We start from the raw sequence: 57,671 nt of genomic DNA, 5'->3' as shown, positions 1-57,671 counted from the left end.
GCCGGTCGCGGTAGACCGCCTCGTCGGTGATCTCGCGGCTGGGAATGTTGAGTGCATCGCGCAACGACATGGCTGACTCCTGGGGGGCGGGCGACCGCTGACGGCTTCGACAACAGACTACGCTTGCGCCGGCGGAATGGATGCAAATGCAACCTAAATTCCCCGGGCCGCAAGCTGGTGCACTGCGGCATACTAGGCGTCTTGTCCGATAGGTGTCCCATGACGCGCGCGTTCAATTTCAGTGCCGGCCCCGCTGCATTGCCGGAATCGGTCCTGCGCCAGGCGCAGGCGGAGATGTTGGAGTGGAACGGCGTGGGCGCCTCGATCGTGGAGTTGAGCCACCGCGGCGCCGAGTTCATGGCGGTGGCCGCCGAAGCCGAAGCCGACCTGCGGCGCCTGATCGGCATTTCCGACGACTATGCGGTGCTGTTCCTGTCCGGCGGCGCCACCACCCAGCAGGCGCTGCTGGCGCTGAATTTCGCCGCGCCCGGGCAGACCGTGGACTATGTGGTGACCGGGCACTGGGGCAAGACCGCGATCAAGCAGGTCGCCCCATACGCCAACGTGCACATCGCCGCCAGCAGCGAAGCCGGCGGCTTCCATGACATCCCGCCGCGCGCCAGCTGGCAGCTCAACGCCGATGCCGCTTACGTGCACATCACCGCCAACGAGACCATCCACGGCGTCGAGTTCCGCGACGCGCCGGACGTGGGCGCGGTGCCGCTGTTCGCCGACTTCAGTTCCAGCATCGCCGCCGAGCCGATCGACGTGTCCAGGTACGCGGTGATCTACGCCGGCGCGCAGAAGAACCTGGGGCCGGTCGGGGTGGCGGTGGTCATCATCCGCAAGGACCTGTTGCAGCGCAGCGGCCAGCCGCGCGCGGACATCTTCGACTACCGCTCGCACGCCGCGCGCGATTCGATGCTCAACACGCCGCCGACCTGGAACTGGTACCTGGCCGGGTTGGTGTTCAAGTGGATGCTGGCCGAGGGCGGGGTGGAGGAGTTCGCGCGCCGCAACCAGGCCAAGTCGGCGCTGGTGTACGCGACGATCGACGGCTCCGGCGGCTTCTACCGCAACGAGGTGATGGCCGATGCGCGCTCGCGGATGAACATCCCGTTCTTCCTGCCGGACGACACCCTCACCGCGCGCTTCGTCGCCGAGTCCAAGGCGGCCGGACTGCTGGCGCTGAAGGGCCACAAGGCGGTCGGCGGCATCCGCGCTTCGCTGTACAACGCGATGCCGGTGGCCGGCGCGCAGGCGCTGGTCGCGTTCATGCGCGACTTCCAGCAACGCAACGGCTGAGCCATCCCCCCATGTAGGAGCGGCTTCAGCCGCGACCGGATGCTTCACGGGCTCCGGAACATCGAGGAACCACGATCCATGGCCGCAAAGCCGAAGAAATCCCCAGCCGCAGATGCGCAGCCGACCAAGCCGGCCAAGCCGAAATCCAGCGGCGCCGCCAAGCCCGCGGCCGCCGCGCCCGCGCTGGCCGATGTGCGCGCCAAGATCGACCAGATCGACCGCACCATCCAGGCGCTGATCGCCGAGCGCGCGCAGTTCGCGCACCAGGTCGGCAAGGCCAAGGGCAAGCTCGCCGCGGCGGTGGACTACTACCGTCCCGAGCGCGAGGCGCAGGTGCTGCGGATGGTGGTGGACCGCAACCAGGGCCCGCTCAGCGACGAAGTGCTGGTGCACGTGTTCCGCGAGATCATGTCCGCCTGCCTGGCGCAGCAGGAGCCGCTGAAGATCGGCTATCTCGGCCCGGAAGGCACCTTCAGTCAGCAGGCGGTGCTCAAGCACTTCGGCCGCTCGGCGGTGGGCCTGCCGATGGCGACGATCGAGGAGGTGTTCCAGGAAGTGGAGAGCGGCAACGCCGATTTCGGCGTGGTGCCGGTGGAGAACTCCGGGCAAGGCACGATCCAGGTGACCCTGGACATGTTCCTGACCTCGAACCTGAAGATCTGCGGCGAGACCGAGCTGCGCGTGCACCAGTACCTGCTGTCGCGCACCGGCCGGCTCGATGCGATCGAGCGGATCTATGCGCATCCGCAGTCGTTCGCTCAGACCGCGGGCTGGCTGCGCGCGCATCTGCCGAAGGTGGAGAAGATCCCGGTATCGAGCAATGCGGAGGGCGCGCGGCGCGCGCGCAATGCGGAGGATGCGGCGGCGATCGGCGGGGAGAGCGCGGCGCATGTGTATGCGCTGAAGAAGGTGATCATGAAGTCGATCGAGGACGACGACGACAACACGACGCGCTTCCTGGTGATCGGCCGGCAGATCTTTCCGCCGTCGGGGCACGATCGGACGTCGGTGCTGGTGTTCATCCACGACAAGCCGGGTGCGCTGTTCGATGTGCTCAGTCCGTTCGCGCGGCATGGGATCAGCATGAACCGGATCGAGTCGCGGCCTTCGCATCAGGCGAAGTGGGAGTATGGGTTCTTCATCGATCTGGCCGGGCATGTGGAGGACGAGGCGATGAAGCAGGCGTTGGCGGAGTTGAAGGCGCATTCGGCGCAGATCAAGGTGTTGGGGTCTTATCCGGTGGCGGTGCCTTGATCTTGCTGTGTAACTGCGACCGCTGATGCAACAGCAACAGCAGATGCAAAGGCAAAGGCTTTCGCGCGTTGCGCGACTTACTTTTCTTTGAACGGCCAAAGAAAAGTAAGCAAAAGAAAGGCCGCCCCGGTCGGGTCGCCCCGCGCTGCGCGCGGGGTCCGCGAGCAACCTGGGATTTTTCGATGGCACATCCATGTGCCAGCGAAAAACGACGCGCATCCTGCGCGCCGCCCCTGCGGGGTTTTTCCCAGGCCGCTCGCCGACCCTCAATGGGGGCCCCTGAAGAGCGCATGCAACAGCAACAGCAAGATCAACAGCAACGGCAAGTTTGACGGCGATAGCAAGAGCGACACTGGGGCCCGCTTGCGGGTGGCGACGGATATCTCAGGAACGGTGATGAGCAACGAGCAGTACTGGATCGCGACGAAGGGCTCTGCTTTGCAGGGGACGTTGAATGTGCCGGGCGACAAGTCGGTGTCGCATCGGGCGGTGATGTTCGCGGCGCTGGCCGATGGGGTGTCGCGGATCGATGGGTTCCTGGAGGGCGAGGACACGCGTTCGACCGCGGCGATCTTCGCCAGGCTCGGGGTCAGGATCGAAACGCCGTCGCCGTCGCAGCGGATCGTGCATGGCGTCGGGGTCGATGGCTTGCAGGCGCCGCAGGGCGAGCTGGATTGCGGCAATGCCGGGACCGGCATGCGGCTGCTGGCCGGGTTGCTGGCGGCGCAGCCGTTCGACAGCGTGCTGGTCGGCGACGCGTCGCTGTCCAAGCGGCCGATGCGCCGGGTGACCGAGCCGCTGGCGCTGATGGGCGCGCGGATCGAGACCGACGCCAACGGCGTGCCGCCGCTGCGCATCCACGGCGGGCAACCGCTGCACGGGATCAATTTCGTCTCGCCGGTGGCCAGCGCCCAGGTCAAGTCGGCGGTGCTGTTGGCCGGGCTGTACGCCGATGGCATCACCTCGGTGCAGGAGCCGCATCCGACCCGCGACTACACCGAGCGCATGCTGTCCGCGTTCGGCGTGGAGATCGACTTCGCGCCGGGCCAGGCGCGGCTGCGCGGCGGCCAGCGCCTGCGTGCCACCGATATCGCGGTACCGGCCGATTTTTCTTCGGCGGCGTTCTTCATCGTCGCGGCCAGCATCATTCCCGGCTCGGAGATCACCCTCAAGGCGGTCGGCCTCAACCCGCGCCGGACTGGCCTGCTCGCCGCGCTGCGGCTGATGGGCGCGGACATCGTCGAGCACAACCACAGCGAACACGGCGGCGAGCCGGTGGCCGATCTGCGGGTGCGCTATGCGCCGCTGCGCGGGGCGCAGATTCCCGAGGCAGTGGTGCCGGACATGATCGACGAGTTCCCGGCGCTGTTCGTCGCCGCCGCCGCGGCGCAGGGCCGCACCGTGGTCACCGGCGCCGCCGAACTGCGGGTCAAGGAATCCGATCGCCTGGCGGCGATGGCCACGGGTCTGCGCAGCCTGGGCATTATCGTCGACGAGACGCCCGACGGCGCCACGATCCATGGCGGTGCGCTGGGCGGCGGGGTGATCGAAAGCCACGGCGACCATCGCATCGCGATGGCATTCGCGATCGCCGGCCAGCTGGCCGATGGGCAGGTGCGGGTCAACGACGTGGCCAACGTCGCGACCTCGTTCCCGGGCTTCGACACGCTGGCGCGCGACGCGGGATTCGGGTTGGTCGCTGCCGGTTGAGGGACGACCGCGGCCCGCAGGGCGCAGGCCGCGCGGTGCGTGAATCGATCGCCGCGTCGCGGCGAAGCTGGCGGGCGCGCCGCTACGGCGCGCGCGGCGGATCGTTGGCGGGCGTCGCCGGAGCCGGGGCATTGGAGGGAACGTCGTTCGCGCGATCGCGGCTCAGCCACCAGCCGCCGGCCGCCACCACCAGCGCGACGACAAGGATCCATGCCCACGGCGAACCGCGATGGGCATGCGAACGTGCCTCGGCATGGTTTTTCCGCGCGTACAGCTCCTGGGTATCGTGCGGTCTGGACATGGTCGTGCTCCTGCGTCTTTAGGACGCGACCAGTCTTGCCTCGATCCGGTTCGGCGTGTGTCAGCCGCCCGTGAATGCGGGGCGCGCGCCGCAAGCGTGGTTCAGCTTACTGAGCCGGTTTGAAATCGAACGGAATCTCGAGGCTGCCGGCCACCGCCTGGCCCTTCTGTTGCGCCGGACGGAAGCGCCAGCGGCGCACGGCCTCCATCGCCGCACGGTCCAGTTCGCGCGAACCGCTGCGCTTGACCAGGGCCACGCCACCGGGGTTGCCGCTGGCGTCCACCTCGACCCGCACCACCACCGTGCCGCTGTCGCCGCGGCGCAAGGCCGCCGACGGATAACGCGGCGGCGGTTGCCCTTCCAGCGGCACCGGACGATCGCCCGGTGCCAGCGCGGTGGCGTTCGTCCCCGCACCTGCGCCTTCGGCGCCACCGGGCACCGGCGCCATCGCATCGGCGGGGGGCGGGGCAGGCGGTGCGGTCTCGACCAGCTTCGGCGTGTCCTCCGCGGCGGCCGGCTTGGCCTGCGGCATGTCGCTGGCGCCGCTGCCGGCGGGCAGCGGCTCGGGCAGCGGCTTGATCTCCGCCGTGTCCTGCTGCACCTGTGCCGGTTGCGGCTTGTAGAAGTCGTTGTCCTTGCGCCCGGCCAGCCACACCGCCAGGAACAGCAGCAGCCCGGCGCAGAACGCGATGCCGACGATCAGCAGGAGGCGCCGCGGCAGGCGCAGCACGATGCCGGTGTTGGAGGAGGGAGGCGATGTGGACATGGGACTCACCGTAGGGAACCGCTGGATTCTGGCATAGCCGCGGTTAATCGGTCGCGCAGCGCCTGCGCGTGGCCGGCGGCGGCCTCGCCGTTTCGGCAAAAGCGCGGCCGACAGGCGATAATGCGCGGCTCCGATCCATCCACGTGCCGCGCCCATGCTCGATCCCGTCCTGCTCCGCCAACAGCCCGCCGACCTCGCCGAGCGCCTGCGCACCAGTCGCGGCTACGCGCTGGACGTGGCCGCCCTGGAAGCCCTGGAGGTCGACCGCAAGCGCATCCAGGTGCGCACCCAGGAACTGCAGAGCCTGCGCAACAGCCGCTCCAAGGCGATCGGCCAGGCCAAGGCCAAGGGCGAGGACGTGGCCGCGCTGATGGCCGAGGTCGCCGGATTCGGCGACGAACTGAAGGCCTCCGAGCAACGCCTGGACGAGATCCGCGCGCAGCTGGAAACGCTGGCGCTGGAGATTCCCAACCTGCCGCAGGCCGACGTGCCGGCCGGCAAGGACGAGGCCGACAACGTCGAAGTGCAGTGCTGGGGCACGCCGCGCGCCTTCGATTTCGAGGTCAAGGACCATGTGGAGCTGGGCGCGCGGCATGCCTGGCTGGACGGCGAGACCGCGGCCAAGCTGTCCGGCGCGCGCTTCACCGTGCTGCGCGGGCCGATCGCGCGCCTGCACCGCGCGCTGGCGCAATTCATGCTCGACCTGCATACCGGTCCGCACGACTACCAGGAAACCAACGTGCCGGTGATCGTCAACGCCGACAGCCTGTACGGCACCGGCCAGTTGCCCAAGTTCGAAGAGGACATGTTCGCCACCCAGCTCGGCGAGCAGAAGCGCTATCTGATCTCCACCTCGGAAATCTCGCTGACCAACCTGGTCCGCGACGAGATCGTGGAGGCCGAGCGCCTGCCGCTGCGCATGACCGCGCATTCGCTGTGCTTCCGCTCCGAGGCCGGCAGCGGCGGCCGCGACACCCGCGGCATGATCCGCCAGCACCAGTTCGAGAAGGTGGAACTGGTCAGCATCTGCCGTCCCGAGGACAGCGCCGCCGAGCACGAGCGCATGACCCGCTGCGCCGAAGTGGTGCTGGAGACGCTGGGGCTGCCGTACCGCAAGGTGCTGCTGTGCACCGGCGACATGGGCTTCGCCGCGACCAAGACCTACGACCTGGAAGTCTGGCTGCCGTCGCAGCAGACCTACCGCGAGATCTCCTCGTGCTCCAACTGCGGCGACTTCCAGGCGCGGCGCATGCAGGCGCGCTGGCGCAATCCCGCCACCGGCAAGCCGGAACTGCTGCACACGCTCAACGGCTCCGGCACCGCGGTCGGCCGCGCGATGATCGCGGTGATGGAGAACTACCAGAACGCCGACGGCTCGATCAGCGTGCCCGACGCACTGCGCCCGTACATGGGCGGCCTCGACCGCATCGGTTGATGCCTCAGGCCTCGCCTGCGCACACGCAGCGGGGGCGGCTTCGCAGAATTGGCTGCAGACCACCGGTTCGATCGCTCCGGCGCATTCGGCCCGGATTCGCCTTTTGTGGGAGCGACTTCAGTCGCGACGGGCTCTACCGAGACACCCGCCGCCTGCACCCGCTCCCACAATGCACCAGCTGAAAAGCCTCTGCCGGGTGTCCAGAACCATGGCCGCTGTCCGGCAGCTCCGGGCGTACCAAGCGCAGCGCGGACTCCGCGGCCAGCCTGATATATCCGATCGCATTGGCGCACCGTCGACCAAGACGCCGCTGCCGGCTGATGCTTGAATCGCTTCGATCTCATCTGTTCCAGGCCAGCCGTTCCAGCCAGCAAGGCACGACCAGTGCGGAGAGTCGCGCACCGTCAGCTCAGGCAGATCCCGCCGGCCGATGTCGAACACGGGTGTAGAGCGACTCGGGCACTCGCCGCGCTCTTGTCCAGCCAAGCTGCAGGGTAGGGCGGGCAATACGACAAGAGCCCCGGTTGCACAGCCAGGATCGTTGTGGGAGTAGAATGAACCCAATGCGATTTCATTCATCGTTCTAAATATCGAAAGAACATGCACGATCTCAACGACCTTTACTACTTCGCGATGGTGGTCGACCACGGCGGTTTCGCCGCGGCCGAGCGCGCCCTGGGCATTCCCAAGTCGCGCCTGAGCCGCCGCATCAGCCAGCTGGAAACCGACCTGGGCGTACGCCTGCTGCAGCGTTCCACACGCCGCTTCGCCGTCACCGACCTGGGCATGAGCGTGCATCGCCACGCGCAGACGATGCTGGCCGAAGCGCAGGCGGCGCGCGAGGTGGTGGACCGGCTCAGCGCCGAGCCGCGCGGCTTGGTGCGGGTCAGCGTGCCGGTGTCGCTGGCGCAGATGCAGCTGCCCAAGCTGCTGCCGATGTTCCTCGACCAGTACCCGAAAGTGCGCCTGCAACTGAATATCAGCAACCGCCGCGTGGACATCATCAACGAGGGCTACGACGTCGCACTGCGCGTGCGCTCGCGCCTGGACGACGACGGCAGTCTGGTGATGCGCAGCTTCGGCCAGGTGCAGGAACTGCTGGTGGCCAGCCCTAAGTATCTGGACCGCGCCGGTCGTCCCAAGGATCCGGAAGAACTAGCCTCGCACGTCACCTTGAGCATCAGCGAGGACGAGGCGCGGCAGCGCTGGGAACTGCACGGACCGGCCGGCGAAGTGCGCCGCGTCGACCTGCAACCGCGCGTGGCCGGCTTCGATTTCCCGCTGCTGCAGTCGATGGTCAAGGACGGCTTCGGCATCACCCTGCTGCCGGAAACCGTCTGCGCCGACGCCGTGCGCAATGGCGAGCTGGAAGTGGTGCTGCCGGAATGGTCGCTGCCGCAGGGCATCTGCCACGCCGTGTTCGCCTCGCGCCGCGGCCTGTTGCCGGCGGTGCGCGTGTTCATCGACTTCCTCGCCGAACACCTGCCGCGGCAGATCGAGGCCTCGCGCCTGGATTGCAGCGGCTGCCCGGAGCGGATCAAGGTCAAGCATTCGACCCTGGGCGCGATGGCGGTCGAAGCCGGCTGAGCAAAACCCGCGCGGCCGTGCGAAAATGCGCGGCCGCACGCTGGCGCCGCACCGTGATGTTGGGCCAACGTTGCGCGATGACGTAGCGGCCGAAAAAGCAGAGCACTGCCGTGCGTGCGTTCGTCCAGCGTGAGGCGGTCTGGTTGCAATCGGAGAGATGGCCGAGCGGTTTAAGGCACCGGTCTTGAAAACCGGCGAAGGGTCAAACCTTCCGTGGGTTCGAATCCCACTCTCTCCGCCAATCCACGCCGATTTTCATGTCACCGCGCAGCATGGCGAAGCGCGATTTTCATGCCGCGGTCGGCGGTATCGGTGGCGGCCGCTCGACATTTTCGTGTTTCCGGACGATGGCGTCGCGATGATTGTGATGACCAACCTGGTCGGCGCCAATCCGCAGAACCTGATCGACACGATCGCCGGTAACTACATCGCTGAGCAGCCGCGATAGAGCGCATGCCGTCCGCTCATCGCAGGATGGGCGGTTGCCTCGATGTCCGGTTGCTGCCTGCTGGCGATCCACGGACACGGTTCTGCAGAAGAAGCCTGGGTCGACCGGCTGCTGCTCCTCTTCGCCTATGCCGATGGGGCTCTAGCCCATCCATCCCAGATGTCGGATGCGCGTCGCGCCACATGGCGGGGAATTCCCATTGGACCGTCATCTGCGTGGAAAGCCGGTATCCGGATTTTGCGTCGCGCGAGGTCAGGGAAATCTGACCCGACATCAGGCTTTGTCCTGATAACGTTGTCGCCGGCACGTCGCGATACTGCACCTGCCTGACGCAGGTACCGCCGCGCTTTCCTAGAGGAGCGAACAGGCTGGTCACTCGCCCTGCGTGCCGAGCCTTGAGTAAGCTCGGCGTGGTGTTTTTTTCGCCATGATGACAGCACCCTGCTGCTTACTTAGCGTGGTGTGAAATCTGGATGATTTGTCTACAGATTCTTGTTGCCCTGAACAATTCACGCCGCTAGTCTGATTGCGTGGCGTTCGCTGCGTTGGGGTTATACGAGATGGCCATCAGGGTTTTTCTGGTCGACGATCACGCTCTTGTCCGTACCGGCATGAAGCTGATCCTTTCGAATCAAACAGATATCGAAATCGTCGGCGAGGCCGAGAGCGGCGAGGCCGCGATGCCGCAGATCCGTCAGCTGAAGCCCGACATCGTGCTGTGCGATCTGCACATGCCCGGGGTCAGCGGACTGGAAGTGACCGAGCGCATCGTCAAGGGCGATCACGGCACCAAGGTCATCATCGTTTCGGTGCTGGAGGATGGTCCGTTGCCCAAGCGCCTGCTCGAGGCCGGCGCGTCCGGCTACGTGGGCAAGGCCGGCGACGCGCAGGAACTGTTGCGCGCGGTGCGCGACGTGGCGATGGGCAAGCGCTATCTCGGTGCCAATATCGCGCAGAACCTGGCGCTGGCGAACCTGGAGGGCGGCGGTTCGCCGTTCGACGCCTTGTCCCCGCGCGAACTGGAAGTGGCGCTGCTGCTGACCCGCGGGCTGCGCCAGGAAGACATCGCCAAGCGCTTGAGCCTCAGCGCCAAGACGGTCAACACGCACAAGGCGCGGCTGTTCGAGAAGGTCGGCATCCACGACAACATCGCGCTGGCGCGGCTGGCGACGCAGTACGGATTGCTGGATCCGGCGCATCCGTTGTAGCCGTAGCCGGCGTGCTCGCGTCATGCACAAAATAAAGCGACCCGACCGGTCGCTTTTTTTGTGCCGCACCGTATGCGTCCGGCGCGGCTTGGCGGTGCCATGGTGATCGTATCCCCTGGATCGACTGGACGAGGGCGTTACCTGTTCAAGATGGTGCAGGCCCGATTTTTCGGCCGCGGGGCGCGATGCAGGAAGCCGTCGCGACTGAAGTCGCTCCCACAAGTGCAGGTGTCGGTTCCTGATCGAATGCCTGCAAGGCAGCGTGCGGATGGCGCCTGTCGCGACTGAAGTCGCTCCTACAGGGAGCGGGGTCGGGATCTTTGGCTGGCTTGTGTATCGGGCAGTTGTGCGGCGAGTTGCCCGGCGAAACGATTGTCGTCCGGATGCCTGTGAGGTCGAGCCCTGGGGCGCGTAGGCGGGGATCGTGCGCGGACCACGTCCGCATCGTCTTGCGTAATAGCTGCAAGGCGCGCGGACGACAGGCAAAAAAAAGCGGCCCGAAGGCCGCTTTTTTCTGCTGCGAAGAACGGCGCCGATCAGCTGGCGCGTTCCTTGTGCTCCTTGTCGTCGTCGCCCTCGCTGTCGTCGCTCTTGGGGCGCGGCGGCTGGTGCTGGGCGACCGCGACCGGCGCATCCGCCGGAGGGGCGGGCGGTGCGTCGAACAGGCCGTTGCCGGTCGTATCGGCAGGCGCCGGTTCTGCGCTGCCGACATGGCTGCTTTCGGCGGCGTTCGACTGCGGGGTTGCCGCGATCGGCGCAGGTGCCGGTGTCGTCGGTTCGACGGCGGCGGGCTCTTCGGGGAAGGCGTCCAGCAGCGTGGTCTGCACCGGCATGTAGGCCGGCTTGCTGGGTTCTTCCTCGGCGAGCGGCGGCGCTGCCGGCGCGGTGTCCTGCTGCGGCTTGGTGACCGCCGCCGTGGACGCCGTTGCCGGTTGCTCGACCGGCGCAGCCGACGCTGCAACGGTTTCCGTTCCGGCGGCGCTTTGCGTCGTGGCGACCGGGACGGGCTGCTCGACGATCGGCGCAGGTGCCGGCTGCAGTGCGTCCTCGATGGTCTCCGGCGGTGCCGCTTCGGAAGCGGCCGACTCGGTGACGATCGACGGAGCAAGCTCCGCGGCAGGCACTGCCTCGGAACGCGCCGCTAGCGCCTCGCGGACGGGCGGCAGCGGTGCTGCCGCTGTCGGCGGCACCGTTTCTGCCTGCGGGGTGCCGACCGATGCCGCGTCGACCGCTGCCGTCTCGGCAACGGAGGGCGGAGTTGCGATCGCTGCGACTGCGGCGACTGGCGCGGCCTGCACCTGCGCGGTGCCGTCTTCGGTCTGCGGCGCTGCGGTTGCAGCCACCGGTGCGGCCTGCTGCGCCGGCGCGGTATCGCCCTCGGCCTGCGGCACCACGGTTGCAGCTGCGACGACCGGCGCCGGGGCGTTAGCGGCCTGCTCGTGCCGCGGCGGACGCGGCTCGCGCTTTTCCCGCGGCGCGCGCGGCGCCTGCTGCGGCTTGGCCTCGGCGGCTTCGGCCGGGGTGGTGTCGTCGTCGAAGTCGAACTCCGGCTGGCTGCGGCTCGGCGCCGGCGCGGTTTCGCCGTCGCTGTCGCTGTCGCCGGCATCCAGTTCGTTGTCGTTGTCGTCGAACCCTGCGCCCTCGCTGCCGCTGCCGGCTTCGCCGTTGCCGCGACGGCGGCGACGGCCGCCACGACGGCCGCGACGGCGGCGGCCGCCGGCCTCGCCGTTGGCGTCGTCGGCATCGCCGCTCTCGCCAGCCGGCACGGCCTGTGCGGTTTCCGCGGCGCTCTCGCGTTCATCGATGTTCGCCTGGACCACGTCCGGCTGCGCGACCGGTGCCGGCGCGGTGGTGGTGACCTCGCTGGTGGTCGGCGCATCGCTGCTCAACGCGGCGGCACCGCCGGCCACGGCGGCTGCCGCGATCGTGGTGGCGTCCTGCGCCACGGCAGCCGGTGCCGTGGCGGGCTTGGCCTCGGCCTCGTCCTGGCGCGGCTGGCGCTGCGGCCTGTCGCCCTGCAGCGCGGCCTGTGCCGGCTCCTGCTGCGGCTTGGGCTGGCGCGGCGGGTTCTGCGGCTGCTGCTGCTTCGGCGCCTTGGGCTGCTGCTGCGGGTTCTGCTGCTGCGGCTTGGCCTGCTGCGGCGCCTGCTCGTTGCGCGGCGGCTTGGACGCCAGGTTCTGCTGGCCGCCCTGTGCGTTGCCACCGCCATTGCCCGGACGGCGCTCGTCGCGGCGCACGTTGCCGCCGTTGCCGCGCGCGGCATTGCCGCCCTGGCCGCCGCGGCTGCCGTCGCGACGCGCATTGCGGTCGCCGCGGTCGTTGCGGTTGCGGTTGCCGTCATGGGCGCGCTGGCGCTGCGCCGGTTCGCTGGCGGTCGGCGCCGGGGCCGGGCTTTCGCCGGCACCGAAGATCCGCTTCAGCCAGCCGACCACGCCGGTGGCCGGAGCCGGGGCCGCGACCTGGGCGGGCGCCGGGGCCTGCACCTGCACGGGCGCGGCGACCGGTTCCTGCACGTCGGCCACTTCGCGCACCGGGGCCGGCTGCGAGTGCTTCACATTGGTCACCGCCGGCGCCGGAATGTTCAGCTGCGCCTTGGTCAGCGCATGCACCGGCAGCTTGCGCGGGGTGTTGCGCTGGTAGCTGGGCTTGGCGCTTTCCTCGCCGAGCTCGTTCTCGCGCAGGCGGGTCACTTCGTAGTGCGGGGTATGCAGTTGTTCGTCGGCGACGATGACGATCGGCGCGTCGTGGCGCTTCTCGATCTCGCTGAGCGCGCGGCGCTTCTCGTTGAGCAGGTAGTTGGCGATCTCCACCGGGGCCTGCACCAGCACCTGTCCGGTGTTCTCCTTCATCGCATGCTCTTCGGCGACGCGGATGATCGACAGCGACATCGACTCGACGCTGCGCATGCGGCCATGGCCGTCGCAACGCGGGCACACGATCTGGCTGGACTCGCCCAGCGACGGACGCAGGCGCTGGCGGCTCATCTCGAGCAGGCCGAAGCGCGAGATGCGGCCGATCTGCACCCGTGCGCGGTCGTACTTGAGCGCGTTCTGCAGGCGGTTCTCGACCTCGCGCTGGTGCTTGTTGGAGGCCATGTCGATGAAGTCGATGACCACCAGGCCGCCGAGGTCGCGCAGGCGCAGCTGGCGCGCCACCTCTTCGGCGGCCTCCAGGTTGGTCTGGAACGCGGTGTCCTCGATGTCGCTGCCCTTGGTCGCGCGCGAGGAGTTGACGTCCACCGCGGTCAGCGCCTCGGTCTGGTCGACCACGATCGAGCCGCCGGAGGGCAGGCGCACGCTGCGTTCGTAGGCGGCCTCGATCTGCGATTCGATCTGGAATCGGTTGAACAGCGGGATGTCGTCGGTGTAGTGCTTGAGCTTGCGCAGGCTCTGCGGCATCACCTGCTGCATGAACTCCTGGGCATCGCCGTACATCTCGGGCGTATCGACCAGGATCTCGCCGATATCGGCGCGCAGGTAGTCGCGCAGGGCGCGGATGATCAGCCGCGATTCCTGGTAGATCAGGAACGGCGCCGGCTTGGCCAGCGCGGCCTCGGCGATCGACTTCCAGACCTGCAGCAGGTAGTCCAGGTCCCATTGCAGCTCTTCGGCATCGCGGCCGACGCCTGCGGTGCGGATGATCACGCCCATGTCGTCGGGGATGTTCAGCTTGTCCAGCGCTTCCTTCAGCGCGGCGCGGTCCTCGCCCTCGATCCGGCGCGAGACGCCGCCGGCGCTGGGCGAGTTCGGCATCAGCACCATGTAGCGGCCGGCCAGCGAGATGAACGTGGTCAGGGCGGCGCCCTTGTTGCCGCGTTCTTCCTTGTCCACCTGGACCACCACTTCCTGGCCCTCGCGCAGCAGTTCGCGGATCGTCGCCTTGTTGTGGTCGACGCCGGCCTGGAAGTAGTCGCGGGAGATTTCCTTCAGCGGCAGGAAGCCGTGGCGCTCGCCGCCGTATTCGACGAAGGCGGCTTCGAGCGAGGGTTCGAGTCGCGTGATGCGGCCCTTGTAGATGTTGGACTTCTTCTGTTCCTTGGACGGCTGCTCGATGTCGATGTCGTACAGGGTCTGGCCGTCCACGATGGCCACACGCAGTTCTTCCGCCTGCGTGGCGTTGATCAGCATTCGCTTCATTAGTTGCGTTCCTCGCGCTGCTACCGCGCGGAACGCCATGGGGTTTCGCTTCTGGTCACGCTTCGCCGCCCATCGCGCAGGCGCGGGGAGGGCGGCTTGGGTTTCCAGCGCTACGACACCACGGCGAGCCGCGGGAGCGCTTCTTTCTTTTAGGTGGTTCAGGACCGGCGGCGACTCCAGCCAGGCTGGGCGCCGCACGGGGCATGTTCAGCGCGGACGCTTGTGGCGTCCGGCGATGGCCGGGTAGGCCGGTGAGCCGCTAACATGGCCGCCCCGGGGGCGGTGGTCGCGCACTGTGCCGGAATCGTCGCAAGCCGGGCTTCTGGCCCTTAGCTAACTTCCAACGAAATCAAACCCTTATCTCGCCCCCCGAGTGTAACAGAATAAACTGCCCGATGACTTCCTCCCCGATCCCCCCCAAGCCGCGCGATGTCGCGACCAGCGCGGTGCGCATTCTCAAGGTTCCGGAAGACAGGGCTGGACAGCGCGTAGACAATTTCCTGCTCGGCCAGCTCAAGGGCGCGCCGCGCAGCCTGATCTACAAGCTGATGCGCAGCGGCCAGGTCCGGGTCAACGGCGGCCGCACCAAGGCCGAGCGCAAGCTGGAGGCGGGCGACGAGGTGCGCATCCCGCCGGTGAAGCTGCACGAGGAGGGCGAGAAGACCGCCCCGCCGGACGCGTTCATGGCCCGGCTGGAGGCGGCGATCGTCTATGAGGACGCGCGGCTGCTGGCGCTGAACAAGCCGTCCGGGGTCGCCAGCCATGGCGGCAGCGGGATCAGCTTCGGCGCCATCGAGACCCTGCGCGCCCTGCGCCCGAACCAGACCCTGGAGCTGGTGCACCGGCTCGACCGCGACACCTCCGGGCTGCTGATCGTGGCCAAGAAGCGCTCGGCGCTGACCGAGATGCAGGCGCTGATGCGCGAGGACGACCGGGTCGAGGGCCGCGGCATCAGCAAGCGCTACCTGACCCTGCTGGTCGGGCGCATGCCCGACGGGGTGATGAGCGTGGACGCGCCGCTGCACATCGGCCTGCGCCAGGGCGGCGAGCGCCATGTACAGGTGAATGTGGCAGGCAAGGCATCGCTGAGCCACTTCCGGGTGCTGGAGCGGCGCGGCGGGCATTCCTATTGCGAGGTGCGGATCGAGACCGGCCGCACTCACCAGATCCGCGTGCATGCCCAGCACCTGGGGCATCCGGTCGCCGGCGACGACAAGTACGGCGATGAGGCGGTCAACAAGCGCCTGCGCGAGCAGATCGGGCTCAAGCGCCTGTTCCTGCATGCCGCCTCGCTGGAATTCACCCTCGACGGCGGCAAGACCCCGTACCTGCTGAATGCGCCGCTAGCCGACGAACTGGCCGAGGCGCTGAACCGCCTCGGCGGCTGAACGAGCGCGGCCGGGCAGCGGCGCCGCGCGCCGCCCGGCCGACGCCTTCTATCCGTTGTGCTTGTCGTGGTCGTGCGCGTGGTGCGGCTCGGGGTGCGCTGGCGCCGGCCGCGGGGCAGGGCGCGGCGCGGCCGCGTGCATCGGCTGCGGCCGCGGCGGCGCGATCCGGGCCATGCGTTGCTCCTGCATCGGCGGCCGCTGCTGTTGTTCTTGTCGCGGCATGGGCTGAACACGCTCAGGGAACTCCCGCATCGGCGCCTGCCGGTGCGCGGGCGCCGGCTGCGGGGCATTGGAGGCGGCGAACGCGTGCGGCGCCGGCCGTGGCGGTTCGGGCTGGGCGAAGCGGGCCTGCGGCGCGCGCGGATCCTCCCGGTGCGGCGCGGGCATGGACATCGCGTGCTGCGGCGTTGCATGCGCCATCTGCATGTTCCCCATCGGCATCGGCGCGTTGGTGTGCGCTGCCTGCGGCATGTCGCGCCGTCGCGCTGCTGCGGCGTTGGCCATCGGCATGGCGTGGCGGGGATCGGCCGCGGACATCGGCATCGGCGCGTGCGGCGCTTGCGCCAATGGCGGCTGCGCATGCGCATCGCGCGCGAGGCCGGCTGCGTTGGGGCCGCCCAGCCCGGGCTGCGGCGGCCGCTGCGCGGCGGTTGTCACCACCGGTCGGCCCGGCTGCAGCATCCGCTCATTGAAATGCGGCGTGGACAGCTGCGCATAGTCGAGCGTGTGGCTTGGCGCCGCCGCCGGCGCGACCTGCGGCGCGGCGCCGCGCGGGTTCTGCGCCAGACGCGGCGCCAGTGCGGCGGCGGCCGCCGCAGGCATGGCCGCTAGCGCCGCCCGCTGCGGGAAACTGCGGTTGTCGTTGTGCACGAAGCTGCGCGCATCGATCCGGTTGTTGGTGATGGTGTTGTTGATGATGGTGGTGCGCGGCGCGTAGACATGGTTCTGGTAGACCACGTAGTGCGGTGCCGAGGGCGGGGCGTTCCAGTTCATGCCCCAGCTGTTCCAGCCCCAGCGATGCCAGGTCGGTTCCGGCTCCAGCCAGGCCATCGGACCATGGTGGCGATGCTCGAGCGCGTCGCCGACCAGCACGCCGACGCCGAAGGAAACGATGCCGGCGGTCGCCAGATCGCCTTCGCTGTAGTAACGCGGGCGGTAGCGATACTCGCGGTAGACGTCGACCGGCGCGCCGTAGACCACGTCCGGATCGTAGCGCGGGACGTAGACGACATCCGGTTGCGCCGGTTCGACGACGATGGTCTGGCGCGGCGGCGGGATCCGCGCATCGGCATAGGCCGGTTCCACCAGCGTGCGTTGCACCACCTGCACCCGTTGCTGTGGCGTGCTGCGCAGGTGGCCCTGCGCCTGCGCGCGTCCGCGCATGACCTGGATCGCGTCGAGGACCTCGTTGGGGTCGTGCGCATAGGCATCGCCGAGCGCACGGGTCCAGTCGCCGTTGCCGGCCAACTGCTCGATCACATCGGGGAACGCGATCAGCGCCTTGACGCTGGGATCCCAGGGCTGTGCCGCGGCGGCCTGCAGACGGTCGGCCGCCGCCAGGCCACTGTTGCTGCGCAACCAGCCCTGTGCGTCGGCGACCTGGTCCGGGTAGACCGAAGCGGCCAGGGTCTGCGCGAGCAGCTTGTCGGGAAACAGCGCGATCGGCGCCACCAGCTTGTACAGCTGGTCGGCGCTGGGCGGCACGTAGGGTGCGGGCGCGGTGGCCGCGGCCACAGATGTGGCGGGTGCGGGCGTTGGTGTCGGTTGCTGCTGGCATGCACCCAGCGCCAGCACGCTCATGGCGGTGGCCAGCGCCAACGCCGACCTCGTTGATGGCAGGGAGCGGAGATCCATGCGGCACCTCTTCGACGTGGCATTGCTGAAGACGCGCGCAGCATGCTCCGGGTTGCATGTCTGCCAGCTTTCTTCGCCGCATCGCCACGACGCCGCGCTGGCATCCGTTCAGCCAGTGCGCGACAGCCGGCTCAGGGCGTGGTGGACAGGCGGAACAGCACCAGGCTCAGCGCCAGCGTGGCCATGCCGGCGACCAGGCCGTACACGGTCTCGTGGCCCTTGGCGTAGCGCTTGGCCGCGGGCAGCAGTTCGTCCAGGGCCAGGAACACCATCACCCCGGCGATGACCCCGAACACCGCGCCGAAGATCGCTTCGGACAGGAACCGCGACAGCACCGCATAGCCGATGATCGCGCCGATCGGCTCGGCCAGGCCGGACAACAGGCTGGCGGCGAACGCATAGGACTTGCGCCCGGTGGCGTAGTGCACCGGCACCGCGATGGCGATGCCTTCGGGGATGTTGTGCACGGCGATCGCGAACGCCAGCGGCATGCCCACGGTGGGATTTTCCAGGGTGGCGAAGAACGTCGCCAGGCCCTCCGGGAAGTTGTGCGCGGTGATCGCCACCGCGGTCAGCAGGCCGACGCGCTTGATGTAGGCGCGGTTGTCGTCGCGGAACAGCGGATCCTTGGCGTTGAGGCTTTCGTGCGGGTTGGGTACCAGCCGGTCGATCACCACGATCAGCGCCATGCCGGCCAGGAACGCCAGCGTGGCGTAGGCGTAACCCAGGTTCGGATCGAACGCCTTGGTGAACGAGGTGATCGACTTGCCGAGGATTTCGGTCAGCGACACGTACACCATTGCGCCGCCGGCGAAGGCCAGGCCGAACGCGAGCAGGCGCGGGTTGGGACCCTTGGTGAACAGCACCAGCACGCTGCCCAGGGCGGTGGCCAGGCCGGCGGCCAGGGTGACCGCCAAGGCGATCCAGACGTTGTGCGACGAAATTTCCAGCATGCGCCAGGCGGCTCCTGTGTCGGGACAGCGATGAAAGCGGGCGCGAGGCTGGCGGAGTGTGAAGGCGACGCACCGCCGCGGCCGACGGTGCGTTCGGGGGCGGCCGGCGGGCCCGGCTCAGCCGGCGCCGTGCGCCTGCGCGTCGAGCGCGAAGCAGCGGTCCGGGCGCGGTTGCGGCACGGTGAAGTTGACCGGCACCTGGATCGTCCACGGTACCGCCTGGCCATTGCGGGTGGCGGGCTTGAACACCCATTCGCGCACGCGCTGCTGCGCCGAGGCGTCGAGCTTGGGCTGGCCGCTGCTGCTGACCAACTGCACGTCGGTCGGCTTGCCTTCCACGCCGACCACCACTTTCAGCACCGCCTTGCCGCCGAGCCCGGCGCAGGCCAGTTCGATCGGATAGTCCGGCGGCGGGGTCTGCACCGCGGCGACCTCGGTCGGCGGCGCCGCCACGGCCTGGGTCTGCGACTGTTCGGATTTGCCGCAGCCGCCCAGCAGCACGGCGGCAGCGAGGCCGGCGAGCGCCGGCAAGCGGGTGCAACGAGGGGACACGATGGGCATGGCGTTCATTCCGGAAGGGCCGACGCCTTGGCGGCGCAGATGAAGTCGTTTTCGCTGAGGCCGCCGACGTCGTGGGTGGAATAGCGCACCACCACGCGGTCGTAATGCACGCCCAGGTCGGGGTGGTGGTCCTCGCGGTGCGCGATCCAGGCCAGCGCGTTCACGAACGCCAGCGTGCGGTAGTAGTCGGGGAAGCGGAATGTGCGGCTGATCGCCATGCCGTTCTCGACCAGTTCCCAGCCGGGTACCTGCGGCAGCAGTTCGGCCAGGCGCGCCTGGGTGAGCTTGTATTCGCTGCCCTTGCAGGGTGCGCAATGGGCCTGTGCGAGCGGGATCAGGTCGTTCATGTTCGGAGCCTCCGCGGCGGGGCGGCTGAACGCGCCGCCGATGGGGAAAGTTTGCGATGAGCCGATCGCGTGGAAGCGCTAGAATAACCGCATGATCCAGATCTCCGACAACGCGCAGACCCATTTCCGCAAACTGCTCGAACGCGAGGCCGTGCCCGGCATGGGCGTGCGCCTGAGCGCGGTCGACCCCGGCACCGCACGCGCCGACGCGCGGCTGGAGTTCGCCGAGCCGGCGGACCTGGCCGGCGACGAATGGGCGATCGATTGCGCCGGCTTCACCCTGTACGTCGCCGCCGACAGCGTCGGCTGGCTGGACGGTGCCGAGATCGACTACGTCACCCAGGGCACCGGCCAGCAACTGACGATCAAGGCACCGAAGATCAAGGGTGAGGCGCCGGGCGAGGCCGCGTCGCTAGTCGAGCGGGTGCGCTGGGTGGTCGAGAACGAGGTCAATCCGCAGTTGGCCCAGCATGGCGGCCGGGTGGCGGTGCAGGAAGTGTCGGCCGAGGGCGTGGTGCTGCTGCGCTTCGGCGGCGGCTGCCACGGTTGCGGCATGGCCGACGTGACCCTGAAGCAGGGCATCGAGAAGACGCTGATGGGGCGCGTGCCGGGCATCACCGCCGTGCGCGACGCCACCGACCACGACAGTGGCAGCGCGCCGTACATCCCGCGCGACACCGCGGCCTGATTCCTCCGCGACGCCGGTGACGCGCGCCACCGACATCCTCGACGCGCTGTTGGCGCGCTCGCCACGCAAGCTGTTGCGCGATCGCCGGACCGGCCTGCCGTACGGCTGGGCGCACTGGATCGCCTCGCAGCCGGTCAAGCCGCGCCCGTTCGTCTCCTCCGAGCTGATCGCGGCGCTGCCGGCGCCGGCGCTAGCGCCGACCGCGCGCCTGCCGGCACTGAGCGCATGGCAGGCATTCCGTCGCCTGTGGTGGCAGGACTGGGATCCGGCACCTTACGACCAGCGCTGGTGGCGGCGGATCGCGGCGCTGGTCAGCCTGGCGTTGCATCTGTTGTTCGCGCTGTTTCTGCTGTGGGTGGCGTTCGTGCGCCTGCTGCCGCCGCGTCCGGACGCGGGCGAGGCCGGGCGCGTGCAGGTGGAATTCGTCGGCCGCGGCACGCCGGCCGAGACCGGCGGCGGCGCGGCCGCGCAGGACGCCGCGGCCGCACAGCAGGCCGCCGCGGCGGCAGCGCGCCAGGCCGCGGCGACCGCCGCAGCGCAGACCGCCGCCGCGGCGCGTGCCGCGTCCGCCACGCCGGCGAGCGCGGCACAGGCGGTGGCCAGCCCGCCGCCGCCGCCGCCGGAGCAGCCGCTGCAGGTCACCGAGACCGCGCAGCCGCGCAGCGATTTCGTGCTGCCGCCGCCCAGCGTGCGCGAACCGGCGCTGACCCCGCGCGAGATCGCGCCGCCGAGCGTGCAGGTGACCGAGCGCCAGATCGACGTGGTCACCGAGGTCCCGATCGTGGCGCAGATCCGTCCGCGCGAGGTCGCGGTGCCGCGCCCGCCGGCGCCGCAATTGCAGGTGCGCGAGCGCGAAGTGCCGGCGCCGCTGCCGCAGGTCCAGGTGCAGGTGCCCCAGATCCGTCCGCGCGAACCCGCGCCGACGCTGCGCACGGCCGAGGCGCCGCAGGTGCGGCAGATCGAACTGCCGACGCCGGCCACGGCGGCGGCGCCGGTCGTGGCGCCGCCCGTGCAGCCATCCGACGCGACCGCAAGCGCGCCGGCGAACGCCGCGGCTGCGGCGCAGTCTGCGGCTCAGTCCAGCACCGCCGCACAAGGCAAGGCGGAGACCCAGGCGCCAGCCGGCACCGGCGCCGCGCCGCCCGGCAGCCGGGCGGCCGCGCCGGGCAGCGGTCCGGCCGCGGTCGCGCACGACGGCGGTTGGGCGACGCCGCAGCGCGGCGACGACTGGGGCGCATCGGCGCGCAACCGCGCCGGCGATGCCGGCGCCGGCCAGCGCAATGGCCTGTTCAATGGCGATGGCAGCGTGCGCGTGCCTGGCGGCGAAGGGCAGGGCAAGGCGCCGCCGCGCGGTGCGCCCGGCACCGAGACCGACAGCTGGTCGCGCGACCAGATCGCCAAGGCCGGTGAGTGGCTCAAGCGCCCGCCGTACGACTACAAGCCGACCTCGTTCGACAAGTACTGGCTGCCGAACGCGACGCTGCTGGAAGAGTGGGTGCGACGCGGCGTCAAGACCGTCAACATCCCGATTCCCGGCACCACCAGCAGCATTTCCTGCGTGGTTTCGATCCTGCAGCTGGGCGGCGGCTGCGGCATCACCGATCCGAACCTCAACGACCAGCCCGCCAGCGCACGCCCGCCGCCGGACGTGCCGTTCAAGCCGGGCCTGCAGGAAGACAACGGCAGCGTGAAGTAGGCGCCGAGCGCGTGCGCATTGCGCTGCTGCGGCATCCAGGCAGCCATGATTGCGGCATGGATGCGACAGCGATCCGCCGCATGCAGACGCCTGCATCCTGTAGGAGCGGCTTCAGCCGCGACAGAATCTATCGGTAACGCGTGTCGCGGCCGAAGCCGCTCCTACAGAAGAGCGGCTCGCCGCCGACATGCGGGCGATCACGCCCGATTCGGAAAGCGCGTGCACCCTCAGTCGATCTCGGCCGGCGCCATGAAGCCCGGCACCCGAAGCCGGCGCCGCCGCGTTTGCCGCGCGGACTGGCGGCAGGAAGCGGCGCCAGCGCTCGCGGTTACTTCAGGCCGTGCATGTCGCGCAGCTGGGTGGCGCGCGAACCGAAGTACGCCGCCAGATCGGCGACGTCCTGGTCGCTGAGCGGCGTCGCCTGCGGGGTCATCAGCGGATGCTGGCGATCGCCGGCGCGGTAGGCCTGTAGCGCATGGGCGATGTAGTCGCCGTACTGGCCGCCGAGCTTGGGGTAGGTCGGGTCGATCGGCGCGTTGCCGTCGGCACCGTGGCAGTCGATGCAGCTCTGCCCGGTGGCCTTGCCCTTGGCGTTGGCCAGCTTCTCGCCGGCGGCGACACGCCCGGTGGGCAGGCCGGCGGACGAGCCGGAGCCGTGCTCGCCACTGGCATGGCCGGCGTCGCCGGCGGACTGGCTGGTGGATTCAACCTGCGATTGCGAACATGCCCCCAACCACAGGGCAGCAAGCAGGACGATGGCGGGACGCAGTGCGTGCTCGGCTTTCGGCATGGGAAGGCTACTTGAGGGTGGTCAGGAAAGCGGCGATGTCGGCGATATCCTGGTCGGAGAAGCTTTCCGCCTGGGCCTGCATGGTCGGGTGCTTGCGCTTGCCGAGCCGGTATTCGGTCAGCGCCTGGGTCAGGTACTGCGCCGATTGGCCGCCGATCTTGGGAATGCGGTAGCTCGGATAGGCATTCTTGTAGCCGGTGACGCCGTGGCAGCCCTGACAGGTATAGGTCAGCAGCTTGCCGTTGGCGGCATTGCCGGCGGCGGGAGCAGCGGAGGCTGCCGGAGCCGGAGCGGTGGCTGGAGCGGGAGCGGCGGGCGCCGGCACGGTCTGCGCCGCTGCCGGGGTGATCCCGAGAGAAGCGAGTACGGCCAGAGCAAAACAAGCGGCTAGCGGCTGCGTGCGCATGGTTTCGTGGTCCGGAGGACGGGACTGGGGGTTCCGGCGTGGGGGAACACGGAACGACCCGAGTATAGCCTGGCCTTTCGCGGCTCCGAAACAGTCCCCTGTCTCCGCACATGGCACGGAGGGCGGGCACCATGACCTTTGGCTCATTCACCTTGGCGTCATCAGGTGATCTACTTACCTACAACACCATTCACGCCATCCACCAGGGACACGACGATGACGCGATATTCCACGCGCCGACGCACCGCCAGCTGCGCCGCCGCGCTGTTGATCACCTCCACGCTGCTGCTCGGCGGCTGCAAGCCGGCCGCCGGCGATGCCCAGGCCAAGCAGAAAGAGGCCGAGAAGGCGCCGGACGCGGTCCCGGTCGAGGTGGCCAATGTGACCCGCCGCGCGGTGGCGGCCAGCTACAGCGGCACCGCCGCGCTGGAGGCGCGCGCCGAATCGCAGGTGGTGGCCAAGACCTCCGGGGTGGCGCTGGCGGTGCTGGCCGAGGAGGGCCAGCAGGTCCGCGCCGGCCAGCCGCTGGTACGGCTGGACCCCGACCGCGCGCGATTGGCGGTGGCGCAGAGCGAGGCGCAGCTGCGCAAGCTGGAGAACAACTACCGGCGCTCGCAGCAGCTGGTCGGCCAGCAGCTGGTCAGCGCCGCCGATGTCGACCAGATCAAGTACGACCTGGCCAACGTGCGCGCGCAGCACCAGCTGGCGTCGCTGGAACTGTCCTACGCCACGGTGGTCGCGCCGATTTCCGGGGTGATCGCGTCGCGCTCGATCAAGACCGGCAACTTCGTGCAGATCAACACCCCGATCTTCCGCATCGTCGACGACTCGCGCCTGGAGGCCACGCTCAACGTGCCCGAGCGCGAGCTGGCCACGCTCAAGGCCGGGCAGCCGGTGACCCTGCTGGCCGATGCGCTGCCGGGCAAGCAGTACCTGGGCAGGGTCGACCGCATCGCGCCGGTGGTGGATTCGGGCAGCGGCACGTTCCGCGTGGTGTGCGCGTTCGAAGAGGGCGCAGAGGCGTTGCAGCCGGGCATGTTCGGGCGCATCCGCATCGACTACGACCAGCGCGCCGATGCGCTGGTGGTGCCGCGCCTGGCGCTGCTCGACGACGGCGAGCCGGCGGTGTTCAAGGTCGCTGCCGGCAAGGTGGCGCGGGTGCCGGTGACGCTGGGCTATTCCGAAGGTCCGTGGGTGGAGATCCGCGCCGGGCTGCAGCCCGGCGACCAAGTGGTCACCGCCGGCAAGGTGGCGCTGCGCGACGGTAGCCGCGTGCAGGTGATCGCGCCGCAGCGCGAGGCCGCCGGCACCGGCGGCGGTGCCGCGGTCGGAGCGCACTGATGACCAGCGCCGGTTCCGATCACGGCAGCGATCCGCACGAACACACGCCACCCGGCGTGCACGGCGGCGGGCTGGTCGAATTCGCCACGCGCCGCCGCGTCACCATCGCCATGGCCACGGTGACGCTGCTGCTGTTCGGCGTGATCGCGTTGAACAGCCTCAAGGTCAATCTGCTGCCCGACCTGAGCTATCCGACCCTGACCGTGCGCACCGAGTACACCGGTGCGGCGCCGTCGGAGATCGAGACGCTGGTGACCGAGCCGGTCGAGGAAGCGGTCGGCGTGGTCAAGAACCTGCGCAAGCTCAAGTCGGTGTCGCGCACCGGACAGAGCGACGTGGTGCTGGAGTTCGCCTGGGGCACCAACATGGACCAGGCCAGCCTGGAGGTGCGCGACAAGATGGAGGCGCTGGAGCTGCCGCTGGAAGCCAAGGCGCCGGTGCTGCTGCGCTTCAATCCGTCCACCGAACCGATCATGCGCCTGGTGCTGGCGAGCAAGGCGACGCCGGCCAGCGACGCCGACGCGGTGCGCGCGCTGACCCAGCTGCGCCGCTATGCCGACGAGGACCTGAAGAAGAAGCTGGAGCCGGTGGCAGGGGTGGCCGCGGTCAAGGTCGGCGGCGGCCTGGAGGACGAGATCCAGGTCGACATCGACCAGCAGCGCCTGGCGCAGCTGAGCCTGCCGATCGATAACGTCATCACCCGGCTCAAGGAAGAGAACATCAACATCTCCGGCGGGCGCCTGGAACAGGGCTCGCAGCGCTACCTGGTGCGCACCGTCAACCAGTTCGCCGACCTCGAGGAGATCCGCAACCTGCTGCTGACCACCCAGGGCGCCGGCAGCAACGCCGCCGACGCGGCGATGCAGCAGATGTACGCGATTGCCGCCTCCACCGGTTCGGAAGCGGCGCTGGCCGCCGCCTCGGCGGCGCAGAGCGCCTCGTCCAGTTCCACCACCACCATCGCCGGCGGCATGCCGGTGCGGTTGAAGGACGTGGCCGAGGTGCGGCAGGGCTACAAGGAGCGCGAGGCGATCATCCGCCTGGGCGGCAAGGAAGCGGTGGAGCTGGCGATCTACAAGGAAGGCGACGCCAACACCGTGTCCACCGCGGCATCGCTGCGCAAGCGCCTGGAGCAGCTGAAGACGCAGATCCCGCCCGACGTGGAGCTGACCACGCTGGAGGACCAGTCGCGCTTCATCGAGCACGCCATCGGCGACGTCAAGAAGGACGCGGTGATCGGCGGCCTGCTGGCGATCCTGATCATCTTCCTGTTCCTGCGCGATGGCTGGAGCACGTTCGTGATCAGCCTGTCGCTGCCGGTGTCGATTGTGGCCACGTTCTTCTTCATGGGCCAGCTCGGCTTGAGCTTGAACGTGATGTCGCTGGGCGGGCTGGCGCTGGCCACCGGCCTGGTGGTGGACGACTCGATCGTGGTGCTGGAAAGCATCGCCAAGGCGCGCGAGCGCGGCCTGAGCATCCTCGATGCGGCGATCGCCGGCACCCGCGAGGTGAGCATGGCGGTGGTCGCCTCGACCCTGACCACGATCGCGGTGTTCCTGCCGCTGGTGTTCGTCGAGGGCGTGGCCGGGCAGCTGTTCCGCGACCAGGCCTTGACCGTGGCGATCGCCATCGCGATCTCGCTGGTGGTGTCGATGACCCTGATCCCGATGCTGAGCTCGCTGAAGGGGCGCCCGCCGCTGGCGTTCCCGGCCGAGCCGGAGCAGCCGCAATGGCAGCCGCAGCGCGGCTGGCTCAAGCCGGTGGCGATGGGTCGGCGCGGCGCCGCGGCGGCGGTGCGCGGCAGTTTCTTCGGCGCGGCGTGGCTGGTGGTGCGGCTGTGGCGCGGCGGCGTGGCGGTGGTCGCGCCGGTGATGCGCAAGGCCAGCGACTTGGCGATGGCACCGTATGCGCGCGCCGAACGCGGCTATCTGCGGTTGCTGCCGGGCGCGCTGGTGCGGCCGTGGCTGGTGCTGGGCCTGGCCGCGCTGGCGTTCGCGGCGACGCTGGCGGTGGTGCCGATGCTCGGCGCCGACCTGATCCCGCAACTGGCGCAGGACCGCTTCGAGATGACGGTGAAGCTGCCGGCCGGCACGCCGTTGCGGCAGACCGATGCGCTGGTGCGCGAACTGCAGGAAAAACACGGCAAGGACGCCGGCGTGCAGGCGCTGTACGGGGTCAGCGGCAGCGGCACCCGGCTCGACGCCAGCCCCACCGAGAGCGGCGAGAACATCGGCAAGCTGACCATCGCCATGGCCGGCGGCGGCAGCGAGCAGTTCGAGGCGCAGCAGAGCGACCGGATGCGCGCGACGATGCGCAACCACCCGGGCGTGCAGGTCGGTTTCAGCCGCCCGGAGCTGTTCAGTTTCTCCACGCCGCTGGAAATCGAGCTGCGCGGGCAGGACCTGGAGACGATCCAGCACGCCGGGCAGAAGCTGACCGCGATGCTGCGCGGCAACGGCCACTACGCCGACGTCAAGTCGACGGTGGAAGAGGGCTTCCCGGAAATCCAGATCCGCTTCGATCAGGAGCGCGCCGGCGCGCTGGGCCTGACCACGCGGCAGATCGCCGATGTGGTGGTGAAGAAGGTGCGCGGCGACGTCGCCACCCGCTACAGCTTCCGCGACCGCAAGATCGACGTGCTGGTGCGCGCGCAGCAGAGCGACCGCGCCAGCGTCGACAGCATCCGCCGGCTGATCGTCAATCCGGGCAGCAGCCGGCCGGTGACGCTGGACGCGGTCGCCGACGTGGTCGCCACCACCGGTCCCAGCGAGATCCACCGCGCCGACCAGATCCGCGTGGCGATCGTGTCGGCCAACCTGCGCGACATCGACCTGGGCGGCGCGGTGCGCGAGGTGCAGGACATGGTCGCGCGCGAGCCGCTTGGCGCCGGCGTCGGCATGCACATCGGCGGCCAGGGCGAGGAGCTGGCGCAGTCGGCCAAGTCGCTGCTGTTCGCGTTCGGCCTGGCGATCTTCCTGGTGTACCTGGTGATGGCCTCGCAGTTCGAATCGCTGCTGCACCCGTTCGTGATCCTGTTCACCATCCCGCTGGCGATGGTCGGCGCGGTGCTGGCGCTGCTGCTGAGCGGCAAGCCGGTGTCGGTGGTGGTGTTCATCGGCCTGATCCTGCTGGTCGGGCTGGTGACCAAGAACGCGATCATCCTGATCGACAAGGTCAACCAGCTGCGCGAGGAGGGCGTGGCCAAGCGTGAGGCGCTGATCGAAGGCGCGCGCTCGCGGCTGCGGCCGATCATCATGACCACGCTGTGCACGCTGTTCGGCTTCCTGCCGCTGGCGGTGGCGGCGGGCGAGGGCGCCGAGGTGCGCGCGCCGATGGCGATCACCGTGATCGGCGGCCTGCTGGTGTCCACGCTGCTGACCCTGGTGGTGATCCCGGTGGTCTACGACCGCCTGGACCGCCGCGCCGACGGCTACTACGCCGAGCGCGGCCAGCGCGCGCGCAAGCGCCTGCAGGGCCTCGCCGGCAGCGCCGGCACCGACGCGGGCGAACCGGCATGAGCGTCGCCGAGTTCAGCATCCGCCGTCCGATCACCACCATCATGTGCTTCGTGTCGTTGGTGGTGGTCGGCCTGATCGCCGCGTTCCGGCTGCCGCTGGAGGCGCTGCCGGACATCTCCGCGCCGTTCCTGTTCGTGCAGTTGCCGTACAGCGGCTCGACCCCGGACGAGGTCGAGCGCAACCTGGTGCGGCCGACCGAGGAAGCGCTGGCGACGATGACCGGGATCAAGCGCATGCGCTCGACCGCCACCGCCGACGGCGCCAACATCTTCATCGAGTTCTCCGACTGGGACCGCGACATCGCCATCGCCGCGTCCGACGCGCGCGAGCGCATCGACGCGATCCGCGCCGACCTGCCCACCGACCTGCAGCGCTACCACGTGTTCAAGTGGTCCAGCAGCGACGAACCGGTGCTGAAAGTGCGCCTGGCCGGCGCGGCCGACCTGACCGGTGCCTACGACATGCTCGACCGCGAGTTCAAGCGGCGCCTGGAACGCATCCCCGGCGTGGCCAAGGTGGAGGTGTCCGGCGCGCCGCCGAACGAGGTCGAGATCGCGATCGCGCCGGACCGGCTCGGCGCGCACAACCTCAGCCTCAACGACCTCAGCGAGCGCCTGGGCAAGCTCAATTTCTCGCTGTCGGCCGGGCAGATCGACGACCACGGCCAGCGCCTGCGGGTGCAGCCGGTCGGCGAACTGCGCGACCTGCAGGAACTGCGCGACCTGGTCATCGACAACAAGGGCCTGCGCCTGGGCGACATCGCCGACATCCGGCTCAAGCCGACCCGGATGAACTACGGCCGGCGCCTGGACGGGCGCCCGGCGGTGGGCCTGGACGTGTACAAGGAGCGCAGCGCCAACCTGGTCGAGGTGTCGCGCGCGGTGCTGGCCGAGGTCGAACAGATCCGCACCCAGCCGGCGCTCAGCGACGTGCAGGTCAAGGTCATCGACAACCAGGGCAAGGCGGTGACCTCATCGCTGACGGAGCTGGCCGAGGCCGGCGCGGTCGGCCTGCTGTTGTCGGTGACGGTGCTGTTCTTCTTCCTGCGCCACTGGCCGTCGACGCTGATGGTGACGCTGGCGATCCCGATCTGCTTCACCATCACCCTGGGCTTCATGTATTTCGCCGGGGTGACCCTCAACATCCTGACCATGATGGGCCTGCTGCTGGCGGTGGGCATGCTGGTGGACAACGCGGTGGTGGTGGTGGAGAGCATCTACCAGGAACGCGAGCGCATGCCCGAGCAGCCGCAGCTGGCCTCGATCATCGGCACCCGCAACGTCGCCATCGCGCTGTCGGCCGGCACCCTGTGCCACTGCATCGTGTTCGTGCCGAACCTGTTCGGCGAGACCAACAACATCAGCATCTTCATGGCGCAGATCGCGATCACCATCTCGGTGTCGCTGCTGGCCTCGTGGCTGGTGGCGGTGAGCCTGATCCCGATGCTGTCCGCGCGCATGCGCACGCCGGCGCTGGTGCGCTCCGAGCGCGGCTTGATCCCGCGCCTGCAGCGCCGCTACGCGCGCGTGCTCAGCTGGTCGCTGGCCCATCGCGGCTGGAGCGTCGCCGCGATCGCGCTGATCACCGCGCTCAGCGTGATCCCGATGATGCAGACCAAGAAGGACATGTTCGGCGGCGATGGCGGCGAGCAGATCTTCATCAGCTACGCGTGGAAGGGCTCGTACACGCGCGAGCAGCTGTCCGAGGAAGTGGCCAAGCTGGAACGCTTCATCGACGCGCGCCGCCAGCGCTACCACGTCACACAGGTGTATTCGTGGTTCAGCGAGATCGAGGGCAGCAGCACCACGCTGACCGTGGACCTGAAGCAGGTGCGCGACCTGCCGGCGTTGATCGAACAGATCCGCAAGGAACTGCCGCGCTCGGCGTTGACCGACTACAGCGTCGGCAGCAACGGCAACGGGCAGGGCGGCGGCAGCGGCGCGCAGAGCGTGCAGGTGCAACTGGTCGGCGATTCCACCCAGGCGCTGCGCGCGATCGCCGACGACGTGGTACCGCTGCTGGCGCGGCGCAAGGAACTGCGCGACGTGCGCGTGGACACCGGCGACCGCACCACCGAACTGGCGGTGCGGGTGGACCGCGAACGCGCTGCGGCGTTCGGCTTCAATGCCGAGCAGGTCGCCAGCTTCGTCGGCCTGGCGTTGCGCGGCGCCTCGCTGCGCGAGTTCCGCCGTGGCGACAACGAGGTGCCGGTGTGGGTCCGCTTCGCCGGCGCCGAGGAGACCACACCCGAGGACCTGGACAGCTTCAACGTGCGCACCCAGGACGGGCGCAGCGTGCCACTGCTGAGCCTGGTCGACGTGCAGACGCGGCCGGCGGCGACCCAGATCGGGCGCACCAACCGCCAGACCACGCTGACCATCACCGCCAATCTCGGGCTCAAGGTCACCCCGCCGGAGGCCAAGCAGGCGATGGAGGAGACGCTGAAGGGCGTCAGCTTCCCGGCCGGCTACCACTACAGCTTCGACGGCGCCGACGGCCAGGACGACGACCAGGCCGGGCAGCAGATGATGTTCAACCTGCTGATCGCGCTGCTGATGATCTACGTGGTGATGGCGGCGGTGTTCGAATCGCTGCTGTTCCCGGCGGCGATCATGAGCGGGGTGCTGTTCTCGATCTTCGGCGTGTTCTGGCTGTTCTGGCTCACCGGCACCAACTTCGGGATCATGGCCTTCATCGGCATCCTGGTGCTGATGGGCGTGGTGGTGAACAACGGCATCGTGATGATCGAGCACATCAACAACCTGCGCCGGCGCGGCCTCGGCCGCACCGAGGCGCTGGTGGAAGGCTCGCGCGAGCGGCTGCGGCCGATCATGATGACGATGGGCACCGCGATCCTGGCGATGGTGCCGATCTCGCTGACCACCACGCAGATGTTCGGCGACGGCCCGGCCTACTACCCGATGGCGCGCGCGATCGCCGGCGGCCTGGCCTTCTCGACCGTGGTCAGTCTGCTGTTCCTGCCGACCATCTACGCGATCCTGGACGACCTCAGCGGTGGCGTGACGCAGTTGGTGCGCCGCGCGCGCGGCGGCCGCGGCGTGGCGGCGCCGTCGGTGTCCTGACCAGGGGAGCGGGCCACGCGCCGGAATGGCCGGCGCGCTTGGCGCCTGCTGCGTCGCGCGGAACGACTTGTGGGAGGGGCTTCAGCCCCGACGCCTTATCGATCACGCGTCGGGGCTGAAGCCCCTCCCACAATGTTCAACGACATGGCGGCCATGCGATGAGGCGGGGCGCATGGCCCTGCCGCCGCGGTGCGCTCAACCAGCCAGCTTGCCGAAGATGCGAAAACCCGCCAGCCACACGCCGACCATGCTGCCCAGATTGGTCAGCAGGAAGGTCAGCACCACCCGCGAGACGCGGTTGCGGTACCAGCCGCGCAGGTTCTGCGCGTCGTCGCGCAGCGCCAGGAAGTCGCCGTAGGCCGGCTTGCGCATGTGCACCTCGACCAGCGCGCTGAACGCGCCGGCCGGCACCCCGGGACGGAATGGCTTCAGCGGCGCGGCGATGGCGCCGGCGACGATGCTCAGCGGATGGCCGCCGGCCAGCAGGCAGCCCAGCCCGGCCAGGCCGCCGGTGAACAGCACCCACTGCAGCAGCAGGTCGGTGCCCAGCGCGAAGCCGCCGCGCCAGTAGCCCCAGGCGACGCCGCCCAGCACCAGTGCGGTCAGGGTCAGGGTGATCCACGGAATCTTCTTCTTGGTCGGCACGTCTTCCAGTGCCTTGCGCAGCGCTGCCGGATCGTCCTGGTCGTCCTGCAGGTGCCTGGCCAGGCCGGCCAGATGGCCGGCGCCGACCACCGCCAGCACCTCGCGGATGCCGCCGGCGCGCGCGGCGTCGACGAAATCCGGGGCCGCGATCGGCGTCTGGCTGGGCGCGGTCCGCTGCGCGTGTTCCTCGCGCAGGCGCGTGGCCATGTAGCGGTCGCGTTCGGCGATGATGGTGTCGTACAGCGCCGGGCTTTCGCTGGCGAAGTCGCCGAAGCTGGCTTCGAGCATGTCGCCCTGCTTGAGCTTCTCGATCTCCGCCTCGCCGACCTCGTCGGAGGCGAACAGGCCGCCGAGCAGGCCGCTGCCGAGCTTGAGCTTGCCGAAGAAACCGAGCCGGCCGGAGGCGCGCTTGAAGGTCAGCCCGACCTCGCGGTCGATCAGGTACACCGGCAGTTGCCGTTCGCGCGCCAGCAGCACCGCGCGCTTGAGCTCGGCGCCGGGCTCGATGCCCAACTGCTCGGCCAGGCGCCGCTGGTAGGCCGCCAGCGCCAGGTTCGCCGCGAACAAGGCCACGCGGCCCTTGCGGATCACCTGCACCAGGTCCAGCTTGGTCAGCGCATCCGGGTCGGTCAGCGCCTGCAGCCGTTGCGGGTCCAGTTCGACCGCGACCGCATCGAAACGGCCGCTGTCGATCGCCCGTTCCACCGCGGCGACGCTGGCCAGCGAGACGTGGGCGGTGCCGAGCAGGGTATAGCGCACGCCATCGCGTTCGACGATGCGGTACGGCTGGCCGGCGAACAACGCGTCGTCGCCGGCCTGGGAAAGTTCGTTCATTCCATCACTCATCGAAGGGCGCCTCATCGGCGCCGGGGCCCAGCGGGCGTTGCATCTGTAGCGTGTCCAGCCAGCGCCCGTGCTTGCGGCCGAGCCCACGGAACACGCCGACCGGCCTGAAGCCGAAACGCTGGTGCAGGCGGATCGAAGCGTGGTTGCTCGACTCGCCGATCACCGCCACCATCTGCCGGAAACCGCGCGCCTCGCAGGCCGCGATCAGCGCCTGCAGCAGCGCAGAACCGACACCGCGGCCGTGCAGCGCCGGGTCCACGTAGACGGTGTTCTCCACGGTCCAGCGGTAGGCGACGCGGGCCCGGTAGCTGCTCGCGTAGGCGTAGCCGGCCAGGCGGCCGTCGGCGGCATGCGCGACCAGATAGGGATAGCCGCGCGCGATCACGTCCTGCATGCGCCGCAGCATCTCGGCCTGGTCCGGCGCGTCGTACTCGTAGGTATTGACCTGGCTGCGCACCTCTTCGGCGTACAGCGCGGTGATCGCGGGGATATCGGCGGCCTCGGCGGCGCGCAGCTGCAGGTCGTCCAAGGCGGTGGCGGCTCAGTCGATGTAGCGCTTCAGCAGGTCGCCGTAGGCGTCGATGCGGCGGTCGCGCAGGAACGGCCAGATCCGCCGCACGTGCTCGCTGCGCTGCAGGTCCACGTCGCACACCAGCACGGTCGGCTCGGCGCCGGCCTCGGCGATGAACTCGCCCTGCGGGCCGAGCACGTGGCTGTTGCCCCAGAACTGGATGCCGGCGGCGCCGACCACGCCATCGGCGGCCAGCGGCGAGGCTTCGTGGCCGACCCGGTTGCAGCTGAGCACCGGCACGCCGTTGGCCACGGCATGGCCGCGATGGCTGAGGATCCAGGCATCGCGCTGGCGCTCCTGCTCGGCCTGCTCGTCGCTGGGGTCCCAGCCGATCGCGGTCGGGTACAGCAGCAGTTCGGCGCCGGCCAGGGCCATCAGCCGCGCCGCTTCCGGATACCACTGGTCCCAGCACACCAGCACGCCCAGGCGCCCCACCGAGGTCTGGATCGGGGTGAAGCCGAGATCGCCCGGGGTGAAATAGAACTTCTCGTAGAAGCCCGGATCGTCCGGGATATGCATCTTGCGGTACTTGCCGAGCAGGCGGCCGTCCTTCTCGAACACCACCGCGGTGTTGTGGTACAGACCGGCGGCGCGGCGCTCGAACAGCGAGGCGACCAGCACCACACCGTGACGCTTGGCCAGCGCGCCCAGGCGCTCGGTGCTGGGACCGGGAATCGGCTCGGCCAGGTCGAACTCGTCCACCGACTCGTGCTGGCAGAAATACGCGCCGTTGTGCAGTTCCTGCAGCAGCACCAGTTGCGCGCCCTGCGCCGCGGCCTCGGCCACGCGCGATTCGATGACCGCCAGATTCGCCGCGGCGTCGCCATGGTTGCGCTCCTGGATCAGCGCGACGGAAAGAGTGTTTCGGCTCATTGCGGGAAGTGATGATGGGCGAAAGCGGGAATGGTAGCGCGGATGGCGCCGCGGCAGGTTCCCGGCAGATGAATGCCGCGTTGGGCGCTTGAAGACGGTTCTAGGCGAAGCGGAGCGGGGCGCAAGCGGCGTCCGTCGCTCGTGAGGCCGGCAGGCATGACGTCGGCGCCGCTACTGCCGGCGCGGCGCCGGATCGAAGACCTGGCACGGTGGCACGGCGGTTCCCGGGGCAATGCGGGTAACGGACGTTTCGGCGAGGCCGCGCCCGTTCCGGTCGCGGCACGGACCCGCCGAAGCGTCAGGCGGCCAGGATGCCCTCGGGCAACTGCATGGTGATGCAGTGCAGGCTGCCGTTCTGCCAGATCAGCGCGCGGCACGGAATCGGCACGATCTCGTGGCGCGGGAACGCCTGCGCCATCACCGCCTGCGCCTGCGCATCGGCGGCATCGCCATAGGCCGGCATCAGCACCGCGCCGTTGACGATCAGGAAGTTGGCGTAGGACGCGGCCAGGCGCCGGCCGTGGTCGAGCACCGGCTGCGCCCACGGCAGCGGGAACAGCCGATATGGGCGGCCGTCGGCGGTGCGCAGCGCGGCCAGTTCGGCGCCCATCGCCTGCAGTTCGGTGTAATGCGAATCGCCGGCGTCGTCGCAGGCCTGGTAGACGATCGCGTCCTCGCTGGCGAAGCGGGCGAGGGTGTCGATATGCGCGTCGGTGTCGTCGCCTTCCAGATAGCCGTGGTCCAGCCACAGCACCCGCTGCTGCGCCAGCCAGTCGGCCAGGTCATGGCTCAACGATTCGCGCGAGCGCTGCGGATGGCGTTCGTGCAGGCACTGCCAGGTGGTCAGCAGGGTGCCGGCGCCGTCGCTGTCGATCGCGCCGCCTTCCAGTGCGAAGTCGATGCTGCGCACATCGCTATCCGCAAACAGCTGCTGCGCCGCAAGCGCGCTCACCAGTTGGTCGTCGCGGCTGGCCTGGAACTTGCCGCCCCAACCGGTGAAGCGGAAGTCCAGCAGCTGGAAACCGCCGTCCTCGCGGGCCAGGGTGATCGGACCGGAGTCGCGCAGCCAGGTGTCGTCGTACTCGGCCTCGACGAACCGCACGCGCTGCATGTCCACCCGCGCCGAGCGCAGCCGCGCCTCGGCGTAGATCTGCAGGTCGGCATCGGCGACGCAGATCAGCACGCGCTGGTAGCGCACGATCGCCGCGACCAGCGCGATATAGGTCTCCTCGACCTCGGCCAGGCGCTCGGCCCAGTCGGTGCCGGCATGCGGCCAGGCGATCAGGATGGCGGACTGGGGCTCCCATTCCGCGGGAAGACGAAGGCGATCAGTCATTGCAACCACTACTCAGGTCATGCCAAAGCCGAGGCTCAGGCTTTTCATTTGATCCCGCACATGGATGTGCGGCTCTTGCGAAGGACTCGCACAAACCGGGCTCCTGCGAGGGACTCGCGTATTTGAATCCCTGCACATGGATGTGCAGGCTCTTGCGAGGGACTCGCATCAACGAATGGCAGGCTTGGGCCCGACCTCGTTGGCGTCGGCCTTGTTGGCGACCACATCGACCACCTTGTGCTTTTCGAAGTACACGGTGAAGGCCGGATACACCCAACGGTTGATGGTCGGCCATTGCCGCTTCTGTCCGCCGCGCGGTTCCAGCTTCGACTGCGGGGCGCCGTAGCGCGCTTCGACCTCGCCCATGCTCAGGCCGCGCGTCGGCAGCGCCGCGACGGGTTCCTGCTTGACCCGCTCGACCAGCAGGGTCTCGGCGTGGGCGACGCCGGCAACGCCCAGAACGACCAGCAGCAATGCGGACAGACGGTGCTTCATCACGGTGTGCTCCCCAGAGGACGAACGGCGATTACAGCAAACTTCGACAACAAAAAACCGCCCGAAGGCGGCTTTTGTCGATGACCGGCAACCGTGCGCGCGGAGCCGCAGGGCGGGCCGTCGTCGGATCAGCGCTGGCGAGCCTTGAAACGCGGGTTCGACTTGCAGATCACGAAAACCTTGCCGCGGCGGCGGACCACCTTGCAGTCGCGGTGACGGGTCTTCGCCGACTTCAGGGAGGACAGGACTTTCATGGCACACCTCGGCGTAAACTTGTGGATTAGAAAAGGATACGGCGTGGCGAAACCACGTCGCTGGATCAGTAAGCCGGCGATTGTAGCCTGGTTTTCTTCATGGTTTCAACTGCTTGCGCCAGCGCGGCCGGCACCGGGGCTACAATGCGCCGCCCCCCGTCCAAGGAACCGCATGAACGACCCCGCTCCCGTCCTGACCATCGATGGCCCGTCCGGGGCCGGAAAAGGCACCGTCAGCCGCATCGTGGCCGCCAAGCTGGGCTGGCACTACCTGGATTCCGGGGCGCTGTACCGGGCCGTCGGGGTGGCCGCCAGCTGGGCCAACCTGGACATTTCCGACGCCGCGGCGCTGGTGCGCTGCACCTTCGACACCCGGGTGACCTTCGAGGACGTGGCCGGCGGCGGCCTGCGGGTCAGGATCAACGACGTCGACGCCACCGACGAGCTGCGGCTGGAGACGACCGGCGCGGTGGCCTCGGCGATCGCCGCGATCCCGGAGGTGCGCGCGGCGCTGAAGCAGCGCCAGCGCGCGTTCCGGCGCCTGCCGGGGCTGGTCGCCGACGGCCGCGACATGGGTACGGTGATTTTCCCGGACGCCCCGTACAAGGTGTTCCTGACCGCCAGTGCCGAGGAGCGCGCCATGCGCCGGCATAACCAGTTGAAGGAAAAAGGAGTTTCCGTTATATTCGACGACCTGCTGCGCGAGATCATGGCCCGCGACGCACGCGATGCCCAACGTTCGGTGGCGCCCTTGAAGCCGGCAGACGATGCCGTCCTCCTCGACACCACCGGCATGGACATCGACCACGTGGTCGGCCGCGTCCTGGAATTGCTGCCCGCCTGAGGGTCGCGCCGGGAATGGGTGGCAGCATGGTGCCGGTCCGGCGCCGTGGAGGCGAGTTGCACCGCAGTGGGCTTCACCGTAATGCCGCAATACCGTTGTTCCAAGCTCCGCCGCGCAATCCCGCGCTGCGGTTTTTCCCATTTCACACCCGGCCGCGGTTTGGGCCGACTAACAGGTGGGCAGTTCGCCGTTTCCAGAAGAAACGCACTGTCCGTGTGTCCACTAGAGTAATTTCAAAATGACCGAATCTTTTGCCGAACTGTTCGAAGCCAGCCAAAACAATCTGGCCAAGCTGAAGCCGGGCTCCATCGTCACCGGCGTCGTCGTGGAAGTCCGCGGCGACGTGGTGGTGATCAACGCCGGCCTGAAGTCCGAAGGCATCGTGCCGATCGAACAGTTCCGTAACGACGCTGGCGAGATCGACGTCGCCGAAGGCGACCTGGTCAAGGTCGCCCTCGACTCGCTCGAGAACGGCTTCGGCGAAACCGTGTTGTCGCGCGAGAAGGCCAAGCGCGCGATGGTGTGGGACGAGCTGGAAGAAGCGTTGGAAAAGAACGAGACCATCACCGGCCGCATCAGCGGCAAGGTCAAGGGTGGTTTCACCGTGGACATCAAGGATGTCCGCGCGTTCCTGCCGGGTTCGCTGGTCGATGTGCGCCCCGTGCGCGACCCGGCCTACCTGGAAGGCAAGGAGCTGGAGTTCAAGCTCATCAAGCTGGACCGCAAGCGCAACAACGTGGTGGTCTCGCGTCGTGCGGTGGTCGAGAGCGAGCACTCGGAAGAGCGCGAGCAGCTGATGGACAAGCTGCAGGAAGGCGCGATCCTGAAGGGCGTGGTCAAGAACCTGACCGACTACGGCGCGTTCGTGGACCTGGGCGGCATCGACGGCCTGCTGCACATCACCGACATGGCCTGGAAGCGCGTGCGCCATCCGTCCGAAGTCGTGAACGTCGGCGACGAGCTGGACGTGCGCGTGCTGAAGTTCGACCGCGAGCGCAACCGCGTTTCGCTGGGTCTGAAGCAGCTGGGCGAGGATCCGTGGGACAACATCGCGCGTCGCTACCCGGCCAACAGCCGCGTGTTCGGCAAGGTCTCCAACGTCACCGATTACGGCGCGTTCGTCGAGATCGAGCCGGGCGTGGAAGGCCTGGTGCACGTGTCGGAAATGGACTGGACCAACAAGAACGTCAACCCGTCCAAGGTCGTGCAGGTCGGCGACGAGGTCGAGGTCATGGTCCTGGACGTGGACGAGGAGCGTCGCCGCATCTCGCTGGGCATGAAGCAGGTCGCCGCCAATCCGTGGGAGACCTTCGCGGCCACCCACAAGAAGAACGACAAGGTGTCCGGCCAGATCAAGTCGATCACCGACTTCGGCATCTTCATCGGCCTGGACGGCGGCATCGACGGCCTGGTGCACCTGTCGGACATCAGCTGGAACACCACCGGCGAAGACATCGTGCGCAACTTCAAGAAGGGCGACACGCTGGAAGCGGTGGTGCTGGCGGTGGACCCGGAGCGCGAGCGCATCAGCCTGGGCGTCAAGCAGCTGGAGCAGGATCCGTTCGGCCAGTACATGGCGGCCAATCCGAAGGGTTCGAAGGTCGAGGGCGTGGTGCGTGAAGTGGACGCCAAGGGCGCCACCATCGACCTGGCCGACGGCATCGAGGGCTACGTCGCCGCGCGCGACATCGCCAACGAGCGCGTCGACGATGCGACCCAGCACCTGAAGGTCGGCGACAAGATCGAAGCCAAGTTCGTGGGCATGGACCGCAAGGGCCGCACCCTGCAGCTGTCGATCAAGGCCAAGGACGATGCCGAAATGCGCGAGGTGCTGGAGGAATACCAGTCCGCGTCGGGCGGCACCACCCAGCTGGGCGCGCTGCTGCGTGCGCAGTTGAACGGCAACAAGTCCGAGTAATCCGCCACACGCAGCGTTACTGGCACGGCCCGGTCATCCGGGCCGTGCCGGGTTGCGACCCCACCGCACGAATCCGTAATGACCAAGTCCGAACTGATCGAAATCCTGGCGCGCAAGCAGGCGCATCTGAAGTCGGACGACGTCGATCTGGCGGTGAAATCGCTATTGGAGATGATGGGCGGCGCGCTGTCCGGCGGCGACCGCATCGAGATCCGCGGTTTCGGCAGTTTTTCCCTGCATTACCGGCCGCCGCGCCTGGGACGCAATCCCAAGACCGGCGAATCCGTCGCGCTTCCCGGCAAGCATGTGCCGCACTTCAAGCCAGGCAAGGAATTGCGCGAGCGCGTCAGCGGCGTCGTTCCGGTCGAATCCGACACGCCCTGAGCCAACCGATGCCCTGACTCCGGGGTTTTTTCCGGAATCCCAGTCCGTTCGGCTAATCTAGCGTCTCCCGACGTTGGAGACCTTCATGAAAATTGCCCGTCTGCTGATATTGCTGGTGTTCCTGCTGGCCGGTCTGGTCATCGGATCGCTGAATTCGCAGCAGATCGTCGTCAGTTTCGGTTTCACCGACCTCCATACCACCTCCGGTATCGCCATCATCGTCTCGCTGTTCGCCGGCCTGGTGATCGGTGCGGCTCTGGTGCTGGCGGCGCTGGTGATCCCGCTGTACGCCAAGCTGCGCCGCGCCAACAAGGCCGCGGTCGCCGCTTCCGCGCCGGCCGTCGCGCCGGTACCGACCTACACCCAGCCCGTGGACGGACGCTGATCTTCGATGGACTTCCTGACCGAGTGGTTCTGGTTCTTCCTGTTCCTGCCGCTGGCAGCGCTGAGCGGATGGGTCATCGGCCGCCGCGGCGGCCAGCGCCATGGCGATACGCAGGTCAGCCGGCTTTCCAGCACGTATTTCCGCGGCCTGAACTACCTGCTCAACGAAGAGCCGGACAAGGCGATCGAGCTGTTCCTGCACATCGCCGAACTGGACAAGGAAACCTTCGAGACCCAGGTCGCGCTCGGCCACCTGTTCCGCCGGCGCGGTGAAGTCGATCGGGCGATCCGCCTGCACCAGGGCCTGGTGCAGCGCGCCGACCTGAGCGACCCGCAGCGCGTGCAGGCCTTGCTGGCACTGGGCGAGGACTACATGAAGTCCGGCCTGCTGGACCGCGCCGAGACCGTGTTCACCGAACTGGCGCAGATCGACCAGCGTGCGCCGCAGGCGCTCAAGCACCTGATCGGTATCTACCAGGCCGAGCGCGACTGGGAAAAGGCGATCGACAACGCCACCCGCTACGAGGAAGTGACCGGCGAGCCGATGGGCAAGCTGATCGCGCAGTTCGAATGCGAGCTGGCCGACCGCTACCGCGCATCCGGCACTTCCGAACTGGCGCGGGCCGCGATCGCGCGCGCCTACCAGGCCGACGCCACCTCGGTGCGCGCCGGCATCCTGGAAGGGCGCATCGACGTGGACGACGGCAACGACGAAGCCGCGATCCGCGCCTTCGAACGCGCCGCGCGCCACGACCCGGACTACCTGCCGGAGATCATGCCGGCGCTGATGGACTGCTACCGACGCGGCCACGATCTCAGCGGCGCACGCGCGTTCCTGTCGGAAATGACCGAGCACTACCGCGGCATCGCCCCGGTGCTGGCGCTGACCCGGCTGATGGAATCGCAGGAAGGCGTGTCCGCGGCGCGCGCCTACCTCGGCCGGCAATTGAAGGACCGGCCCTCGGTACGCGGCGAGTCGGCCTTGATCGACCTGACCCTGGCCGAAGGCGCCGATTCCACCGCCACCCTGCAGGACCTGAAGCACATCACCGACCAGTTGCTGGTGCGCAATCCCAGCTACCGCTGCACGCGCTGCGGCTTCGGCGCACGCACCCACCATTGGCAATGCCCGAGCTGCAAGGAGTGGGGCACGGTCAAGCCGCTGCTCAACTACGCGGTGGTGTAGGTGCCGGTTGCAGGTTGGGCGCTGCTCGCGGCGCTGGCGGCGTTCAGTGCGATCGGGACGTGGCTGTCGCGCCGCTACGCCCTCAAGCGCAACTTGCTGGACGCTCCCGGCGAGCGTCGCAGCCATACGGTGGCCACGCCGCGCGGCGGCGGTGTCGCGATCGTGGCGACGGTGCTGGCGGCCTGCGCCTATGCGGCCTCGCTCTGGCCGCAGCAGGGCGTGGCCATCGCGCTGTTCGCTGCCGGGCTGATGCTGGTCGCCGGCATCGGCTGGTGGGACGACCACCGCCCGCTGTCGGCCGCGCTGCGGCTGCTGGTGCACGCGGTCGCCGCCGGCCTGCTGGCTGCACTTGTCTACCGATTGCACCAAAACCCGTGGCTGGCCGCGCTGACCTGGTTGGCGACGATCTCGCTGATCAACATCTGGAACTTCATGGACGGCATCAACGGCCTGGCGACCAGCCAGGCGATGCTGGCGGCGCTGGGTTTTGCCGGGTTCCTGCCCGAACCGCTGCGCTGGGCGTGCCTGGTGTTGGTCGCGGCCTGCGCCGGCTTCTTGCCGTTCAACTATCCGCGGGCGCGGATCTTCCTCGGCGACGTCGGCAGCGGCGCGCTGGGCTATCTGCTCGCAGCGCTGTTCGCGCTGTGCAATGTCGCGACCGGGCTCACACCATGGTTGCTGCTGATACCGATATCGGCGTTTGCCATCGACGCCGGCTTCACGTTGTTGTCGCGCATGCTCGCCGGCGAACGTTGGTGGCAACCGCACGCGCAACATGTCTACCAACGTTGGGTCCACGCGGGCAGGAGCCATACGGTCGTGACCCTCGCCTATGCCCTGTTCAGCATTGTCGCGATTACAATTGCCTGGTTCGGTGGAACGTTGCAGACCGGGGGGCAGGTTGCATTGGCGCTTGGCTGGTATCTATCGGCAAGTGCGCTTTGGCTGACTTTGCGTAAGGGATTGCGCTGAACTCATATGGATAACTGATGCTTTCGATCCGCGACCGTTTAACCGAGATGTTCCCCAAGGCCTCCGTGGTCGTCCACGATCTGGCGATCGTCTGGATCTGCTGGCAGTTGCTGCATGCGGCGCGCTACACGATGCTGCCCGGCGAGCATCCGCTGCCGTTGTGGAACCTCAATACCGCCATCGTGCTGGCGGCGCAGGGCCTGGTGTTCTGGAAGGTCGGCCTGTATCGCGGGCTGTGGCGCTTCGCCAGCGTTCCTGACCTGTTGAACATCTTCAAGGCCAGCTTCTACGGCCTAGTCGCGATCGTGCTGGGGCTGGCCTACAGCCGCTTCGATTCCATTCCGCTGTCGGTGCTGATGGTGTATCCGTTCGCGCTGTCGGCGCTGCTGGGTGCGCCGCGGCTGCTGTACCGCGCCTGGAAGGATTACCAGATCGCGCATTCGGACGAGACCGCGCGGCGCGTGCTGATCGTCGGTGCCGGCCGTGCGGCCGAGGCGCTGGTGCGCGATCTGCGCCGCTCCGGCGCCTACCATCCGGTCGGGTTCGTCGACGATGCCGGCCATCTGCACGGCGCCAAGCTGCAGGGCCTGCCGATCCTGGGCCGGATCGACGAAGCCGGGGCGATCGCCAAGGAAACCGCGGCCAAGCTGCTGGTCATCGCGATCCCGTCGCTGGACGCGGCCGGCATGCAGCGGGTGGTGGCGATCTGCGAAAGCACCGGGCTGCCGTTCCGCACCGTGCCGCGCCTGCTCGACGTGCTCGAAGGCCACTATCTGCCGGGCGAACTGAAGGAGGTCGCGATCGAGGACCTGCTCGGGCGCAAGCCGGTGACCCCGGACTGGAAACTGATCAAGGGCTGGTTGTCCGGGCGCACGGTGATGGTGACCGGTGCCGGCGGGTCGATCGGTTCGGAACTGTGCCGGCAGTGCGCGCGCCATGGCGCACGCAAGGTCGTGCTGCTGGAGATCGACGAGCTGGCGCTGATCACCATCCACGCCGATCTGCACCGCACCTTTCCCGACCTGGAAATCGAGTGCGTGCTGGGCGACTGCGGCGATCCGGCGGTGACCCGCCATGCGATGCGCATCGCCGAGCCGGATGCGGTGTTCCATGCCGCGGCCTACAAGCAGGTGCCGCTGCTGGAGAAGCAGTTCCGCGAGGCGGTCCGCAACAACGTGCTGTCCACCGAGACCGTGGCCCGCGCCTGCGTCGCCGCCAAGGTCTCGACGTTCGTGTTCATCTCCACCGACAAGGCGGTCAATCCGGTCAACGTGCTCGGCGCGTCCAAGCGCTACGCGGAGATGGTGTGCCAGTCGCTGGACGACCAGACCGTGGGCACCCGTTTCGTCACCGTGCGCTTCGGCAATGTGCTGGATTCGGCCGGCAGCGTGGTCCCGCTGTTCCGCGAGCAGATCCGCCAGGGCGGCCCGGTCACGGTGACCGATCCGCAGGTGACCCGCTACTTCATGACCATTCCCGAGGCCTGCCAGCTGATCGTGCAGGCCGCTGCCTCGGCGTCGCACGGCGCGATCTACACGCTGGACATGGGCGAGCCGGTGCCGATCCGTCTGCTCGCCGAACAGATGATCCGCCTGGCCGGCAAGCAGCCCGGTCGCGACATCGCGATCGTCTACACCGGGCTGCGTCCGGGCGAGAAGCTGCACGAAACCCTGTTCTATGCCGACGAGAACTATCGTCCCACCTCGCACCCGAAGATCCTGGAAGCCGGCGCACGCAGCTTTTCGCGCGAAGACATCCTGCAGGGCCTGCAGCAATTGCGTGCGGCCGTGGCCGAGTACGACAGCGACGGCATCGAGAAAGTACTGCGCACGACCATGCCCGAATTCGCGCCGTTGCGACAACAGGCCAGTCACGATAGCTCCGCTACAATCGTTCCTTTCCCCGCACGCGAGGCCAGAAGGCTCTGATGAGCAAGAGAATCCGCAAGGCAGTTTTCCCGGTTGCAGGTCTGGGTACCCGCTTTCTTCCCGCCACCAAGACGGTGCCCAAGGAAATGCTGCCGATCATCGATCGGCCGCTGATCCAGTACGCCGTCGACGAGGCGATCGAGGCCGGTTGCGACACCCTGATCTTCGTCACCAACCGCTACAAGCACGCGGTTGCGGATTATTTCGACAAGGCCTACGAGCTGGAGCAGAAGCTCGAGCGCGCCGGCAAGGTCGAGCTGCTGGAAATGATTCGCAACGTGCTGCCCAAGGGCGTGCGCGCCGTCTTCGTGACCCAGGCCGAAGCGCTGGGCCTGGGCCATGCGGTGCTGTGCGCCAAGTCGGTGATCGGCGATGAACCGTTCGCCGTGCTGCTGCCGGACGACCTGATCTGGAACCGCGGGGCCGGCGCGCTCAAGCAGATGGCCGACCTCAACGAGGCCAGCGGCGCCAGCGTGATCGCTGTGGAGGACGTGCCGCACGAGAACACCGCCAGTTACGGCATCGTCGCCACCGACGCCTTCGACGGCCGCAAGGGCCGCATCGCGCAGATCGTCGAAAAGCCCAAGCCGGAAGACGCGCCCAGCGACCTGGCGGTGGTGGGGCGCTATGTGCTCAGTCCGAAGATCTTCGAACTGCTGGAAAGCACCGGCACCGGTGCCGGCGGCGAGATCCAGCTGACCGATGCCATCGCCGCGCTGCTGAAGAGCGAGCAGGTCGACGCCTATCGCTTCGAGGGAACCCGTTTCGATTGCGGCACCCACCTGGGCCTGGTCGAGGCGACCATCCGCTTCGCGCTGGAGAACAAGAAGCTGGCCAAGCCGGCGCGCGCGAAGCTCACGCAGATGCTGGCCGAAGACTGATCGAGCCTGCCGCCGCGCCCGCTTCGTTGCGGTGCGCGGCCGGAATCCTCGTGCCGGCAACGGAAAAGGCAGCCTCTCGGCTGCCTTTTCCGTTGCTGCGCCAGCCCTGCGAACGTCTTGCCGATCGGTGAAGCGGATCGGCAAACAGGCGGGGAACGACTAATCCGATGCCGCAGGCGGCAATGGCTGGATGGGTGGCGCGGGCGGGCTGCATTCTTACCCGCGCCACGCAACCCACCAGGGGTGATTGCCTTACAGCGCCTCGATGATGCCGGCCGCGCCCATGCCGGTGCCGATGCACATGGTGACCATGCCGTACTTCTGCTGGCGGCGGCGCAGGCCGTGCACCAGCGTGGCGGTGCGGATCGCACCGGTGGCGCCGAGCGGATGGCCGAGTGCGATCGCGCCGCCCAGCGGATTGACCTTGGACGGGTCCAGGCCGCTGTCGCGGATCACCGCCAGCGACTGCGCGGCGAAGGCTTCGTTGAGTTCGATCCAGTCGATCTGGTCCTTGCTCAGGCCGGCCTGCTTGAGCGCCTTGGGAATCGCCGCGATCGGGCCGATGCCCATCACTTCCGGACGCACGCCGGCGACCGAGAAGCTGACGAAGCGGGCGAGGGGGGTCAGGCCGTAGTCCTTGATCGCCTGCTCGGAGGCCAGCAGCACCGCACCGGCGCCGTCGCTCATCTGCGAGGAGTTGCCGGCGGTGACGCTGCCGCCGAACTGGCCGTTGCGGAACACCGGGCGCAGCTTGGCCAGGCCTTCGATCGAGCTGTCCGGGCGCGGACCTTCGTCGGTGTCGACCAGGCGCTTGCGCAGCGCGATGACGTTGCCGGCCAGGTCGGGCTGGTGCGACAGGATCTCGTACGGGGTGATCTCGTCGCGGAACTCGCCGGCGGCGATCGCGGCGATGGCCTTCTGGTGCGAAGCCAGCGCGAACGCGTCCTGGTCCTCGCGCGACACCTTCCATTCCTCGGCCACCTTCTCGGCGGTGATGCCCATGCCGTAGGCGATGGCCACGTGGTCGTCGGCGAACACGCTCGGCGACAGCGCGACCTTGTTGCCCATCATCGGCACCATCGACATCGACTCGGTGCCGCCGGCCAGCATCAGGTCGGCGTTGCCCAGGCGGATCTGGTCCGCGGCCAGCGCCACGGCCTGGATGCCGGAGGAGCAGAAGCGGTTGATGGTCTGCCCGGCCACCGAGTTCGGCAGCCCGGCCAGCAGCACGCCGATGCGCGCCACGTTCATGCCTTGCTCGCCCTCGGGCATCGCGCAGCCGATAATCGCATCGTCGATGCGCGAGGTGTCGATGCCCGGCGCCTGCGCGACCACCCCGCGCAGCACGTGCGCCAGCATGTCGTCCGGGCGGGTATTGCGGAACACGCCCTTGGGCGCCTTGCCGACCGGTGTGCGGGTGGCGGCGACGATGTAGGCGTCTTGGATTTGTCTGGTCATTTGGGGAGTCTCGAATGGCTGGAAGTTTGCTGGTTCGGGACCGGGGACCCGGGACCAGGGACCCGGAAAGTCAAAAGCGTCGCTCCGCTCCTGCCTTTCCGGGTCCCCGGTCCCTGGTCCCTGGTCCCGTCTTCAATCAGTTCCGCAAGGGTTTGCCCGTCTTCAGCATGTGCCCGATCCGCGCCTGGGTCTTTTCCTGCTGGGCCAGTTCGACGAAGTGCTTGCGCTCGAGCTTGAGCAGCCATTCCTCGTCGACCAGCGCGCCGCGATCGACTTCGCCGCCGCACAGCACGGTGGCGATGCGGGTGGCGATCTCGTAGTCGTATTCGCTGATGAAGCGGCCTTCCAGCATGTTGACCAGCAGCATCTTGAAGGTGGCGATGCCGACGTCGCCGGCGACCTGGATGCGCCGTGCCGGCAGCGGCGGGCGGTAGCCGCCTTCGGCCAGCGCGCGCGCTTCGGCCTTGGCGATGTACAGCGCCTCGTAGCTGTTGAACACGACCTTGTCGGTGCCGCGCAGCAGGCCCAGTTCCTTGGCGTTGACCGCCGAGGTGGAGACCTTGGCCATCGCCACGGTCTCGAAGGTCTTCTTCAGCTCGGCGAACACGTCGCCGCCCGGACCGGCCGCCTGCGAGGCGCGCACCGCGATTTCCTTCAGGCCGCCGCCGGCCGGCAGCAGGCCGACGCCGGCCTCGACCAGGCCGATGTAGCTTTCCAGCGCGGCCACGGTCTTGGCGCTGTGCATCTGGAACTCGCAGCCACCGCCCAGGGCCAGGCCGCGCACCGCCGCGACCACCGGCACCAGCGAATACTTGATGCGCTGGCTGGTGGCCTGGAAGTTGGCGACCATCGCCTCGAACGCATCGACCTTGCCGGCCTGCAGCAGGCCGAGCGCGCCGGCCAGGTCGGCGCCGGCGGAGAAGGGTTCCTTCTGCTGCCAGATCACCAGGCCCTTGAAGCCCTTCTCGGCGCGGCCCACCGCTTCCTGCAGGCCGTCGAGGACCTGGTCGGAGACGGTGTTCATCTTGGTCTTGAAGCTGACCACGGCGATGTCGTCGCCGTCGTGCCACAGGCGCAGACCGTCGTTCTCGAACACGGTCTCGCCCGGCGCGAACTTCTCGCCCAGCAGCGGATCGGGGAAGCGCTGGCGCTGGTACACCGGCAGCGCCGAGCGCGGCAGCTTGGCGTTGCGCGCCGGGCTGTAGCTGCCTTCGGCGGCGTGCACGCCGTCGCGACCGTCGAACACCCAGTCCGGCAGCGGCGCGCTGGACATGGTCTTGCCGGCGACGATGTCGTCGGCGATCCACTGCGCCACCTGCTTCCAGCCGGCGGCCTGCCAGGTCTCGAACGGACCCAGCGACCAGCCGTAGCCCCAGCGGATCGCCAGGTCCACGTCGCGTGCGGTTTCGGCGATGTCGGCCAGGTGATAGGCGCTGTAGTGGAACAGGTCGCGAAAGGTCGCCCACAGGAACTGCGCCTGCGGATGCTGGCTCTCGCGCAGCTTGGCGAACTTCTCGGCCGGGTTCTTGATCTTCAGGATCTCGACCACTTCCGGCGCCGCACCGCGGTCGGCCGGACGGTAATCCTGCTTCTCAAGGTCCAGCACCACGATGTCCTTGCCGACTTTGCGGAAGATGCCGGCGCCGACCTTCTGGCCGAGCGCGCCCTTGCCGATCAGCGCGTCCAGCCACTTCGGCGCAGCGAAGTACTGGTGCCACGGATCGTCGGGCAGGGTGTCGGCCATGGTCTTGATGACGTGGGCCATGGTGTCCAGGCCGACCACGTCGGAGGTGCGGTAGGTCGCCGACTTCGGCCGCCCGACCAGCGGGCCGGTCAGCGCGTCGACTTCGTCGAAGCCTAGGCCGGACTGCGCGGTGTGGTGGATGGTGGACAGGATCGAGAACACGCCGATGCGGTTGCCGATGAAATTCGGGGTGTCCTTGGCGTAGACCACGCCCTTGCCCAGAGTGGTGACCAGGAACGCTTCCAGGCCTTCCAGCACCGCCGCGTCGGTGCCCTTGGCCGGGATCAGCTCGGCCAGGTGCATGTAGCGCGGCGGGTTGAAGAAGTGCACGCCGCAGAAGCGGTGGCGCAGTTGCTCGGGCAGCACGTCGGACAGCTTGTTGATGCCCAGGCCGGAGGTGTTGGACGCCAGCACCGCGTGATCGGCCACGAACGGGGCGATCTTCTTGTACAGGTCCTGCTTCCAGTCCATGCGCTCGGCGATGGCTTCGATGATCAGGTCGCAGCCGCGCAGCTGCTCCAGGCCGGACTCGTAGTTGGCCGGGGTGATCGCCTCGGCCAGCGACGGGCTGGCCAGCGGCGCCGGGCTCAGCTTGGTCAGGTTGGCGATGGCCTTGAGCACGATGCCGTCGGGATGGCCATCCTTGGCGGGAAGGTCGAACAGGACGGTGTCGACGCCGGCGTTGGTCAGGTGCGCAGCGATCTGCGCGCCCATCACGCCCGCGCCCAGGACGGCAGCACGGCGGACTAGCAGGGGGTTGGACATAGCGATCAGCCTCTGTGGGTCAACGATTGCGGGTTCGGGTCTGGAAGCAGCGGGTGTGGCGAAACGGTTCTTTCGGATCAGGGCACGGCGCGGGCCAGGAAGCCCGCTTCGGCGAAACGGATCAGTTCGCGCGCGGCGTGGGCGCGGTGCGCGCCTTCGCTGACGCCGGCGGGGCGCTTGATCAGGCCGAAGTCGGCCATGGCGTAGGTCAGGGCACCGGCCAGGAAATCCAGGCGCCAATAGAGTTCTTCCTTGCTCAGCTCGGGCACGCAGACGGCGATGGCCTTGCCGAATTCGCGCAGTACATGGCCGTAGTGGTCGGACAGGAACTGGCGCAGGCTGTCGTTCTTCTCGGCGTAGGCGCGGGCGATCACGCGCACGAAGGCGCCGCCGCTCTGGCGGTCCTGGGCCATCGCCAGCGCCGGCTCCACGAACGCGGCCAGCACCGGGCCGAGCTGGCCCGGATGTTGGCGCTGGGCGGCTTCCAGCTGCGCCAGGCGCGCCGCGGTCATCTCGTCCATGCGCCGCCGGAACACCTCGTTGACCAGGTTTTCCTTGGAGCCGAAGTGGTAGTTCACCGCGGCGATGTTGACGTCGGCCTGGCTGGTCACCTGGCGCAGCGAGGTGCCGGTGAAGCCGTGCTGGGCGAACAGTTCCTCGGCCGCGCTGAGGATGCGGTCCTTGGTGGAGAAGTGCGCTTGCTTTGCCATGCGGCCGCCGGAATCAATCAAACGATTGTTTGAGTCTAGGCCTCGCCGCCGGGTGCGTCATGTTGCGGTGCAGCACGATTCAGCCGGCGCCCGTGCAAACCCCGCTGCGATTGGATAGAATTGTCCATCGCAATTCTGGCTAAGCCCGCGTTTTGACGCGGGTTTTTTTCATGCTAACCTCGGGCCGTCTAGTGGCCCGCCCAACGGAGAACTTCCCATGGCGCTGGAGCGCACCCTGTCCATCATCAAGCCCGATGCCGTCGCCAAGAACGTCATCGGCGAGATCTATTCCCGCTTCGAGAAGGCCGGCCTGAAGGTCGTGGCCGCCAAGTACAAGCAGCTGTCGCGCCGCGAGGCCGAGGGCTTCTACGCCGTGCACCGCGAGCGTCCGTTCTTCAACGCGCTGGTCGAGTTCATGATCTCCGGCCCGGTGATGATCCAGGCGCTGGAAGGCGAGAACGCCGTGGCCGCGCACCGCGACCTGCTCGGCGCCACCAACCCGAAGGATGCCGCGCCGGGCACCATCCGCGCCGATTTCGCCGACTCGATCGACGCCAACGCCGCGCACGGTTCCGATTCGGTCGAGAACGCCGCCAACGAAGTGGCGTATTTCTTCGCCGCCACCGAAGTGGTTTCGCGCTAAGAGGTCATCGTGAACGAGGTCGTCCACACTCCGTTGGCGCTCGCCGATCCGATCCGGACCGGCGCGGTAGCCAAGCAGAACCTGCTCGACCTCGATCGCGAGGGCCTGGAGCGTTTCTTCGCCGAGACCCTCGGCGAAGCGCGCTACCGCGCCCACCAGGTGATGAAGTGGATCCACCACCGCTACGTCACCGACTTCGACCAGATGACCGACCTCGGCAAGGCGCTGCGCGCCAAGCTGCAGCAGCATGCCGAGGTCGTCGTCCCCAACATCGTGTTCGACAAGCCGTCCACCGACGGGACCCACAAGTGGCTGCTGGCCATGGGCACCGACGGCAAGAACGCGATCGAGACCGTGTACATCCCCGACAAGGGCCGCGGCACGCTGTGCGTGTCGTCGCAGGTCGGCTGCGCGCTGAACTGCACGTTCTGTTCGACCGCCACCCAGGGCTTCAACCGCAACCTGTCCACCGCCGAGATCATCGGCCAGGTGTGGGTCGCGGCGCGGCACCTGGGCAACGTGCCGCACCAGCAGCGCCGTCTCACCAACGTGGTGATGATGGGCATGGGCGAGCCGCTGATGAATTTCGACAACGTCGTGCGCGCGATGAGCGTGATGCGCGACGACCTGGGCTACGGCCTGGCCAACAAGCGGGTGACGCTGTCGACCTCCGGCCTGGTGCCGATGATCGATCGCCTGTCCACCGAGAGCGACGTGTCGCTGGCGGTTTCGCTGCACGCGGCCGACGACGCGCTGCGCGAGACGCTGGTGCCGCTCAACAAGAAGTACCCGGTCGCCGAACTGATGGCCGCCTGCGCGCGCTACCTGCGCGCCAACAAGCGCCGCGAGTCGGTGACCTTCGAATACACGCTGATGAAGGGCATCAACGACCAGCCCGAGCACGCGCGGCAGCTGGCGCGGCTGATGCGCCAGTTCGACAATGCGGTGCAGGCCAAGGACGCGGGCAAGGTCAATCTGATCCCGTTCAATCCGTTCCCGGGCACGCGCTACGAGCGTTCCGGCGATACCGAGATCCGCGCGTTCCAGAAGATCCTGCTCGATGCGCAGGTGCTGACCATGGTGCGGCGCACGCGCGGCGACGACATCGATGCGGCATGCGGCCAGCTCAAGGGGCAGGTCATGGACCGCACGCGCCGCCAGGCCGACTTCCAGCGCGAGTTGCAGACGCGGGCGGACCGGGATGCGGCGGCCTAGCCATCCTCTGGCCATCGCCGGATTGAGCGTGGCGCTGCTGGCGCTGCTGGCGCTGTCGGCTTGCGCCGGGCGCAGCAGCACGCCGGGCAAGCTGCGCAGCGTCGAGCAGGTGGCGCCGGACTACGATTTCCGCGACGACGGTGCGGTCAAGGCGCGCTACGCGCTGCAGGAGCAGTTGGGCCTGGCCGGCAACCGGCTCAGCGGCGGCGATCTGGCCGGCGCCGAGGACCATGCGCGCAAGGCGTTGGCGCTGGCGCCGGATTCGGTGCAGGCGCAGACCTTGCTGGCCGTCGTCGCCGACCGCCGCGGCAATGCCGCCGCGGCCGGCGAGCACTACCGCAAGGCCGCCGAGCTGGCGCCGAACCGCGGCGAGACCTTGAACAACTACGGTGCCTGGCTATGCGCCAACGGCGCCGTCGCCGAATCGCTGCAATGGTTCGACCGCGCCCTGGCGGCGCCGGGCTACGCCACACCGGCGTCGGCCCTGGCCAATGCCGGCGGTTGCGCGCTGCAGATCGGCCAGCGCGAACGCGGCGCGCGCGACCTGCGCAAGGCGCTGGCGCTGGAGCCGGGCAATGCGTACGCGTTGGAAGCGATGGCGCGCGACGAAGCGGCGCAGGCGCGCTTTTTTCAGGCGCGCGCGTTCTCCGAACGGCGTTTGTCGGCTGCGCCGGCCACCGCATCCGTGTTACAACTTGCTATTCAGATTGAACAAGGGCTGGGCGACAGGGCTGCCGCCGGCCGTTACCAACAGCGGTTGCGCAAGGAGTTTCCCGACGCCGCGACCACGACTCCCGGGGCTAGTGCATTGTGATCAGCGATTCCAATCCGAACGCTTTCGACGGCGCCAAAGGTTGCGGACAACACCTCCGCGAAGCGCGCGAAGCGGCGGGCCTGAGCATCGACGACGTCGGTAGCCGCTTGCGCATGCCGGTGCACGTGGTCCGTGCGCTGGAAGAGGAGCAGTGGCAGCGCCTCGGCGCGCCGGTGTTCGTGCGCGGGCAGTTGCGCAGCTACGCGCGCCTGCTCAAGGTGGATCTGGAACCGCTGCTGGAGAGTGCGCACCTGGCGCCGGTGCAGCCGGTGGAGCTGATCAGCCACACCCATACGCCGCCGCTGCGGCGCATGCTCGAGAGCGCCACCCGGCGCCTGGTGTACGTGGTGATCACCGCCGGACTGGCGGTGCCGGTCTGGTATGCGACCCGCACCCATTTCGCCGAGGACGGCCCGAGCACCGCGTCGCTGGACGTGGTCCCGGCCGCCCCGGGCGACGTTGCACAGCCTGCGCCGTCCGGCCCAGGCAACCACGCCGCAGCCGCCGCGCCGGTCGACCGCGCCGCGCCCAGCGCCGCGCCATACATCGCCTCGCTGACCCCGCTGCCGCGCGTCTCCAGCGAAACCGAACGCGTCTCCGGCACGGCGCAAAAGCCTGGCCTGAGCCTGTCGTTCCAGGGCGACAGCTGGGTGCAGATCATCGCGGCCGACGGCACGCCGCTGGAAAAAGCCTTGCTGAAAGCGGGCGAGAAGCGCGACTACGCGCCGGGCCAGGTGAGCCGCATCGTGCTCGGCAATGCGTCGGCGGTCCAGGTTCAGCAATCCGGTAGTACCGTGGATCTGACCCCGTACAAGCGCGCGAACGTGGCCCGCTTTGCGGTATCCTCTGACGGTTCCGTGGTGCCAGCGTCCGAGTGACGGCGGCGCGGTTCCTCAATCTCAACATTCCATGTCCCGTCGTTGCGGCGGGGCGAGAGTACGCATGGCGATCGACGACCTGCTCGACGAGCACGAACAAAGCGAACGCGTCCGCACTTGGCTCAGGAAAAACGGCGCCGGCCTGATCGGCGGCATTGCCCTGGGCATCGGCGCGATCATTGGCTGGCAGTGGTGGACCAAGCAGCATTCCAGCGACCTGGCGCAGGCCAATGCCCGCTACGACGCCGTGCTCAAGAGCATCCAGGCCAATCAGTTGGACAAGGCGGGCAAGGACATGGCGGCGCTGCAGCAGGGCCCGGCCAACATCTATGCCGAGCTGGCCGCGTTGCGCCTGGCCAAGGCGCATGCCGACGCCGGCAAGTACGACCAGGCCCTGGCGACGCTGCGCGGGCTCAAGACCGAGGGCGAACTGAAGCTGCTGGTCGACCAGCGCGTGGCGCGGCTGCTGATCCAGACCGGCAAGAGCGACGAAGCGCTGAAGCTGCTGGCCTCGGCCGACGACAACCAGAGCCTGGAGATCCGCGGCGATGCGCTGATCGCGCAGGGCAAGCGCGATGCGGCACGCGATGCGTACGCCAAGTCGTTGACCACCCTGGACGTGGCGGCGCCGCAACGGCGACTGCTGGAAACGAAATTGATGGATGCGGGCGGCACCGTGCCGAATCCTGCGGAGCCGATCTGATGAAGGTAGTCATGTTCAAGCGCATCGCGACAGTCGCCCTGCTGGGTCTGGCGCTGTCCGGCTGCAGCACGGTCAAGGGCTGGTTCGCGGGCAAGGATGCGGCCGCCAAGAAGGCCGCCGAGCCGGCCGAGCTGGTCGATTTCAAGCCGTCGGTGAAGATCGCCAAGCTGTGGTCCACCGATGCCGGCAAGGGCGAGCAGCGCATCGGCGTGCGCCAGCATCCGGCGGTGGCAGACGGCAAGGTGTACCTGGCCGCGACCTCCGGTTCGGTCTACGCGCTGGACCTGCAGACCGGCAAGACGCTGTGGGAATACGACGCCAAGAAGGCGCGCAAGGAGCGTCTGTCGCAGGTCCAGGAGCAGCCGGAGAGCCAGGTCGAGGGCGAGTCCAGCAAGGGCCTGACCAAGGACGAGCGCGCCGCCTACAAGCAGCGCCTGCGCAACGAGAAGCAGCAGGCCAAGGAACGCAAGCGGCTGGAGAAGAACCGTCCGCTGCCGCGCTTCGCCGGCGGTCCTGGCGTGGGCGAGGGGCTGGTGGTGGTGGGTGGCCTGAATGGCGAAGTGGTCGCGCTCGACGCGGCCAGCGGCACCGAGAAGTGGCGCGCCAAGGTCCCCAACGAAGTGATCGCCGCGCCGGTGGTCTCGCAGAACATGGTGTTCGTGCGCAGCAACGACGGCCACGTCACCGCCTTCGATGCGGTCACCGGGCAGCAGCGCTGGTTCCACACGCAGGAACTGCCGACCCTGACCGTGCGCGGCAACGCGCCGGTGGTGTCCGGCCCGGGTGTGCTGTTCGTCGGCAACGACGACGGCACGCTGGCGGCGCTGGCGATGCAGGACGGGCGCGTGCTGTGGGAGCAGACCGTCGGCGTGCCGGAAGGCCGTACCGAGCTGGAGCGCATGTCCGACGTGGACGGCGCGCCGGTGCTGGACGGCACCACCCTGTACGCGGCCAGCTTCAAGAACCAGACCGTGGCGCTGGAAGGCCCGAGCGGGCGTCCGTTGTGGACCCGCGACCATGGCAGCGCCGGCGGTGTCGGCGTCAGTTCCAGCAGCGTGGTGGTGGCCGACAACGCCGGTTCGGTGTGGGCGCTGGACAAGGCCTCCGGCTCGGCGACCTGGTCGCAGCCGGCGCTGGCGCGGCGCTCGTTGACCGGCGTGGCGATCCAGGGCGACTACGCCGTGGTCGGCGACTACAAGGGTTATCTGCATTGGTTGAAGCTCGACAACGGCGAGATCGCCGCACGCGAGCGAGTGGGACGCAAGGCGCTGGTAGCGCAGCCGGTGGTAGCCGATGGCATCCTGCTGGTCCAGAACACGAAAGGCGACCTGACCGCGTTCCGGTTGGGTCAATAAAGGAAGGGAATTCGCGATGCTGCCGCTGGTCGCCCTGGTTGGACGGCCGAATGTCGGCAAGTCCACGCTGTTCAACGCGCTCACGCGCAGCCGCGACGCGTTGGTCCATGACCAGCCCGGCGTCACCCGCGATCGCAACTATGGGGTCTGCCGGCTGGAGCCGGAAACCCCGTTCGTGATCGTCGACACCGGCGGCATCTCCGGCGAGGAGGAAGGCCTGGCCGGCGCCACTGCGGACCAGGCACGCTCTGCCGCCGGTGAGGCGGACCTGGTGCTGTTCGTGGTCGACGGACGCGAGGGTTCGTCCTCGCTCGACGACGAGATCCTCGCCTGGCTGCGCAAGCTGGCGCGGCCGACGCTGTTGCTGATCAACAAGATCGACGGTACCGACGAGGATCAGGTCCGCGCCGAGTTCGCGCGCTATGGCCTGGGCGAGGCGATCGCGGTCTCCGCCGCGCATCGCCACGGCATCGACGACCTGCTCGAGGAAGTGCTGTCGCGCTTGCCGGAAGAGGGCGCCGGCGCGACGCTGGACACCGATCCCGCACGCATGCGCATCGCCTTCGTCGGCCGTCCCAACGTCGGCAAGTCGACGCTGGTCAACCGGCTGCTCGGCGAAGAGCGGATGATCGCCTCCGAAGTGCCGGGAACCACCCGCGACTCGATCGCGGTCGACCTGCAGCGCGACGACCGCCTGTACCGGCTGATCGACACCGCCGGCCTGCGCCGCCGCGGCCGGGTCGAGGAGGCGGTGGAGAAGTTCAGCGTGTTCAAGACGCTGCAGGCGATCGAGCAATGCGAGGTCGCGGTGCTGCTGCTCGACGCCACCGAAGGCGTTACCGACCAGGACGCCAGCGTGCTCGGTGCGATCCTGGACGCCGGCCGCGCCCTGGTGGTTGCCGTCAACAAGTGGGACGGGCTCACCGACTACCAGCGCGAGCAGGCCGAAGCCTTGCTGTCGCGCAAGCTCGGCTTCGTGCCCTGGGCCGAAGCGGTGCGGATCTCGGCCAAGCATGGCTCCGGCCTGCGCGAGCTGTTCCGCTCGATCCACAACGCGCATGCCTCGGCGACCCGTGTGTTCAGCACCAGCGAAGTCAACCAGGCGCTGGAAGTGGCCTACGAGACCAATCCGCCGCCGAGCATCCGCGGCCATGTCTCCAAGCTGCGCTACGTGCATCCGGGCGGCAGCAATCCGCCGACCTTCATCGTCCACGGCACGCGCCTGAAGGTGTTGCCGGAGTCGTACAAGCGCTACCTGGAAAACTTCTTCCGCAAGCGCTTCAAGCTGGTCGGCACGCCGGTGCGCTTCATGTTCCGCGAAGGCGCCAATCCGTACGAAGGCAAGAAGAACGTGCTGACCGAGCGCCAGGTCGCCAAGAAGCGGCGCCTGATGAAGCACGTCCGCGGCAAGTAGCCGAATGGACGCGCGGCGCGAGGTCACGCTGGGGATCCTGGCCGGCGGCCGCGCGCAACGCCTGGGCGGCCGCGACAAGGCCTGGCTGCAACGCGACGGGCAACCGCTGGTGCTGGGCCTGGCGCAGGCGCTGGCGCCGTCGGTGGCGGCGGTGCTGGTCAGCGCAAACCGCATGCTGCCGCGCTATGCCGCCGCCGGATTGCGCGCGGTGCCCGATCGGCTCGTCGCGCCCGCGGGCGCCGAACGTTCGCTGGGGCCGATCGCCGGCCTGGATGCCTTGGCCGCAGTCTGCGCGACGCCCTGGCTGCTGACCCTGCCGGTGGACCTGTGCCGGTTGCCGCCGGCATTGCTGGCCAAGCTGATCGCCGCCAGCGGCCCCGGTGCCGGCGCCTATGCCGAGGACGACGACGGCGTGCAGCCGCTGGTGGCGCTGTATCGCCTCGACGCGTTGCGTCCCGCACTGGCAGCGGCGCTGACGACCGCGCGCTACGCACCGAGCGTCCTGCAACAGCGGTTGGCAATGGTTCGCGTACGCCTGCCCGGGGTGAGGCTCGGCAACCTCAACACGCCGCAGGATCTGCACGCAGCAGGTATCCTGCCGGCGCCATGAACGACTATCCCACCCGCATCGCCTATTCCGAGGCGCTGGCCATCGTCGCCGCCGTCGCCCAGTCGCGACCGTTGCCGGCCGAACGCCTGGCGCTGCCGCGCGCCGACGGCCGCATCCTGCTCGCGCCGCTGGACGCGCCGATCGACCTGCCGCCGTTCGCCAACAGCGCGATGGACGGTTTCGCGCTGCGTCACGCCGATCTGGATCCGGATGCGCCGAGCCTGCTGCGCCTGGCCGGCGAGCAGTTCGCCGGCGAGGACCTGCGGCAGGCGATCGGCGCCGGCGAGTGCCTGCGCATCACCACCGGTGCGCCGCTGCCGGCCGGTGCCGATACGGTGGTGATCAAGGAGAACGTGATCGAGCGCGACGGCCAGGTGCAGGTGCCGGCCGCACTCGTCGCCGGCGCGCACGTGCGCATGCGCGGAGAGGACGTGCGCGCCGGCGAGCGCGTGCTCGAGGCCGGCGTGGCGCTGACGCCGTCGCGGATCGGCCTGGCCGCCGCGCTCGGCGTGGCGCAATTGGCGGTAGCGTCGCGGCCGACGGTGGCGGTGTTCGCCACCGGCGACGAACTGGTCGAGCCGGGCATGCCGCTCAAGCCCGGGCAGATCTACAACAGCAACCGCGACATGCTGATGGCGCAGCTGCGCCTGCTCGGCCTGGAGCCGACCGCGTGGCCGACGCTGCCGGACGATCCGCAGCGGATCGAACGCATGCTGAGCGATGCCGCCTCGGCGTTCGACGTGGTGCTGACCTGCGGCGGCGTGTCCGCCGGCGAAAAAGACTACCTGCCGCGGCTGCTGGCCGAGCGCGGCCGCATCCATTTCTGGAAGGTGCGGATGCGCCCGGGCATGCCGCTGCTGTTCGGCGAGCTGGACCGTGCGCTGTTCCTGGGCCTGCCCGGCAATCCGGTGTCGGTGCTGGCCACCTTCCTGGCGATCGGGCGGCCGTTGCTGGACGCGCTGCAACAGCGCGCCGAGCCGCGCCCGCAATGGCGCGCGCGGCTGGCCTCGGGCTGGAACAAGCGCCACGACCGCCTGGAATTCCTGCGCGGACGCATGCGCTGCGACGCG

48 protein-coding genes and 1 tRNA gene (2 of these 49 running past the window's edge) are annotated in these 57,671 nt (G+C 68.7%); 30 read left to right on the top strand and 19 right to left on the bottom strand.

What is annotated here, in order from left to right; genetic code table 11:
• Positions 1-70 carry the start of a protein-methionine-sulfoxide reductase catalytic subunit MsrP gene (gene msrP, locus NUG20_RS11890; protein WP_263394691.1) on the bottom strand. 899 nt of this gene lie to the left of the window's left edge, so the window shows 70 of its 969 coding nt (coding positions 1-70); the start codon lies at positions 68-70; its stop codon lies beyond the left edge, outside the window.
• Positions 71-219: 149 nt separating this feature from the next.
• Between msrP and serC the strand changes: the two genes are divergently transcribed.
• The 3 genes from serC to aroA all read left to right on the top strand — a co-directional run bounded on the left by serC (position 220) and on the right by aroA (position 4,269).
• Positions 220-1,305, top strand: coding sequence for a 3-phosphoserine/phosphohydroxythreonine transaminase (gene serC, locus NUG20_RS11885; protein WP_263394690.1), 1,086 nt, complete (start codon positions 220-222; stop codon positions 1,303-1,305).
• 78 nt (positions 1,306-1,383) lie between these two features.
• The gene (pheA, locus tag NUG20_RS11880) at positions 1,384-2,559 is read left to right on the top strand and encodes a prephenate dehydratase (RefSeq protein ID WP_263394689.1); all 1,176 of its coding nucleotides are present in this window, start codon (positions 1,384-1,386) and stop codon (positions 2,557-2,559) included.
• Positions 2,560-2,952: 393 nt separating this feature from the next.
• Positions 2,953-4,269, top strand: a complete 1,317-nt coding sequence (gene aroA, locus NUG20_RS11875) for a 3-phosphoshikimate 1-carboxyvinyltransferase (RefSeq protein ID WP_263394688.1) — start codon at positions 2,953-2,955, stop codon at positions 4,267-4,269.
• An 82-nt stretch (positions 4,270-4,351) separates the two neighbouring features.
• On the opposite strand, the gene NUG20_RS11870 is transcribed toward aroA, so the two are convergent.
• Entirely contained in the window at positions 4,352-4,570 is a 219-nt protein-coding gene (locus NUG20_RS11870) for a flagellar basal body-associated FliL family protein (protein WP_263394687.1), read from the bottom strand.
• Positions 4,571-4,676: 106 nt separating this feature from the next.
• Positions 4,677-5,336 carry an energy transducer TonB gene (locus NUG20_RS11865; protein WP_263394686.1) on the bottom strand — a complete coding sequence of 220 codons (660 nt, stop codon included), beginning with the start codon at positions 5,334-5,336 and terminating at the stop codon, positions 4,677-4,679.
• A 154-nt stretch (positions 5,337-5,490) separates the two neighbouring features.
• Between NUG20_RS11865 and serS the strand changes: the two genes are divergently transcribed.
• The 4 genes from serS (at position 5,491) to NUG20_RS11845 (ending at position 10,014) form a co-directional block, all read left to right on the top strand.
• Positions 5,491-6,771 (top strand): serine--tRNA ligase, encoded by a 1,281-nt coding sequence (gene serS / locus NUG20_RS11860; RefSeq protein ID WP_263394685.1) that lies wholly within the window; start codon positions 5,491-5,493, stop codon positions 6,769-6,771.
• A gap of 600 nt (positions 6,772-7,371) precedes the next feature.
• Positions 7,372-8,358, top strand: coding sequence for a LysR family transcriptional regulator (locus tag NUG20_RS11855; protein WP_179564979.1), 987 nt, complete (start codon positions 7,372-7,374; stop codon positions 8,356-8,358).
• Between the two features lie 151 nt (positions 8,359-8,509).
• A tRNA-Ser gene (locus tag NUG20_RS11850) sits at positions 8,510-8,599 on the top strand.
• A 767-nt stretch (positions 8,600-9,366) separates the two neighbouring features.
• On the top strand, positions 9,367-10,014 hold the full coding sequence (locus NUG20_RS11845; protein WP_145706360.1) for a response regulator: 648 nt from the start codon (positions 9,367-9,369) through the stop codon (positions 10,012-10,014).
• 536 nt (positions 10,015-10,550) lie between these two features.
• On the opposite strand, the gene NUG20_RS11840 is transcribed toward NUG20_RS11845, so the two are convergent.
• Positions 10,551-14,150 carry an Rne/Rng family ribonuclease gene (locus NUG20_RS11840; protein ID WP_263394684.1) on the bottom strand — a complete coding sequence of 1,200 codons (3,600 nt, stop codon included), beginning with the start codon at positions 14,148-14,150 and terminating at the stop codon, positions 10,551-10,553.
• Between the two features lie 395 nt (positions 14,151-14,545).
• On the opposite strand from NUG20_RS11840, the gene NUG20_RS11835 reads away from it, so the two are divergent.
• Complete coding sequence (locus NUG20_RS11835) at positions 14,546-15,538, top strand: RluA family pseudouridine synthase (protein WP_263394683.1); 993 nt, start codon at positions 14,546-14,548, stop codon at positions 15,536-15,538.
• Between the two features lie 48 nt (positions 15,539-15,586).
• On the opposite strand, the gene NUG20_RS11830 is transcribed toward NUG20_RS11835, so the two are convergent.
• The 4 genes from NUG20_RS11830 to NUG20_RS11815 all read right to left on the bottom strand — a co-directional run bounded on the left by NUG20_RS11830 (position 15,587) and on the right by NUG20_RS11815 (position 19,253).
• Positions 15,587-17,392, bottom strand: a complete 1,806-nt coding sequence (locus NUG20_RS11830) for a DUF3300 domain-containing protein (RefSeq protein WP_317852717.1) — start codon at positions 17,390-17,392, stop codon at positions 15,587-15,589.
• Between the two features lie 131 nt (positions 17,393-17,523).
• Positions 17,524-18,345: a zinc transporter ZupT gene (gene zupT / locus NUG20_RS11825; protein ID WP_263394682.1), complete on the bottom strand. Its 822-nt coding sequence runs from the start codon at positions 18,343-18,345 to the stop codon at positions 17,524-17,526.
• Between the two features lie 117 nt (positions 18,346-18,462).
• On the bottom strand, positions 18,463-18,906 hold the full coding sequence (locus NUG20_RS11820) for an energy transducer TonB (protein WP_263394681.1): 444 nt from the start codon (positions 18,904-18,906) through the stop codon (positions 18,463-18,465).
• Positions 18,907-18,911: 5 nt separating this feature from the next.
• Positions 18,912-19,253, bottom strand: a complete 342-nt coding sequence (locus tag NUG20_RS11815; RefSeq protein ID WP_003474735.1) for a 4a-hydroxytetrahydrobiopterin dehydratase — start codon at positions 19,251-19,253, stop codon at positions 18,912-18,914.
• A gap of 91 nt (positions 19,254-19,344) precedes the next feature.
• Between NUG20_RS11815 and NUG20_RS11810 the strand changes: the two genes are divergently transcribed.
• Positions 19,345-19,941 carry an NfuA family Fe-S biogenesis protein gene (locus NUG20_RS11810; protein WP_263113380.1) on the top strand — a complete coding sequence of 199 codons (597 nt, stop codon included), beginning with the start codon at positions 19,345-19,347 and terminating at the stop codon, positions 19,939-19,941.
• Positions 19,942-19,957: 16 nt separating this feature from the next.
• The gene (locus NUG20_RS11805; RefSeq protein ID WP_263394680.1) at positions 19,958-21,637 is read left to right on the top strand and encodes a hypothetical protein; all 1,680 of its coding nucleotides are present in this window, start codon (positions 19,958-19,960) and stop codon (positions 21,635-21,637) included.
• A 328-nt stretch (positions 21,638-21,965) separates the two neighbouring features.
• Here NUG20_RS11805 and NUG20_RS11800 read toward each other — a convergent pair whose 3' ends face one another.
• Entirely contained in the window at positions 21,966-22,427 is a 462-nt protein-coding gene (locus NUG20_RS11800; protein WP_263394679.1) for a c-type cytochrome, read from the bottom strand.
• 7 nt (positions 22,428-22,434) lie between these two features.
• Entirely contained in the window at positions 22,435-22,833 is a 399-nt protein-coding gene (locus tag NUG20_RS11795; RefSeq protein ID WP_263394678.1) for a c-type cytochrome, read from the bottom strand.
• Positions 22,834-23,049: 216 nt separating this feature from the next.
• Between NUG20_RS11795 and NUG20_RS11790 the strand changes: the two genes are divergently transcribed.
• The 3 genes from NUG20_RS11790 to NUG20_RS11780 are packed head-to-tail and all read left to right on the top strand — an operon-like array spanning position 23,050 to position 30,775.
• Positions 23,050-24,174: an efflux RND transporter periplasmic adaptor subunit gene (locus NUG20_RS11790; RefSeq protein ID WP_263394677.1), complete on the top strand. Its 1,125-nt coding sequence runs from the start codon at positions 23,050-23,052 to the stop codon at positions 24,172-24,174.
• On the top strand, positions 24,174-27,692 hold the full coding sequence (locus tag NUG20_RS11785) for an efflux RND transporter permease subunit (RefSeq protein ID WP_263394676.1): 3,519 nt from the start codon (positions 24,174-24,176) through the stop codon (positions 27,690-27,692). The genes NUG20_RS11790 and NUG20_RS11785 overlap by 1 nt, the downstream gene beginning before the upstream one ends.
• Positions 27,689-30,775 (top strand): efflux RND transporter permease subunit, encoded by a 3,087-nt coding sequence (locus NUG20_RS11780; protein WP_263394675.1) that lies wholly within the window; start codon positions 27,689-27,691, stop codon positions 30,773-30,775. Before NUG20_RS11785 ends, NUG20_RS11780 begins: the two co-directional genes overlap by 4 nt.
• A 195-nt stretch (positions 30,776-30,970) precedes the next feature.
• Here the strand turns inward: NUG20_RS11780 and NUG20_RS11775 are convergent, their stop codons facing one another.
• From NUG20_RS11775 to ykgO, 6 genes are all read right to left on the bottom strand, one after another.
• A complete protein-coding gene (locus NUG20_RS11775; protein ID WP_263394674.1) occupies positions 30,971-32,254 on the bottom strand; it encodes a TraB/GumN family protein in 1,284 nt (427 codons plus the stop codon).
• 4 nt (positions 32,255-32,258) lie between these two features.
• Positions 32,259-32,795 (bottom strand): GNAT family N-acetyltransferase, encoded by a 537-nt coding sequence (locus tag NUG20_RS11770; RefSeq protein ID WP_263394673.1) that lies wholly within the window; start codon positions 32,793-32,795, stop codon positions 32,259-32,261.
• A gap of 12 nt (positions 32,796-32,807) precedes the next feature.
• Positions 32,808-33,710, bottom strand: a complete 903-nt coding sequence (locus NUG20_RS11765) for a carbon-nitrogen hydrolase (RefSeq protein WP_263394672.1) — start codon at positions 33,708-33,710, stop codon at positions 32,808-32,810.
• Between the two features lie 298 nt (positions 33,711-34,008).
• Entirely contained in the window at positions 34,009-35,046 is a 1,038-nt protein-coding gene (locus NUG20_RS11760) for an agmatine deiminase family protein (protein WP_263394671.1), read from the bottom strand.
• A gap of 168 nt (positions 35,047-35,214) precedes the next feature.
• Positions 35,215-35,541: a hypothetical protein gene (locus tag NUG20_RS11755; protein WP_263394670.1), complete on the bottom strand. Its 327-nt coding sequence runs from the start codon at positions 35,539-35,541 to the stop codon at positions 35,215-35,217.
• Positions 35,542-35,669: 128 nt separating this feature from the next.
• On the bottom strand, positions 35,670-35,795 hold the full coding sequence (ykgO, locus tag NUG20_RS11750) for a type B 50S ribosomal protein L36 (protein ID WP_005913193.1): 126 nt from the start codon (positions 35,793-35,795) through the stop codon (positions 35,670-35,672).
• 172 nt (positions 35,796-35,967) lie between these two features.
• Between ykgO and cmk the strand changes: the two genes are divergently transcribed.
• From cmk to galU, 8 genes are all read left to right on the top strand, one after another.
• Positions 35,968-36,639: a (d)CMP kinase gene (gene cmk / locus NUG20_RS11745; protein WP_263394669.1), complete on the top strand. Its 672-nt coding sequence runs from the start codon at positions 35,968-35,970 to the stop codon at positions 36,637-36,639.
• 238 nt (positions 36,640-36,877) lie between these two features.
• Positions 36,878-38,557 carry a 30S ribosomal protein S1 gene (gene rpsA / locus NUG20_RS11740; RefSeq protein WP_263394668.1) on the top strand — a complete coding sequence of 560 codons (1,680 nt, stop codon included), beginning with the start codon at positions 36,878-36,880 and terminating at the stop codon, positions 38,555-38,557.
• Between the two features lie 78 nt (positions 38,558-38,635).
• Positions 38,636-38,941, top strand: a complete 306-nt coding sequence (locus NUG20_RS11735) for an integration host factor subunit beta (RefSeq protein WP_010342890.1) — start codon at positions 38,636-38,638, stop codon at positions 38,939-38,941.
• A gap of 85 nt (positions 38,942-39,026) precedes the next feature.
• Positions 39,027-39,326, top strand: a complete 300-nt coding sequence (locus tag NUG20_RS11730) for a hypothetical protein (protein ID WP_263394667.1) — start codon at positions 39,027-39,029, stop codon at positions 39,324-39,326.
• 6 nt (positions 39,327-39,332) lie between these two features.
• Entirely contained in the window at positions 39,333-40,511 is a 1,179-nt protein-coding gene (gene lapB / locus NUG20_RS11725; RefSeq protein WP_263394666.1) for a lipopolysaccharide assembly protein LapB, read from the top strand.
• Positions 40,512-41,483 carry an MraY family glycosyltransferase gene (locus NUG20_RS11720; RefSeq protein ID WP_263394665.1) on the top strand — a complete coding sequence of 324 codons (972 nt, stop codon included), beginning with the start codon at positions 40,512-40,514 and terminating at the stop codon, positions 41,481-41,483.
• A 17-nt stretch (positions 41,484-41,500) separates the two neighbouring features.
• A complete protein-coding gene (locus NUG20_RS11715) occupies positions 41,501-43,411 on the top strand; it encodes a polysaccharide biosynthesis protein (protein ID WP_263394664.1) in 1,911 nt (636 codons plus the stop codon).
• Positions 43,411-44,292, top strand: coding sequence for a UTP--glucose-1-phosphate uridylyltransferase GalU (gene galU, locus NUG20_RS11710; protein ID WP_263394663.1), 882 nt, complete (start codon positions 43,411-43,413; stop codon positions 44,290-44,292). The genes NUG20_RS11715 and galU overlap by 1 nt, the downstream gene beginning before the upstream one ends.
• Before the next feature lie 252 nt (positions 44,293-44,544).
• Here galU and NUG20_RS11705 read toward each other — a convergent pair whose 3' ends face one another.
• The 3 genes from NUG20_RS11705 to NUG20_RS11695 all read right to left on the bottom strand — a co-directional run bounded on the left by NUG20_RS11705 (position 44,545) and on the right by NUG20_RS11695 (position 48,969).
• On the bottom strand, positions 44,545-45,750 hold the full coding sequence (locus NUG20_RS11705) for an acetyl-CoA C-acyltransferase (protein WP_263394662.1): 1,206 nt from the start codon (positions 45,748-45,750) through the stop codon (positions 44,545-44,547).
• Positions 45,751-45,886: 136 nt separating this feature from the next.
• On the bottom strand, positions 45,887-48,259 hold the full coding sequence (locus tag NUG20_RS11700; protein WP_263394661.1) for a 3-hydroxyacyl-CoA dehydrogenase/enoyl-CoA hydratase family protein: 2,373 nt from the start codon (positions 48,257-48,259) through the stop codon (positions 45,887-45,889).
• Between the two features lie 77 nt (positions 48,260-48,336).
• Positions 48,337-48,969 carry a TetR/AcrR family transcriptional regulator gene (locus NUG20_RS11695; protein WP_263394660.1) on the bottom strand — a complete coding sequence of 211 codons (633 nt, stop codon included), beginning with the start codon at positions 48,967-48,969 and terminating at the stop codon, positions 48,337-48,339.
• Between the two features lie 217 nt (positions 48,970-49,186).
• On the opposite strand from NUG20_RS11695, the gene ndk reads away from it, so the two are divergent.
• From ndk to glp, 9 genes are all read left to right on the top strand, one after another.
• Positions 49,187-49,612 carry a nucleoside-diphosphate kinase gene (ndk, locus tag NUG20_RS11690; RefSeq protein WP_002812972.1) on the top strand — a complete coding sequence of 142 codons (426 nt, stop codon included), beginning with the start codon at positions 49,187-49,189 and terminating at the stop codon, positions 49,610-49,612.
• Between the two features lie 33 nt (positions 49,613-49,645).
• Positions 49,646-50,827 carry a dual-specificity RNA methyltransferase RlmN gene (gene rlmN / locus NUG20_RS11685; protein ID WP_263398464.1) on the top strand — a complete coding sequence of 394 codons (1,182 nt, stop codon included), beginning with the start codon at positions 49,646-49,648 and terminating at the stop codon, positions 50,825-50,827.
• A 13-nt stretch (positions 50,828-50,840) separates the two neighbouring features.
• Complete coding sequence (gene pilW / locus NUG20_RS11680; RefSeq protein WP_263398463.1) at positions 50,841-51,641, top strand: type IV pilus biogenesis/stability protein PilW; 801 nt, start codon at positions 50,841-50,843, stop codon at positions 51,639-51,641.
• On the top strand, positions 51,638-52,519 hold the full coding sequence (locus tag NUG20_RS11675; protein ID WP_263394659.1) for a RodZ domain-containing protein: 882 nt from the start codon (positions 51,638-51,640) through the stop codon (positions 52,517-52,519). The genes pilW and NUG20_RS11675 overlap by 4 nt, the downstream gene beginning before the upstream one ends.
• Positions 52,520-52,583: 64 nt before the next feature.
• Entirely contained in the window at positions 52,584-53,222 is a 639-nt protein-coding gene (locus NUG20_RS11670; protein WP_263394658.1) for a YfgM family protein, read from the top strand.
• Positions 53,219-54,577, top strand: a complete 1,359-nt coding sequence (gene bamB / locus NUG20_RS11665; protein WP_263398462.1) for an outer membrane protein assembly factor BamB — start codon at positions 53,219-53,221, stop codon at positions 54,575-54,577. The genes NUG20_RS11670 and bamB overlap by 4 nt, the downstream gene beginning before the upstream one ends.
• Before the next feature lie 16 nt (positions 54,578-54,593).
• Complete coding sequence (gene der / locus NUG20_RS11660; protein WP_263394657.1) at positions 54,594-55,991, top strand: ribosome biogenesis GTPase Der; 1,398 nt, start codon at positions 54,594-54,596, stop codon at positions 55,989-55,991.
• Between the two features lie 4 nt (positions 55,992-55,995).
• Positions 55,996-56,601, top strand: a complete 606-nt coding sequence (locus tag NUG20_RS11655; RefSeq protein WP_263394656.1) for a molybdenum cofactor guanylyltransferase — start codon at positions 55,996-55,998, stop codon at positions 56,599-56,601.
• A protein-coding gene (glp, locus tag NUG20_RS11650; RefSeq protein ID WP_263394655.1) for a molybdopterin molybdotransferase MoeA crosses the window boundary here: on the top strand, positions 56,598-57,671 show its 5' portion. It continues 144 nt past the right edge of the window; 1,074 of the gene's 1,218 nt are visible here — the first part of the coding sequence; its start codon is at positions 56,598-56,600; its stop codon lies off the right edge, out of view. Before NUG20_RS11655 ends, glp begins: the two co-directional genes overlap by 4 nt.

The sequence above is a fragment of the Xanthomonas sp. CFBP 8443 genome, from assembly GCF_025666195.1.
Lineage (GTDB): Bacteria > Pseudomonadota > Gammaproteobacteria > Xanthomonadales > Xanthomonadaceae > Xanthomonas_A.
The sequence above is the reverse complement of the archived record's forward strand: the minus strand, read 5'-3'. Positions and strand labels throughout refer to the sequence as shown.

Bases quoted from the DNA above. Each gene is read 5' to 3' on its own strand.
- NUG20_RS11775 (WP_263394674.1), bottom strand. From the start codon at position 32,254: ATGAACGAACTTTCCCAGGCCGGCGACGACGCGTTGTTCGCCGGCCAG.
- zupT (WP_263394682.1), bottom strand. From the start codon at position 18,345: ATGCTGGAAATTTCGTCGCACAACGTCTGGATCGCCTTGGCGGTCACC.
- NUG20_RS11820 (WP_263394681.1), bottom strand. From the start codon at position 18,906: ATGCCCATCGTGTCCCCTCGTTGCACCCGCTTGCCGGCGCTCGCCGGC.
- rpsA (WP_263394668.1), top strand. From the start codon at position 36,878: ATGACCGAATCTTTTGCCGAACTGTTCGAAGCCAGCCAAAACAATCTG.
- NUG20_RS11730 (WP_263394667.1), top strand. From the start codon at position 39,027: ATGAAAATTGCCCGTCTGCTGATATTGCTGGTGTTCCTGCTGGCCGGT.
- NUG20_RS11670 (WP_263394658.1), top strand. From the start codon at position 52,584: ATGGCGATCGACGACCTGCTCGACGAGCACGAACAAAGCGAACGCGTC.
- der (WP_263394657.1), top strand. From the start codon at position 54,594: ATGCTGCCGCTGGTCGCCCTGGTTGGACGGCCGAATGTCGGCAAGTCC.
- NUG20_RS11765 (WP_263394672.1), bottom strand. From the start codon at position 33,710: ATGAGCCGAAACACTCTTTCCGTCGCGCTGATCCAGGAGCGCAACCAT.
- NUG20_RS11845 (WP_145706360.1), top strand. From the start codon at position 9,367: ATGGCCATCAGGGTTTTTCTGGTCGACGATCACGCTCTTGTCCGTACC.
- NUG20_RS11870 (WP_263394687.1), bottom strand. From the start codon at position 4,570: ATGTCCAGACCGCACGATACCCAGGAGCTGTACGCGCGGAAAAACCAT.
- NUG20_RS11855 (WP_179564979.1), top strand. From the start codon at position 7,372: ATGCACGATCTCAACGACCTTTACTACTTCGCGATGGTGGTCGACCAC.
- NUG20_RS11760 (WP_263394671.1), bottom strand. From the start codon at position 35,046: ATGACTGATCGCCTTCGTCTTCCCGCGGAATGGGAGCCCCAGTCCGCC.
- NUG20_RS11655 (WP_263394656.1), top strand. From the start codon at position 55,996: ATGGACGCGCGGCGCGAGGTCACGCTGGGGATCCTGGCCGGCGGCCGC.
- NUG20_RS11705 (WP_263394662.1), bottom strand. From the start codon at position 45,750: ATGACCAGACAAATCCAAGACGCCTACATCGTCGCCGCCACCCGCACA.
- NUG20_RS11755 (WP_263394670.1), bottom strand. From the start codon at position 35,541: ATGAAGCACCGTCTGTCCGCATTGCTGCTGGTCGTTCTGGGCGTTGCC.
- NUG20_RS11865 (WP_263394686.1), bottom strand. From the start codon at position 5,336: ATGTCCACATCGCCTCCCTCCTCCAACACCGGCATCGTGCTGCGCCTG.
- NUG20_RS11815 (WP_003474735.1), bottom strand. From the start codon at position 19,253: ATGAACGACCTGATCCCGCTCGCACAGGCCCATTGCGCACCCTGCAAG.
- NUG20_RS11795 (WP_263394678.1), bottom strand. From the start codon at position 22,833: ATGCGCACGCAGCCGCTAGCCGCTTGTTTTGCTCTGGCCGTACTCGCT.
- NUG20_RS11830 (WP_317852717.1), bottom strand. From the start codon at position 17,392: ATGGATCTCCGCTCCCTGCCATCAACGAGGTCGGCGTTGGCGCTGGCC.
- cmk (WP_263394669.1), top strand. From the start codon at position 35,968: ATGAACGACCCCGCTCCCGTCCTGACCATCGATGGCCCGTCCGGGGCC.
- lapB (WP_263394666.1), top strand. From the start codon at position 39,333: ATGGACTTCCTGACCGAGTGGTTCTGGTTCTTCCTGTTCCTGCCGCTG.
- NUG20_RS11715 (WP_263394664.1), top strand. From the start codon at position 41,501: ATGCTTTCGATCCGCGACCGTTTAACCGAGATGTTCCCCAAGGCCTCC.
- NUG20_RS11700 (WP_263394661.1), bottom strand. From the start codon at position 48,259: ATGTCCAACCCCCTGCTAGTCCGCCGTGCTGCCGTCCTGGGCGCGGGC.
- serC (WP_263394690.1), top strand. From the start codon at position 220: ATGACGCGCGCGTTCAATTTCAGTGCCGGCCCCGCTGCATTGCCGGAA.
- serS (WP_263394685.1), top strand. From the start codon at position 5,491: ATGCTCGATCCCGTCCTGCTCCGCCAACAGCCCGCCGACCTCGCCGAG.
- NUG20_RS11780 (WP_263394675.1), top strand. From the start codon at position 27,689: ATGAGCGTCGCCGAGTTCAGCATCCGCCGTCCGATCACCACCATCATG.
- ndk (WP_002812972.1), top strand. From the start codon at position 49,187: ATGGCGCTGGAGCGCACCCTGTCCATCATCAAGCCCGATGCCGTCGCC.
- NUG20_RS11695 (WP_263394660.1), bottom strand. From the start codon at position 48,969: ATGGCAAAGCAAGCGCACTTCTCCACCAAGGACCGCATCCTCAGCGCG.
- NUG20_RS11835 (WP_263394683.1), top strand. From the start codon at position 14,546: ATGACTTCCTCCCCGATCCCCCCCAAGCCGCGCGATGTCGCGACCAGC.
- NUG20_RS11735 (WP_010342890.1), top strand. From the start codon at position 38,636: ATGACCAAGTCCGAACTGATCGAAATCCTGGCGCGCAAGCAGGCGCAT.
- galU (WP_263394663.1), top strand. From the start codon at position 43,411: ATGAGCAAGAGAATCCGCAAGGCAGTTTTCCCGGTTGCAGGTCTGGGT.
- pheA (WP_263394689.1), top strand. From the start codon at position 1,384: ATGGCCGCAAAGCCGAAGAAATCCCCAGCCGCAGATGCGCAGCCGACC.
- NUG20_RS11840 (WP_263394684.1), bottom strand. From the start codon at position 14,150: ATGAAGCGAATGCTGATCAACGCCACGCAGGCGGAAGAACTGCGTGTG.
- NUG20_RS11790 (WP_263394677.1), top strand. From the start codon at position 23,050: ATGACGCGATATTCCACGCGCCGACGCACCGCCAGCTGCGCCGCCGCG.
- NUG20_RS11810 (WP_263113380.1), top strand. From the start codon at position 19,345: ATGATCCAGATCTCCGACAACGCGCAGACCCATTTCCGCAAACTGCTC.
- NUG20_RS11785 (WP_263394676.1), top strand. From the start codon at position 24,174: ATGACCAGCGCCGGTTCCGATCACGGCAGCGATCCGCACGAACACACG.
- ykgO (WP_005913193.1), bottom strand. From the start codon at position 35,795: ATGAAAGTCCTGTCCTCCCTGAAGTCGGCGAAGACCCGTCACCGCGAC.
- NUG20_RS11800 (WP_263394679.1), bottom strand. From the start codon at position 22,427: ATGCCGAAAGCCGAGCACGCACTGCGTCCCGCCATCGTCCTGCTTGCT.